A 57,671-nucleotide genomic window follows, 5' to 3' on the forward strand; every position below is an offset into this window, starting at 1 on the left:
CGCAGGCGATGGCGCATTAAATCCGACAGTTCGCTCAACAGGGCGTCCCCGGCTGCGTGGCCTGCGCTGTCGTTCACCGCCTTAAATTTATCCAGATCGATAAAGACCAGAACGTGCTGATTCTGATGCTCGACGGCGTCGGACAGTAACCGCTTAAGCTGCAGTTCAAAGCTGGCACGATTAGGTAACCGGGTTAGCGTATCGTGCAGTGCGCTGTAGCTCAGACGCTTCATCACTTTACGTGACTCACTGACGTCCTGTATCACCATCACCGCTCCACGCTCGGTACCTGATTCAGATTTCAGCGGCGTTAAACTGTAATGAATATCAATATGCTCGCCATTGAGCGTGTGCAGCACCCACTCCTCAGAGAGATAGGGCGCGGTTTTTTCAGACGGCACATGGCACAGCAGCAGATTATCGACTTCAGGGCCATGACGACCGTGCGTGATATGCAGCAGTTCGTTTACCGGTTTGCCCGCCGCCGCCTCTTGTGACCAGCCTGTCATTTTTTCCGCGACCGGGTTCATAAAGGTCACGCACATGTCCTGATCGGTACTGATAACGGCCTCTCCGATCGAGTCGAGCGTGATCATCATGCGCTCTTTTTCCTGAAACAGCGCCTCATTCAGGTTCCGTAATGAGGTGATGTCCTGAGAGATCCCCAAAATGCGTTCGATACGGCCTTCTTTACTGAGCAGGCGGTTTGCCTGAGAACGGATCCAGTGCTGCCCGTCCTCCCGAACCACCCGGTACTCCATCTGGAAGGAACTGCTTTTCTCAATGGCACCCTGAATGGTGAGCACACAACGTTCGCGATCGTCGGGATGAACCAGCGTGACCCACAGATCGTAGCTGGGCAGTTCATGGGGCTTCATGCCAAACAGCGCATACATGCGTTTATCCCACAGAACTTCGCCGCTGGTCAGATTCCATTCCCATACGCCGATGCCGCCCGCCTCATTCGCAAGGGTAATGCGTTCCATCAGGCGTTTGTTCACTTGCTCACTCTGTTTCAGCTCAGAAATATCAATAATCTGCGCGATAAAATAGAGCGGTTGCTGCGCCTGATCGCGCACCAGGGAAAGCGTTAGCCGTACCCAGACGATTTCGCCGTCTTTGCGGAAATAGCGTTTTTCCAGCGTATAAGAGTAAATCTCGCCCTGCAGCAGCTTTTCCAGTCGGCCCTGGACGTCGTAAAGATCATCCGGATGAGTGATTTGCTGGAACGTCAGTTGAGTCAGTTCATGTTCCGGATAGCCCAGCGTGTCACACAGGGATTTATTAACCTGAAGCCATCGGCCTTCAGCAGAAACCAGCGCCATGCCAATCGCGGAATACTCCATGGCATGACGGAAACGGGTTTCGCTCTCGCTGATATGGCGCTTCTCATGCCGAAAGGCATCCATCACTAATGCCATGATATGACAGGGAATTAAGACCATCAAAAACGGAAGCCAGCTGCTTATCACCGCATAGGTGCTGGCGGCCGTTGGCGTGACGTTAATCCAGCCCAGTGACAGCAGCAGTGCCATAAAGCTGGCGTTAACAAAAAACAGCACAAAGGCTTCCACCTTCGGCAACCGCACGGCACACCAGAACAGCACTACTAAAATAAAAGTAAAAGGCCAGGGTAAAAACCGCAGCGACAGGTAGCTGGCAGTAAGCGTCAGGGCCAGCGTGATGGGCGTCTCTACCAGAGACGCGCGTTTCAGGCCATTCTGCGACAGCGGCCAGGTCAGCAACAGTAAAACCGGCCCGAGCGCTAACATGCCGATAATTTCCGAAATGACCCAGGTGTAAAAGAAAGCAAATGAGGCCTGATCTCCAACCTGCAGTATCCACAGCGCGAGTACGCCGCCAACCAGGGGCGAAATCAGGCCGGTAGCGATAACAAAGCGGATCCAGTCATTGAGCGAAACCAGCGGCGCCTCACGGTCAAGCAACGCGCGCAATAACAGCCCGCCCAGTATGGCCTGCAGCAGATTAAGCAGGGCAAATTTTAAATTAGAGAGGGCGGGACCGATAATGAAGGCATTCGCCAGTGCCGTACCGATAAGGCAGGCGATGAGTAACAGGGGGAGCTGGCGAGACGTGCTGCGAAACACCACGATGGTCATCAGTGCCGTCGAGAACCAGAGCGGTGAAATTTTACCGCTAACCACAATCAGCTCAAGGCAAAATAGCGTCAGGACGAAGGAAGCCAGGCCAAGCCAGCAGGCGTTTAGCCACTTTTTAGGTGATTTATCTGACGAGGCCAGTGTCTCAACGATCATTAATCGATCCAGCAGAGGGCAAAATAGTGCAATGGCATGCGCTGCATCGCCATTGTCATTCGAAGAATGCTAGCACATTTGATAGAAAAAACAGGGGGGAAATCATTAAATTGCGTTATTCGTTGGATTGAATGGCTCGCGGAAGCACGAGCCACCATGTGCATTATTCCCGGAAAAGATCGGCCCGGGTGTAAGGTTTTTCCATGCCAGCCAGACGGGCAGAAAACTGCGCCAGGAACTGTTGTGTGGTGGCAATCCGACCGTGACCCAGCAGCAGAACCGGCACCAGCAGCGCAGCGGCGATTTGCGGCAAGCTGAACCCTTTAAGTGCCGTCTCGCGCTGGGAAAGTAAAAACGCGGTACTCAGCGTAAAGCCCAGCAGCAGACCGGTAATGACCTCGCTGACGGAATGCGCATGGATAACCAGGCGCGAAACGCCAACCATTAAGGGAATCACATAGCCCACGCCAATCGCCAGGCCGCGCCACAGGCTTGAGCAGCGCCCTGAGATTAACCAAAGCATAACCGGCCACAGGGTCGCTGACATCGCGCTGTGGCCGCTAAATCCCGTGAAATTAAAGCGTGCGCTGCCAATACCAAAGCCAAGAAACAGTATTTTTGACACGCTGACCACCAGCCCGGCCAGGCCAAAGGCCAAAAGCCAGTACCACAGAGCGCGACGGTTATCGCTTTTCCACGGTAAAATCAGGGCAATAATCACCGCCGTGGGAATCAATAACATGCTGTCACCAAAATAGGTGAGGGTCTTCCAGAGCATAATCTTCCTTTCTTCTTCTTGGGCAAAATGCCCTTATTCATCGGCCATACCGAGCCCGACAGGTGCTGTGCGACGTTGTTCTGTGTGAAGCGGCTAGTTTATCGGTGAAACCATTCAGGTTAAAAGGGGAAAGTCTGAAAAGGGGGACGGTGCCATTTCTCTGGCATCAAAAGGCCGAAATCCCTATACTGAGTGCCAACTCACCCTCTCCGTTCAGCCCCATTAACTGGGTGCGCAGTTTGCGTACAGTTTCTGGCTCCAGTATCAGGTTTTTAAAAGTATGACTGACAAGTCCCATCAGTGCGTGATCGTTGGCATTGCAGGTGCATCTGCATCCGGTAAAAGTTTAATCGCCAGTACGCTCTATCGTGAAATTCGCGACCAGGTCGGCGATGAGCACATCGGCGTTATCCCTGAAGATGCCTATTATAAAGATCAAAGTCACCTCACCATGGAAGAGAGGGTTAAAACCAATTATGACCATCCCAGCGCGATGGATCATGATTTGTTATTGCAGCACTTACGTGCGGTAAAGGCAGGGCAGGACATTGAGTTGCCCGTTTACAGCTATGTTGAGCACACGCGTACTCAGGAAACGCTGCAAATTAAGCCTAAAAAAGTCATTATTCTTGAAGGCATTCTCCTGTTAACCGATGCGCGTCTGCGCCAGGAACTGAACTTCTCCATCTTCGTGGACACGCCGCTCGACATTTGCCTGATGCGACGTATGAAACGTGATGTCAATGAACGGGGGCGTTCAATGGATTCCGTCATGAGTCAGTATCAGAAAACGGTCCGCCCCATGTTTTTGCAGTTCATTGAACCCTCTAAACAGTACGCAGATATCATTGTGCCGCGCGGTGGTAAAAACCGTATTGCTATTGATATTCTTAAAGCCAAAATTAACCAGTTCTTCGAGTAGTTTACGTCTCAAAGGACGTGACGCGAGCAGGTTAAAAGCACAGATGCCGCCTGTTCGCTACACTTACTTCATGGAGTTACCGTAATGAGATTATGCGACCGCGATATTGAAGCCTGGCTGGATAGCGGGAAACTGGCGATCACGCCACGGCCACCGGTGGAACGGATCAACGGTGCAACGGTCGACGTACGTTTAGGCAATCAGTTCCGGACATTCAGCGGACATACCGCCGCGTTTATTGATCTGAGCGGGCCGAAGCACGAAGTGAGCGCGGCCCTGGATCGCGTGATGAGTGATGAGATCGTTCTCCCCGAGGGAGAAGCATTCTTTCTCCATCCCGGCGAGCTGGCCCTGGCGGTAACGCTGGAATCTGTGACCATTCCCGACGATCTGGTTGGCTGGCTGGACGGGCGCTCCTCGCTTGCCCGCCTGGGCCTGATGGTCCACGTGACCGCGCATCGTATCGATCCGGGCTGGCAGGGCCGTATCGTGCTGGAGTTCTATAATTCTGGCAAACTGCCTCTGGCACTGCGCCCGGGAATGCTGATTGGTGCGCTAAGCTTTGAACCGCTTTCGGGACCTGCCGCGCGTCCTTATAATCGCCGTGAAAATGCTAAATATCGTGGCCAGCAGGGTGCTGATGCCAGTCGTATCGACAAAGATTAATTCATGAGGATGTGATGAGAAGAGTGATAACCACGCTGGCCATCTTACTGGTGGTGGTCGTAGCGGGATTAACAGCCCTGGTTATGCTGGTCAACCCCAACGACTTTCGCAGCTATATGGTGCAACAGGTCGAACAGCGCAGCGGTTATCAACTCACTATCAATGGCGATTTGCGTTGGCACGTCTGGCCTAAACTCAGCATTCTGGCCGGGCGCATGAGCCTGACCGCGCCCGGTGCAGCCCAGCCCGTGGTCTCTGCAGACAATATGCGGCTGGATGTGAATCTTCTGCCCCTACTATCACATCAGCTGAGCGTGAGCCAGGTGATGCTGAAAAACGCGGTGGTGCAGGTCACGCCAGACAGTGCGGCGCAAGTACCGCAAAATGCCCCGCGCGGTCCGCACAACAGCGAGCCTACGTCTTCAGACCGATGGTCTTTCGATATCGGCAAACTCCAGCTGTTGGACAGCCTGTTTATCTGGCAACAGCCCGGCGGCGATGCGTTCACCTTCCGTAATCTCAACCTGAATATGGAGCAGGATCAGTCGAGCCTGGCAACAATCAATCTCAGCACCAGCCTGACGCGCAACCAGCGCACGGCGATGATCAATCTGAAGGGGCAATTTGATAAATCGCAGTATCCCCATCAGCTCAGTGGTCAGCTCGAACAACTGGATTACGCGTTGTCCGGGGCCAGCCTGCCACCGCAGGGCATTAAAGGTACGCTGAGCTTCCAGGGAAACTGGAATGGCGACAGAAATACCGTTGCCCTGTCCGATCTTAAGCTTAACGCTAACGACAGTGTTCTCAGCGGCAGCGCGCAGGGCGATCTTACGGCTCCGCAAAAGCTGTCTCTGGATCTTCATGCGACCTCACTGGATATGGATAACCTGCTTTTTATCTCTTCGTTAACTCAGCAGGTGAGTGGACAAAGCAGCCAGATTGCCCCTGCGCCGGTGATTGCAGACCAGCGCGAACCCACCAATGCGGACTCGCCGCTCAACGATATCGATCTGGACATAAAACTGCAGGCGGACAGCGCGGTCTGGCGAGGTCTTACGCTCTCAAAACTGGCTGTGGATGCGGTCAACCAACAGGGACTGATGACATTTAATACCTTGTCAGGAACTGTGGGGCAGGGGCGTTTCTCCGTTCCCGGCAGCATTGATATTCGTCAGCCCGTTACGCACGTCAGTTTCAAACCCGTGTTGAGTCAGGTTGATCTTCAGCCTTTACTGAAGGCGTTGGCTCTGCCTCAGTCGCTGCAGGGAACCCTTGATCTTAACGGCGAGTTGGCCGGTGATAACCTCACCCTTGAGGACGCGAAACAGAGCTGGCAGGGCAAGGCGGATGTCCGTGTGAGCCATCTGAAACTGGCGCAAATTGACTTACAGCAGATGGTCCGTCGCGCGGTGGCGCGCGTGAGCGATCGCGTCAGCAGCGACGATCAGGTATTGGGACAGGGAATCGATCACATCAGCGGTCAGCTTGCGCTGAAGAACGGCCTCCTGTCCTTTAACCATCTCAGCGGCGAAAGCAAGCAGCTGACGTTACGTGGCGATGGGAGCGTCAACATGGTGCAGCAGCAGTTAGACGTTACATTGGGCTTGACGCTGAGCGGCTGGCACGGGGATGAAAAACTGGTTGCGGCCTTATCCGATCAGGTGATCCCGTTTCGCCTTTACGGCAGTTGGGAGAATCCGCAATATACGCTCCCGGTTGACGATATGCTGCGCGAGAAGCTGCAGAATGAGGCGAAATCGCGCCTGAATCAGTGGCTTGATCGTCAGCAATTAAAAGGAAATAACGCCACGCAGCCAGACTCGGCGCGCCCTTAAGGCGCGGCATGCTGTTGCATGTCAGGCTGCGGCAGAATTTCAACCTTCTGAACCCGGTGCTGTTCAACCTGCAGAGTACGTAAGCGGTAATCCCCCAGGAGGATCTCTTCACCTTCCTGGGGAATATTCTGCAGGCGATCCATCACTAATCCGGCCAGCGTATGATAATTACGCTTCTCATCCAGCGGTAACGTCACGTACATCGCCAGATCCTCCAGCGGCATTTGGCCATTGGCAATCCAGCCACCCGACCCATTAGGCTGGATATCATAGCGGGCATCGGTTTCGCCTGCTTCATTTGGCAGATTTCCCGCAATGGTTTCCATTAAGTCGCTCAACGTGACCACGCCCTCTACCGAACCAAACTCATCGACCACAAATGCAAAATGTGTGTGACCCTGACGAAACAGCTCCAGCGCTTGTAACAAGGTGATGTGCTCGTGGAACACCAGGGGCTGACGAATCAGGCTGCGTAAATCAAGGGAGTGGTGATGCAGTGACTGATGGAGCAGATCGTTAACATGCACAATGCCGAGCGGCTCTTTGCTGTTGTCCGTAATAACGATGCGCGTATGCTGATTACGATCAAGGTTAGCCATGATCTCCGCCGGATCGTCGCTTAAATCAATGTGCTGAACATCGTGACGCGTCGTCATGATGGTGTTGACATGACGCTGCCCAAGCCCCATCACTCTGGCGATCATCACGCGCTCCTGGCGATTAAACAGCGCGACAGCCTCTCCATCGGCAATCATTGACGAGGTTTTTGCATCCAGTTCCGCCTGTTCGGCTTCGCCGCGTAACAGACGTAATACCGCTTCGGCGGTGCGCTGGCGTAACGGACGACCCGCCGACAGCACCTTGCGCCGGTTAAACTGTGCCAGCTGGTTCAGGGCTTCGATTAGCACGGAGAAACCGATCGCCGCATAGAGATAGCCTTTAGGAATAACAAAGCCAAAGCCTTCAGCCACCAGACTAAAGCCAATCATCAGTAAAAAGCTCAGGCACAGAATAACGATGGTCGGGTGACTGTTGACGAAACGGGTAAGGGGTTTACTGGCGAGCAGCATCAATAAAATCGCCACGGTAACCGCCACCATCATGACCGGCAGGTCGTTTACCATACCGACGGCAGTAATCACCGCATCCAGCGAAAAAATTGCGTCCAGCACCACGATCTGCGCCACGACAGGCCAGAATTTAGCGCCGCCTTTTTGTTGAGCGTTCTCCTCGTCCTGGCCTTCGAGCCGTTCGTTCAATTCGGTTGTCGCTTTGAACAGCAAAAACAGTCCGCCAAACAGCAGCAGCAGGTCGCGCGCGCTGAAAGCGTGATTAGCCAGCGTAATCAATGGCTGCGTCAGCGTGACCAACCAGGACAGGGAGGCTAACAGCAGCAGTCGGCACACCAGCGCCATCAGCAGGCCAATCACCCGCGCGCGGTCGCGTGCGGCTGCCGGCAGCTTCTCGACCAGAATAGCGATAAAGACCAGGTTATCGATACCCAGTACCAGTTCAAGAACGATTAGCGTTACTAATCCTGCCCATAGCGAGGGATCGGCCAATACCTCCAGCATGCTTTATTCACCTGAATGTCTAAAAATAAGCTTTGTCTGATGATAGTGGAGAGATGGCCTTGGGACAAATAGCGAGCTTACAGGGTCTTTACGATTTAATTGAATAGCCCATACATTAATTACAGGATAATTCTTCAGCAGATTGATTAATGCGGCGGTGAAGGTAGCGCATAAAGGTTGCAGATTAATGTCACCGTATTTCTCATTCAGAGGAATTTCTTATGCGATTATTCCTGGTGCGAACATGGAATAAATCTGATTTTTTCCTACCTGAAAGCTGAAAATGAGCGGCTTCAATACTTATTACTGGTAGTCTTTTTCCTAAAATAGTCCGGGGATGGCGGGGTCTACTTGTAAACATGCCAGTAATAACTAGTATAGCAACGAGTTAGACAACGCCTGCGCCCGAATCTGTAATTTGCGCAATCAACCGCCTCGGTACGCAGCAGAATGTCAACGCATTCTGCACAAGGACGCTTTGTGCGCAATCGCGCGCGGCGCAGGGAGAAACAGAGGTTATCAGGGCGGTATTGGCAGCGACAGCCAAGGGCGGTAGCGTGTCTGCGTCACCGCTTCGGTTTGATATTTAATCAGCACATTGCTGATAAAGTCAGAGTAATCTGTTGGTATTGTGCACGGTATTATTGGTTTCATAGTCAATGACAATGGCGTAAATGCCGCAGGAGCTCCCCTCAGAAACGCTCGGGCTTAAGAGACAATGCTGGTTACTTAAGCGTCTGGTGTGGTGGGTTAAGGAAATAAAATAAAGAGTTAAATATGCGCGATAATGAATTTACGTTTAAAAGTCTTATCACCAAATTATTATTGGCTTGTTCTGATTTAATATGTTTCAACGCGGCATTATTTATCGCGATGATGCTAATTAATATGACATCTCCTTCACTGTTATCGGATATGTCTGATCGGGAATTTAATTTAAAAGTTGCTACACACATCTGTCTGTCAGTAATTTGCGTGGGCTGGTTTTGGGTCAGACTGCGCCATTACACCTACCGCAAACCGTTTTGGTTCGAATTAAAAGAAATTTTTCGTACCATTCTCATTTTTTCCGTCATTGAACTGTCGATCACGGCCCTGTCTCAATGGCAGATGTCGCGCTTTGTCTGGCTGTTAACGTGGCTTATCGCCCTGGTGGCAATGCCGGTGTGCCGCGCACTGTCCAAACGCCTGCTGAATAAATACGGCCTGTGGAAGAAGCAGACCATCATTATTGGCAGCAATAAAAATGCCCAGGAAGCGTGGGAGGCTCTGCAAAGCGAAGAGGTTATGGGCTTTGAGGTTATTGCCTTCTATGACGTGGACGGATCCTGCCCACAAGAGCTGATTTCGGGTATTCCGGTGCTGCGCGACGAGCAGGCGCTGTGGAGGCTCACTAACAGTGAAACCCAGTTCATTGTGGCGGTTGAGTTTGAGCAAAGTCAGTATCGTGACATGTGGCTGAAATCGCTGGCGATGCATAACTGCCGCTCTGTTTCAGTGATTCCTACCTTACGTGGGGTGCCGCTGTACGGCACTGACATGGCTTATATCTTCAGCCATGAAGTCATGATCCTGCGTGTTCAGAATAACCTGGCCAAACGCACCTCACGCTTCCTGAAGCGCACGTTCGATATCTTCGGGGCGCTCTCCATCATTTTGATGCTGTTACCGGCGCTGCTGGTGCTGGGATTCCTGGTGGGACGTGATGGCGGGCCGCCTATTTATGGTCACGAACGCGTCGGCCTGAACGGGCGTAAATTTAAATGCCTTAAGTTTCGTTCAATGGTGATCAACTCGAAAGAAGTGCTTGAGGAAGTCTTGCGAACCGATCCGGTTGCCCGTGCTGAATGGGATAAAGATTTTAAACTCAAAAACGATCCCCGTATTACTAAAGTCGGTCACTTTATTCGTAAAACCAGCCTTGATGAGCTGCCGCAGTTGTGGAACGTCGTACGCGGCGACATGAGCCTGGTCGGGCCGCGCCCGGTTATTGAAGACGAACTGGCGCGTTATGCGGGCGATGTCGATTACTACCTGATGGCAAAACCGGGTATGACCGGATTGTGGCAGGTGAGCGGCCGTAACGATGTGGATTATGAAACGCGCGTCTACTTCGACTCATGGTATGTAAAAAACTGGTCGCTGTGGAACGACATTGCAATTTTGTTCAAAACCGTGGGTGTGGTTTTGAAACGTGATGGTGCTTACTAGCCGCAAAAGAGCCTCTGTCAGCCGCGCGCCGAAGTGCCACTTCAGGTTCCGGCGGGCAGATTTCTCTAAAAAAAAGCGGTACGGCATTGATAAACCGAAATGTTCTGCTTTGCTTTATTCCGTTCCGGGTAAAGCGCGTGATGGGTACAAGACAGGAGCTAAGAATAATGAACGACATGTTCAGGGCCTGAGTCAGGATAGCCTACTTTTTTTCGAGCGCTTACACAGCGGCGTATTCGCCTCTATCAAACATTAACTGATAGCGAAGATCTAAATGATTACAATGAAAATGAAGATGATACCTGTTCTGGTATCTGCAACTTTTATGGCCGGGTGTACTGTCGTGCCGGGGCAAAATTTATCCACTTCGGGAAAAGATGTCATTGAGCAGCAGGACAGCAATTTTGACATCGACAAGTACGTTAACGTTTATCCGTTAACGCCAGGCCTGGTGGAGAAAATGCGTCCTAAGCCACTTGTGGCACAGGCTAATCCGTCGTTACAAACCGAAATTCAGAACTACGAATACCGCATCGGCATTGGTGATGTTCTCACCGTCACCGTGTGGGATCACCCCGAACTCACCACGCCTGCCGGTCAGTACCGTAGCGCCAGTGACACCGGTAACTGGGTCCATTCTGACGGCACGATTTTCTATCCTTACATCGGCCGCGTCCGTGTTGCCGGCCGTACCGTAGGTGACGTGCGTAATGAAGTGGCGCGTCGTCTGGCGCAGTACATCGAAAGCCCTCAGGTTGACGTCAGCATTGCCTCGTTTAAGTCACAGAAGACTTACGTGACCGGTGCCGTGACGACCTCAGGCCAGCAGCCTATCACCAACGTACCGCTTACTATCCTGGATGCGATTAACGCAGCGGGCGGCTTAGCGGCGGACGCAGACTGGCGCAACGTTATCCTGACCCACAACGGCCGTGAGCAGCGCGTGTCACTGCAGGCCCTGATGCAGAACGGCGATCTGAGCCAGAACCACCTGCTTTATCCGGGTGACATCCTGTATGTGCCGCGTAACGACGACCTGAAAGTGTTTGTCATGGGCGAAGTGAAACAGCAGGCCACCCTGAAGATGGACCGCAGCGGTATGACCCTGGCTGAAGCGCTGGGTAATGCGGCAGGCATGGATCAAACCACGTCCGACGCGACCGGGGTCTTTGTTATCCGACCGACGCGCGGCTCCGATCGCAGCAAAATCGCCAATATCTACCAGCTGAATACCAAAGATGCGGCATCCATGGTGATGGGTACCGAATTCCAACTTGAACCTTACGATATCGTCTACGTGACATCGACGCCGCTGACGCGTTGGAACCGCGTGATATCGCAGTTGATACCAACCATAGCCGGTGTTAACGATGCGACGCAGGCTGCACAGCGCATCCGCAACTGGTCGAACTAAGGTTTCGCCATGATTAAGTCCGTGTTAGTCGTCTGCGTAGGCAACATTTGCCGCTCTCCTACGGGAGAGCGCCTGTTCAAACGCGCGCTGCCGCACCTGCCTGTGGCCTCCGCCGGACTCGGCGCCCTGGTTGGGCACGCGGCGGATAAAACGGCGACGGAGGTGGCAGCCGAAAAAGGCTTATCGCTGGAAGGTCATGAGGCTCAGCAGCTAACGGCCAGCTTGTGCCGGGAGTATGACCTGATTCTGGTGATGGAAAAGCGCCACATTGAACAGGTAAACCGCATCGATCCGGCTGCACGCGGCAAAACGATGCTGCTTGGGCACTGGCTCAATCAGAAGGAAATTGCGGATCCGTACAGAAAAAGCCGTGAGGCCTTTGAAGAGGTTTACGGGTTACTGGAACACGCCACTCAGAAATGGGTCAGCGTACTAAGCCGATAGTTGGGATTATCCATGAATATAAAAAACAAAGTCATGACCGCGCCGCGCGAGGAATCGAATGGGTGGGATCTGGCGCATCTTGTGGGACAGCTTATTGATCACCGTTGGGTTATCGTCGCTGTCACCGCTTTTTTCATGCTGGTAGCAACGCTCTACACACTGTTTGCGACGCCTATTTACAGCGCCGATGCCATGGTTCAGGTGGAGCAGAAGAATACCAGCACCGTCCTGAATGAATTACAGACGCTGATGCCCACGACGCCAGCATCGGATACCGAAATCCAGATTCTTGAATCACGCATGGTGCTGGGAAAAACCGTTCAGGATCTTGGCCTGGATGCAGTGGTTTCACAGAACTATTTCCCGGTTATCGGCAAAGGTCTGTCGCGTCTGATGGGCAACAAGCCTGGCAATGTCGCGATCTCCCGTCTGGAGATTCCGCGTACGATCGAGAAGCGCAGTGTTGAGCTCGAGGTTACGGGTAAAGACAGCTATACCGTTTCTGCCGATGGCGATGAGCTGTTCAAAGGCAAAGTGGGGCAGTTCGAAAAACACGGCGATGTAAGCATGCTGGTCAGCGATATCAATGCGGAGCCGGGCACCACGTTTACCGTCACCAAACTCAACGATCTGCAGGCAATTAACAGCATCCTGTCTAACCTGACCGTTGCAGACAAAGGGAAAGACACCGGTGTACTGGGACTGCAGTATGTGGGTGAAGATCAGGAGCAGATCAGCAAAGTTCTGAACCAGATCGTGAATAACTACCTGTTACAGAACGTGCAGCGTAAATCCGAACAGGCCGAGAAAAGCCTGGAGTTCCTGAAACAGCAACTACCGGAAGTGCGTGGCAAACTGGATCAGGCGGAAGATAAACTTAACGCCTTCCGCCGTGAGAACGAGTCCGTTGACCTGTCGCTTGAAGCTAAGTCTGCGTTGGATTCATCCGTTAGCGTGCAGAGCCAGCTTAACGAGCTGACGTTCCGCGAAGCCGAAGTTTCGCAGCTGTTCACCAAAGATCACCCTACCTATCGGGCCCTGTTAGAAAAGCGTAAAACGCTGGAAGATGAGCAGGCGCAGCTGAACAAGAAAATTGCGCAGATGCCGAAAACTCAGCAGGAGATTCTGCGTCTGACCCGCGATGTGCAGTCAGGTCAGGAAATCTACATGCAGTTACTGAACCGCCAGCAAGAGCTGAGCATCAGTAAGGCCAGCACCGTGGGTGATGTTCGCATCATCGATCAGGCCGCCACGGCAAACTCGCCGGTTGCGCCGAAAAAGCTGCTGATCATCGCAGCCAGCCTGATTCTGGGGCTGATGGTGTCCGTCGGTGTGGTTCTGCTTAAAGCGCTGTTGCATCACGGAATCGAGAACCCGGAACAGCTGGAAGAGCTGGGCATGAACGTCTATGCCAGCGTACCGCTCTCTGAGTGGCAGCGTAAGAAGGATACCGAAGCACTGGCGCGTCGCGGTCACAAAGGCAAAACCGATCCGCATGAGACGCTGTTGGCACTGGGTAATCCAACCGACCTCTCTATTGAAGCGATTCGTAGCCTGCGTACCAGCCTGCACTTCGCCATGATGGAAGCGAAAAACAACATTCTGATGATCACCGGCGCCAGCCCGGGTATTGGTAAAACCTTTATCTGCGTTAACCTCGCTACCCTGGTGGCCAAGGCCGGTCAGAAGGTGTTGTTTATCGATGGTGACATGCGCCGCGGTTACACCCACGAACTGCTGGGGGCGGACAATAAATCCGGTCTGTCTAACGTCCTGTCTGGCAAAACCGAGTTTACGCCGACCATGATTCAGCAAGGGCCATACGGTTTTGATTTCCTGCCGCGCGGTCAGGTTCCACCGAACCCGTCAGAGCTGTTGATGCACCGCCGCATGGGTGAGCTGCTGGAGTGGGCAAGCAAAAACTATGATTTAGTCCTGATTGATACACCACCGATTCTGGCCGTAACGGATGCGTCCATCATCGGTAAGTTGGCCGGTACCTCGCTGATGGTGGCGCGTTTTGAAACCAACACCACAAAAGAAGTGGATGTCAGCTTCAAACGCTTCGCGCAGAACGGTATCGAAATCAAAGGGGTTATCCTGAACGCCGTGGTACGTAAAGCGGCTAACTCGTACGGTTATGGTTATGACTACTACGACTACGAGTACGGTAAACCAACGAAAAGCTAAGAGCTGAAAGAAAAGGGGCGGGTTTGACCGCCCCTTTTGATCCCTGGCTCATGATAACGACACGTAACGATTTGCACAGGTGATTCTGGATACAACGCACAATAAGCGACGATCTAACGTCAATCATCAGAATTCATCATCAACACGCTTTTGTCTGTCGCGATGTCGGCGCAGACCTGCTGAGAGATCAACCCGGAAGGTAATCAGCACTGGCCACTGTTGGCATGAGAACTTGTGGATTTAAGGAATCACACCATGGCTCCATATTGGTATATATCAGGGTTTTTGCTGCTGATTTCGCTGTTCGAAATCCTGGTGAAAAAAGACGAACGCACAAATTATATTTTGACCTGGCTGCTGTGCTTTGCGGCCATTATTCTGATCGTATTCGGGGGGATTCGTGGCCTCGGCACCGGCATGGATGACTTCCAGTACCGCAGTTTCTTTGAGGACTTTGTACGGCGCATTCAGATCAACGGTTTTTTCAATACCGTCGCGTTTTTCCGCTACGAACCGCTGATTTTTGCGATGGCGTGGATAACGAGTCTGTTTTCGCATAACGCCAGCGTGTTTCTGTTCGTCTTCTGTGCGATTGCGGTATCCATTAACGCCTTCTTTTTCAGAAAGATGTCGCCTTATCCGGTACTGGCGCTGGCGCTGTATTCGGCGCACATCTTTATTAACAAAGACATCAACCAGATACGTTTTGGCTTAAGCTCCGCCCTGTTCCTCGGCGTGCTGTGGACGATCTACCTGAAGCGTTACTGGTGGGCCTTTACCTTTTTTATCCTGTCGTTCATGAGTCACAACACCGCCGTTATGGTGATAACGCTGGTGCCTTTCCTGTTTATTCGTGACTGGCGCTGGTGGCCGGTGGTGATCATCGTTGTCAGCCTGCCGCTCTCGGTCGTCGGGGGTTCAAGCTTCATCGCCCTGATTGCCGGACACCTCGGATCGCTGGGGGAAAGGGCATCGGGCTATAACAACGATCCCTCCTATGCAATGGATGGCAGCATCCTGTCAGTCTCGAACCTGAAGAACATCATGCTGGTGTTTATTTTCTTCTATTTCATGCTGACTGAAGAACTGAAGCGCGAAAACTATGCCCAGTATCGTCTGAACTACTTGCTGATTTTAAGTTTTGCTATCGGCGGGGCGATCCGCATCTTCCTGTATAACTTCCCGTCAGGTTCGCGTCTTTCCAACTATTTGCAACAGGTTGAACCCATCATTCTGACCTCGCTTATCTATCAGGCCAGACGCGTCTGGAAGCCGGCGCTGTTTGGCATGCTGTTTTTCTTCCTGCTCTATTACCTCTACTACAACACCATCTCAACCAAGCAGGCGGTTGTAGGGTACGAAGTGGCCCAGGAGTTCTGGCTGATTCGGTAACGGACCCGGCGGCGCGCCCCCAGTGAACGGCTTCACTTCGCGGGGCGGTCGCCTGTAACAACACAGGTTTTTCTTCGGCGTTTGTCGATTGAATTGTTTATTTTTGAATACTTTTATGAGGTGCTGGCAATGAAGGACATTCGTTTCTCCATCGTAATTCCGGCTTATAACGCGTCAGAATCGATTGTCACGACGCTGGATTGCGTTAAAGCACAAACGTATCGCCATTTCGAAGTCATCATCGTGGATGACAAATCTGCCGATGCCGCCGCGCTGGCGGAAGTGGTGCGCAGTGAGCGCTATCAGGACCTGGACATCAATCTGGTCTTATCTGAGGTGAAACTCAACGGTGCCGGCGCGCGTAACAAAGGCATTGAGCTGGCAACGGGCGACTATGTCAGTTTTCTGGATGCCGATGACGAGTGGCATGCCGACAAGCTTCTGCAGGTCAGTGAAAAGATTGCGGAGCTGGAGGCGCAGGGTCAGCACAATACCATTATCTTCAGCCAGGTAAATATCTATCAGGACGGTGCGTTCCTGAAGGTTATGCCGATGCAGCCTCCGGCAAAAAACGAAACTGTCGCAGAGTATCTGTTTGGCTGTTATGGCTTTATTCAAACCAGCACCATCGTGCTGAAGCGTGAAGATGCCGCTAAAATTCAGTTCGATGCGCGTTTTATCCGCCATCAGGACTATGACTTCTGCATCCGTGCCGACCGCATGGGTTACCGGTTTGAAATGATCGCCGCCCCGCTGGCCAACTACCACCTGGTGACGAAGTTTGGCTCCAAACACAAAGGTGAATCGGTCAAGTACTCCCTGTTCTGGCTGGATTACGATGAAACCGCACCTTACCCCACGAGATATTCACACCTACAAAGCATTCAAGCTGCCCCTGCGCTACAAAATGGACGGTAACTCGCTGATGGCGAGCGTCAGCTTCGCGCGCTACTTCCTGCTCACCAATAAAGATAATCGCACCTACTTCCTGAACCGCGTGAAAGACAAACTGAAAGCGCGGTTGGGTGGCGAAAAGGCACTCTCCTGATTCTATTGAATGTCGTGACGTTTTAACGCTACCGGAAGGTTATCTGGTGGCCCCGTCTATTTTATTTATTCAGGTATGAAAATGAATAATCACTCTGGTACCGTCGGCATTGTCATGCCTATGTATAATGCCCGCGAGACGGTATTACGCGCTGTACAGTCCGTCATCAATCAAACCTATCAGGACTGGCACCTGTATCTGATCAACGATAAATCCACCGATGATTCACTCGCGTGGGTGCGCGAGCAGTGCCAGGACCCGCGTATTACGATTCTCGACAATGCGGTCAATATGGGCGCGGCCGAAACCCGCAATGTGGGATTACGTGCTTCGCAAGAAGAGGTGATCGCTTTTCTTGACAGCGATGACGAATGGCACAGTGATAAGCTTCGCCAGCAGATGCAGGCTATCGCCGATGGGGACAATCTGGTCATCACGGAATACCATTACAAAACCCGCAAAGCTGACCACGATATTCGCTATACAAAGCCTTACCTTAAGCAGGACAGCTATGTCAAAAAGCAGTATCGGGTGTGCTTCTCATCCGTCTGTTTCCGCCGTCCGCCAGGCGGGATTTTATTTGAGCGAAAAGGTCACGAAGACTTCCTTTTCCTCTACGAACTCTTTAATCGCTACAAACAGGCCCGCGTAATTCAGAGTATTCTGGTGAATTATTACGAGTTAGGGAATTCCCTGTCGCGTAATAAAAACAAAGCCGCCAAATGGCACCTCGAACTATTAAGAATTATCTATAAAAACAATCCGTTAAAAATCTATTACTATTACGCCTGGTATATGGTGAATGGTGTGCTGTTTAGCCTGAAACACCGTTAAGCCGATCGGCAGGATTGTGTATAAATTTGAGGTGGATAACGTTTCATGAAAAAAATCGTCCTGGTGATCAAAGACGCTTACTCGTATGCGGGCACCGAAAATATCTGTAACTTTATGTCGGAATGTCTTGGTGATGCGCATGAGGTCACCATCTACTCACTGGAGGGGCACGGCGAACCCTTTTACCCTTTCGACAAGGTCAAGCAGATCGTCAGCTTCGAAGGTGAAAGTAACCCCATCAAACGTGCCGTGGCGCGTATTCAGCAGGAAGGCTTCGACACCGTGTTTTTAATCAGCATGGGTCGTCTGAGCGTGATGTTTGCTTTCTGGAACCTGATGACGCTGAAAAAGAAGCGCTTCAAGGCCTATGCCTGTGAGCACGTTGCCATCAACTCCTTCAGTAAACCCATTAAGTTCCTCAAGTTCCTGCTACTGCGCTTCTACGACCGCGTCATTGTCCTGACGGATAAAGATCATCAGGTCTTTCAGCGCTGGCACATCCCCAGTCAGGCCATTCCTAATCCGGTGGTGTACAAATCCTGGCACCGTACCACGCGCCATCGTCAGGCGCTGGCGGTGGGCCGTCTGGACAATCAGAAAGGGTTCGACCTGTTACTGGATATCTGGCGTGACTTTTCCAGAGCACATCCTGACTGGACGCTGGTGATTGCCGGCGACGGTGAGTTGCGCCAGCAACTACAGGATCAGGCAGCCGTGCTGGGCATTACCCCCAGCGTGAAGTTCGTCGGTAAGGTCAGCAATATCAACGATTACTACCGCGACAGCGATATGGCGCTGATGACCTCCCGTTACGAAGGTTTGCCGCTGGTGCTGCTGGAAGCCAAATCCTGGTCGCTGCCGGTGGTGGCCTATGACTGTCCGACAGGTCCACAGGAGATTATTAATCACGGCGAAGACGGTTTCCTGGTGCCGATGAACAAGAAAAGCGAATTTCTGGCGCGAATGGAACAACTGGCCAGCGACGATGCACTGTTCTATGCCATGAGCGAAAAAACCCAGCAAACCGCGCTGAAGTTTGACGGTAAACAGATTAAACAAAGCTGGCTGGCGTTGGTGTAAGGGCTGAAGACGCTCACTTTTGATGTGCCTCATGGGACACCTTTTATGGCTGAGTTTATGGCCTTCATGACGACGGGATTAATTGCATGAAAAGAAGAGAAGTCTTGCAAACCGCAGCCTCCGCCCTTGTCGGCGCGCTCTCCGTGAGCACCTTTTCCAGCTACGCGGCCAAAAACACTGGCCTGGCGCTCAAGTCGGTTGATGCAAGCGCGGTACCCAAAGGCGATGTTCCGATTCTGACGCCTGAAAATGTCTACGCGATGCCGCCGCAGTTCTGGCAAAACTTCCAGGGAAAACTGTGGATCGGTAAGTCGGGAAGCGATGCCAGCCAGGCGGGTAACCAGATCCCCGTGTTCCTGCGCGATGCCAGCGGCAAGCTGGCACAAATCACCCAGCCGATTACCCTGAATAAGGGAAATTTTGACCAGTTTGTAAAGGATAATGCGGCGCTGATCGCGAATCCGTCTCACTCTATGGCGCTGGAAGACAGCAACGGGCTGATGGTCTTTAACATCCCGGATGTCAGCCAGCCGGGCCAGGCTGCCTTTAGTCAGCGTCTGGCACAGCCTGCGGGTTATCAGCTAATCGGTGAGATCCCCTCGGTGGACGATCTGCGCAAGACGCGACCGCTGTTTGAAGGCGCGAAGATCAAGCTCAAAAGCTGGCACCCCGGCCTGGAAGTGGGGGGCGGCGAATTCGTCGGCAGTTTCCAGCCGGCGCAGGACGATCAGGGGGTGATTTTCAGCGGCGACGGTTTTCACTGGCGTCGCGTAGTCGATGACTATAACCGACTCTCGTTGTTTGACTTTGGCGCTATCGCCGACGGCAAAACCGACAGTGCGCCCGCGATTAAAGCGATGTACCAGTGGTCGCAGCAGAGCGATCAGCCTATCTGCGTACAGTTCCCTGCGGGCACGTTCTTCGTTTCCGCCTGTAACTTCGGTGAGGAGCAGCGCCGTTTCTTCCGCATCTCCGGTGCGATGGTCAACTTTGGGTATTTCCCGGCGACCAGCATCGTCTCCGACGGCAAATCGCCGTTTGTTTTCGAGGTCAGCGCCCGCTGGGTGGAAATCTCTAACCTGATATTTAACGGCAATACGGATACGCATCCCAATAAGCAGGGATTGTTCCGTAATACCTGCCCAGGCGGACAGTTTTTCCGTGGGGCCTGCCTGCGCTTCAACCAGGTTGGCGGCACCGCGCTCAGCCTGCTGGATACGCTGGATTGTAAGATTGATCAGTGGTACGCCTCAGCCTGTACGGGCGACGTGATTCAGGCCGGCTGGTCTGGTCAGAAAAAGGGGAACTGGGACCACAGTACCGCGATTGAGCTGTCAAACTTTAACGCCCAGCACTGTAAAGGCGGCAAAGTTCTCAACCTGCCGCGCTGCAGCCAGTCGCTGATTCACAACGGCTGGATTGAGCACTGTGATAATCCCGGCGATATCTCAAACGGTCAATGGATTATCGATGCCTTAAGCCTTGAGGACTGCAAGAACCCGCTGATTGCCTGGCACTCCCGCCTGAATACGCGTCAGACCAACCTGCAATCCGGCAGCTGGATTGACAACTCAGAGCAGGGCGATCGTTGGCTAAGCGCCTGGGAAATGGGATCGACCCGCGTTGAGTCCTACGGCGTCGCGATCGATGGCAGCCTGAAATATAACTATCTGACCTCACGCTGGCTGTTGGAAAACAACACCAATCAGGCCGTGTGGTTTGAACTGGGCAATCTTTATTCCCCCACCGTTGGCGACTCGTGGGAAATCGAAATTTTTGGACAGTCGCAGTTCAATAACGGCACGGACGGTGAGCCGCTGATGAACCTCATCAGTGGGAAAAACACCGGCGGCCGGGCGGTTATTCACGTTCAACGTAAGAAAGACCATGCTGAAGCCAGCTGGTCGGCGGAAGGCAGCAGTCCGGTGGTGGATGTGCGCTACGTCGCTAAAACCGATACCGACACGCAGGTTTTCATCAGGCTGGCAGGCTGGACGCCTTCGGCAGCGGTGATGATCAAGAGCACGGCGAAAGATCGCTTTGTCACCGGCCGCTGTGCGCGGGTCGATGCCAAAATGGCGAAGGCTACGCCGGACAGCGGCAGTCATGCCGCGCCGCAGCGCTTTAGCCTGCATAACGGTAAAGCGGGCGTGGGCGCGAATGAGCAGGGGGATTTATTGCTGGCCTCCCGCGCGTTGTCTGATGACAAGGTGGATACCAGCAAACCTGAAGGATTCGTGTCTGTCGTTATTAACGGTAAGCAGGTTGCCTTACCGTATTTTGCGATTAAATCGTAGTCAGAGAGGGCTGCCCTGATACGGCAGCCAACACCAACAGCATCTGGGATGTTGGTGCAGGATTTTTATTTGCTGTTTTTCTCCCTATTCATTTTGCCCGTTTCGGAACTGGGCGGTCGGTAGAATTAGAAAAAATTATTCGGAGTTTTTATGAAGATTTTATTGGTGGGTAACCATACCTGTGGGAATCGTGGGGATGGCGCGATTCTGCGTGGACTGATTGATTCAATTCAGGCCGCGCGCAACGATGTGGATATTGATGTGATAAGCCGTTATCCAACCAGCTCCGGTTATCTGCTTCAGCAACATATTCAGCAGGATAAGCTATTCCTGCACAACAACTCCTCGGGTAAGGGCCTGATTGGCTCTGTTAAACGCAAAGTCGCTAACCGACTGATGCCGAATATCATGATGGCGCATCTGGGCAAGGGTGGACCCTACAAATCCTTCTCCGTGCCGCCACACCTCAAAGCCTTCACGGAAAGTCTGGCGCAGTACGATGCGGTCATTCAGGTGGGCGGTTCATTCTTTGTCGATCTGTATGGCGTGACTCAGTTTGACCATGCGCTCTGCGCGCTGCTGGCTAAGAAGCCGCTTTACCTGATTGGCCACTCCGTTGGACCTTTCCAGAACGCCCGCACTAATCAACTGGCCAACTTCGTGTTTGACCGGGTTGACCGCCTTATCTTGCGTGAGTCCGTTAGCCTTGACCTGATGAAGCGCGATGGCGTGACCAGCTCAAAGGTGATGCCCGGTGTGGATACGGCCTTCCTGGTACGTGCCCGTCACGTTGAAAACCCCAGCCACAGTCTGCAGCACTGGCAGAGCGTGATTCGCACCCGCAAAACCATCGCGATTACGGTCCGTGAACTGGCGCCGTTTGATAAGCGTCTGGGCGTCACGCAGCAGGAATACGAAGCCGCCTTTGGTCGCGTGATCAACGCCATGATCGCCAGCGGTTATCAGGTCGTCGCCTTATCTACCTGTACGGGCATCGACAGCTACGCCAAAGATGACCGTATGGTGGCGCTCACTTTGCGCGATCGCGTTGAGCAGCCAGAGCACTACCACGTTGTAATGGATGAATTTAATGACCTCGAATTAGGTGTCCTCCTCAGCGAGTGTCACCTGACCATCGGAACCCGTCTGCACTCTGCCATCATCTCAATGAACTTTGGTACGCCAGCGGTCGCCATCAACTATGAACACAAATCCATGGGCGTCATGAATCAGCTAGGTCTGCCGCAAATGGCTACCGATGTTCAGAGCCTGATGGACGGTTCGCTGATTGATAAAGTTCAGGCTATCCTGGCCGACTACGACACGATCAAGCAAAACGTCGAAACCGCCGTGGCGCATGAAAGGGAAGTAGGTAACAGAATCACTGAAGAGATTCTAAACGTAATAGGATGATGTGATGAAACTGACTTTTTTCACGATGCGTTTCCCGGTTGCCTCTGAAACTTTTGTTCTCAACCAGGTCACTCATTTTATTGATGCCGGTTACGACGTTGAGATTATCTCGGTATTTCCGGGAGACCTGGTCAACCGCCACGGCGCATTTGACGAATATGGTCTGGCGGCAAAGACGCATTACCTGTTACCCGAAGAAAAAATTTCCCTGACGGACAAGCTGGGACAGCGGCTGAAACTGGTTCTGCCCAAAATCACCAAAGTGTCGTTACTCCGTTCCCTTAACGTGCGCCGCTATGGCGCACAGTCCAGTAAGCTGCTGCTGCCGGCGATCGTTGCCAATGCGCGTCAGACCTATGTCGCGGATGTTTTCCTGGTGCATTTCGGCTATGCCGGGGCGCTGGCGAATAAACTGCGTGAACTGGGTATCCTGAAAGGCAAACAGGCAACGGTGTTTCACGGGGCGGATATCTCTCGTCGTCACATCCTCGACGAGCATAAGCAGGATTACCGTAATCTGTTTCAGCAGAGTGAGCTGATGTTGCCCATCAGCCATCTTTGGCAGAACAAGCTGATTGAAATGGGCTGCCCGCCTGAAAAAATTCACGTTACCCGCATGGGAATTGAACCTGAAAAATTCAATTTCCAGCCGCGTGATGCCTTCCATACACCGTTGCGCATTGTTTCCGTTGCCCGTCTGACCGAAAAGAAAGGACTGGATGTAGCGGTGAAAGCCAGCGCCATTCTGAAACAGCGCGGTGGCCAGTTCCAGTACACCATCATTGGCAATGGCGATCAGGATCAGATGATGCGTGACTTTATTGCGCGCGAAGAGATGGACGACTGCGTGACGATGCCGGGTTTCAAACCTCAGGAAGAGATCCGTCAGGCCCTCAACGAAGCGGATATATTTCTGCTGCCCTCTAAAACGGCCGCAGATGGCGACATGGAAGGCATTCCGGTTGCGCTGATGGAGGCGATGGCGGTAGGGCTGCCAGTGGTCTCCACCTTCCACAGCGGCATTCCGGAACTGATCGAAAATAACGTTTCTGGCTGGTTAGTGAAGGAAGATGACGCCGAGGCGCTGGCCGAGACGCTGCTGAAATTGTCAGAAGGCGCGGTGGACGTGGCACCGGTTGTTGCCGCAGCCAGACATAAAGTTGAAACCGAGTTTAATCAGCACATCGCGTATCGCGAGCTGGCACAGATTCTGGAGCAAATGGTTTGAGTGGAATAAAGTCACAGGCGATTTGGTTGTTTGGCAGTACCTGTTTCTCTGCTGTATTACAGGTTGCTCAACTGAGTATTCTCGCCCGTAAACTCGAAACCCATGAGCTGGGGCTGTTGGCGATCATCAACGCTATTTTAGCGGTGGCGGGCGTGCTGCAGGACATGGGCATGAGCAGTTATCTGGTCCATCGCCAGAATATTACCCGACGCGAACAGAGCACCATCTATTGGGTCAACGTCTCGCTCAGCTTATGTACCGGCGTTGTCATGCTGCTGATTGCCTGGCCTGTTGCCTGGTTCTATCATCTGCCGGAACTGGTAGGGTTGATTATGCTGACGAGCCTGAACTTTCTGGTGCTGGGGCATCTTTCGCAATATCAGGCCCACTACATTAAAACCAAACGCATGGTGTCGCTGGCGAAGATCGAAATGGGCACCAAACTGTTTGCCTTCCTGTGCGTGGTGGCGATGCTGGAGTTTACCTCGCTGACGGTGGCCGCCGCGATTCTGGGGCTGTTTATTAACGCCTTTACCCGCATCCTGTGCATGATCGCGCTGGGTGAGAAGTCATGGCGTCCCACATGGGAGTTCGATAAACAGACTTTCTTTAGTGCGATTCGTTACGGTATCTATCAACTGGGTTCGCAGACCATTAACCAGCTTCGTACTCAGGCCGATGCGCTGGTGGTAGGTAAAGTGATGGGGGCAGAAATGCTCGGCGTCTATTCTCTGGCGAAAGAGCTGGTACTGCAGCCCCTGAAGTTGGTTTCGCCGGTGATTAACCGTCTGGCGCTACCGCGCTTCGCGGAAAAACAGCAGGATCCCGAGCAGTTGAAGAAGCTGTTCCTGAAAGGCACGCTGGTGATTATGCTCTTCAGCAGTGCCATGTACCTTGCTATCGGTATCTTGTCTCCTGTCATCGTACGCATTCTGTATGGTGCGTCTCACGAGCAGGTTTATCATCTTATCCCGCTGATGCTGCTGTTTGGCATGCTGCGTCCGATGGGTGGACTAACTGGCGCCATTTCACAGGCAAATGGCCGAACCAACGTGGAGTTCTACTGGAACATCGTGGCCAGCCTGGTCGTCATGGCTGTGCTTGCGACCACCTTTATCTGGCCAAACGTGCTTTACGTCGCGCTGACGTTGTCGATCTCACAGGTGCTGATTTCAGCGCTGGCGCATCCGTTCTTTATCAAGCCGGTTATTGGTATTCGCTTCATCCCTTATGCCCGACAGTGGGTATCTGTATCGGTCCTGTTTGTGGGGCTGATGCTGCTGGTAAATCACTTTGACCTTTTCGTGATGCCAGAATGGTTTGAACAGTGGCTGTGATGCCAATAACAACGGGCGACTTAGGTCGCCCGTTTCTTTTTATGGCTGGCACCAAAAACGGCGACGTCAATTTCTCTGCCGCTCATGTGGCCGGTCTTTACTGTTTGTGTTAACTCAGTTTATGGGGATGTTTACTCTAGGTAAAATCCCGAATTTGTAAGATTTCACAGCGAGTTAGTGTCGGCTTTTCAGATAAAGATTATACTTCCTTTTCCGGTCCATCCGGCATAATTGACGCATGTCTTCACTTCATTAGATGGAATAACTATGACCAAGCTTAAAGCAGTAATCCCGGTTGCGGGTCTCGGTATGCATATGCTTCCGGCGACTAAAGCCATTCCGAAAGAGATGCTGCCTGTCGTGGACAAGCCAATGATTCAATACATCATTGATGAGTGTGTTGCAGCAGGGATCAAAGAGATTGTGCTGGTCACCCATGCGTCCAAGAATGCGGTAGAAAACCACTTCGATACCACCTATGAACTCGAAGCCCTGCTGGAAGCACGCGTTAAACGCCAGCTGCTGAGTGAAGTCCAGTCAATCTGCCCGCCGGGCGTGACCATCATGAACGTGCGTCAGGCGCAGCCACTGGGCCTGGGGCATTCTATTCTCTGCGCGCGTCCAATGATCGGCGACAATCCTTTTGTGGTTGTCCTGCCTGACGTGCTGTTGGACGATTCCACCGCTGACCATTTACGATATAATCTGGCGGCGATGGTTGCGCGTTTTGAAGAGACTGGTCACAGCCAGGTGCTGGCAAAACACCTCACCGACTACGATCTGTCTGAATACTCAGTGATCACGACTGAGCAGCCGCTGGAAAACCCAGGTGATGTCAGCACGATTACTGACTTCGTTGAGAAACCTGAGCATCCGGCCGAGTTAAACTCAGACCTGGCAGCGGTGGGACGCTACGTGCTTTCAGCCGATATCTGGGCTGAGCTGGAGCGTACCGAACCGGGCGCATGGGGCCGTATTCAGTTAACGGATGCTATCGCCAGCCTGAGTAAGAAGAAAACGGTCGATGTCTCACTCATGACGGGTCACAGTTTCGACTGCGGACGTAAAATGGGTTACATGCAGGCATTTGTCTCCTACGGTCTGCGCAATAACGCTCAGGGCCGCGACTTCCGCGAAGCGATCGAGAAAATTCTGGCGAAGTAATCAACTATCATTCGCCGCGGCTAACGCGGCAGAAAGGGAGAAGAGATGGCTATTTTGGTAACGGGCGGGGCAGGTTATATCGGCTCCCACACAGTGCTGGCACTGCTTGAGCGCGGTGATGATGTGGTGGTACTGGATAATCTGTGCAATGCCTCGCGTGAGGCCATCAATCGGGTTGAGAAACTCGCCGGCAAGAAAGCAACGTTTATCGAAGGCGACGTTCTTGACCGCGCCTGCCTGCGTGACCTGTTTGCCTCCCACAGCATTTCTGCCGTGATTCACTTCGCCGCACTTAAAGCGGTGGGTGAATCCACGCGTATGCCTCTGGAATACTACGAAAATAACGTATCCGGTACGGTCGTACTGCTTGAAGAGATGCGCAACGCGGGCGTATGGAACTTCATTTTTAGTTCTTCCGCTACTGTTTATGGTGCCAATGCCCCGGTGCCTTACGTGGAAACCACACCGATTGGCGGCACAACCAGCCCATATGGCACCTCTAAGCTCATGGTCGAATTTATCATTCGGGATTTCGCCAAAGCTGAGCCGAAGTTCAAAACCATTGCACTGCGTTACTTTAACCCGGTCGGTGCGCATGAGTCGGGCGAGATTGGCGAAGACCCAACCGGTATCCCTAACAACCTGCTGCCTTACATTGCACAGGTTGCCATCGGTCGTCTGGATAAACTCGGCGTGTTTGGTGGTGACTACGATACGCCAGACGGCACCTGTCTGCGTGACTACATCCATGTCGTTGACCTTGCTGAAGGCCACCTGAAAGCGCTGGACCACCTCGATAAAATTGAAGGCTATAAAGCCTATAATCTGGGTGGTGGGAAAGGCTTCTCGGTGCTGGAAATGATCAAGGCGTTTGAGCAAGCCTCAGGCAAGCCCATTCCGTTTGAAATCAAGCCGCGTCGTGACGGTGATCTTCCGGCATTCTGGGCCGATGCGTCACTGGCCAACCAGGAACTGGACTGGCGGGTTTCGCGTGGTATCGATGCGATGATGCGTGATACGTGGAACTGGCAGTCGAAGAATCCGGAAGGGTTTAATTAAATACCCAAAAAACCCGCATACTTGCGGGTTTTTTTTAGGTTTTAAATTTGAATTTTTGATTTTTCGGGAAATTTAGATTAGATTTAAATGCTTATATTATTTATTTTATTTAAAATATTATATTTAATAAATCCTTTTTACTTTTTATTTATAAACTTACATTACAAATTATTAAGAGTAAATAAAGTTGGTTAAAATAAATAAGTAAAAGAGGGTTTTTACATTGCTGATAACATATGTGTAATTTAGTTAAAGTATTTGTTTTTTAAGGCTCTCATCCTCATACGTCCGAACTTTAAAAGATACTTTATTGGTCTTTTCTTGATACGAGCCTGAACTATAGGATGATAACGATCTATAATATCGAGAATCATTAGGTCAGTTACTGTAGTAATAGTTCCTGCATCAGATCTTACAATTTCGTAAGGCCAGTCATCAGTGTATTTAACCTTAAGCCCTCCACATGCAACTAAATGAAAATATAGAAGTGTTTCTGGTGTCAACGGAACTTTCTGAGTTATATAATCTTTTAAGTTCGGCAAAAAAGATTCAATAAGTTCTGATGAGTTTCTGGAAAATACTAGTAACTGATCATTGAAACCTACGTTTGTAGGAATCATTTTTCCAGTAGAGCGATTTCTGTATGCAAGAACTTTCGCCAATCCATGATTTCTGTTCCCAGTATGCTGGCAAAAGTCTACTCCTGAAGGGATATATACAAAACCTTCTCGAATATTTTTAAGATTAAATTTAGAGTAAAATGATAGATCAGGGCGAGTAATTATGACTTTATCATATTTAAAATCGTTCTGAGATTCAAACTCTTTCATGAGCTTGAAGACTCCGTGAATATTGTAGAACATACTAAAAAATCTTGCAGGATTTAAACTAAAAAGCCATTGGTTTTTATCAATGAATGATGCCTCATTATTGAAATGATCAAAATTCCTGTCGTGAAGTTTATAAGAAGTTAAGTGACGACCGTAATTTTTTTCTAATCTTGTTGCAACTCCTCCAGCAACCTCATGAGCATCATTTTTAGGATTAATTTTAAGGAAACCAGATTTATCCAAGATACCTTGATGTATTTTTAAGGGGCTGTCAGATGAGTCAGGACCGAAATAGAAAATGTCAGCATTATTAGGGATTACTATATTGTTTAGTAATGATCCTGCAGTTATTTCAGCAGTCCGTAAGAAGCCATATAATAATACTGCAACCTTTTGCTCTTTATCCATTTTATTTCCTGTCTATAAAGTTATATATAATCTTTTCTCGGGGCTTAAGTTTTTAAGTACCTTGTCTAATACGGTTCTGTAACTTAATAATAGGGTGTTTAAATTCTTCCATCATAAAAATTTTCTTTAAACTTATTTATTTTATATCTAACTTTCAAAAGACGTGTGAAATAGCTAGATGCAGTGCCTTTTCAATTATCTCCTGTGCAAGCGTGATAGTATTTATATGACAACTAAATTCAATAAGTGTAAGATAAGCGAATTATATACGTGGTTATGCATGTTAATAGGGCGTTTCAAAACTAAAGTTTATAGGCAAAACGTATGAATGAAACATCAAAAATAAGTGTAGTGATTGCTGGTACGCAATATAGCGAGTTTGATATTAAATATACAGTCAGCATGCTGAGAGATTGTTTTGACAATCCAGAAATCATTTTATCCACAAACGATACCTCATTTGCAGAATCTTGCAATAAAACTAACTACTTTAACAAGGTTATTTTATGCAAAAATGAGGGTGAGTTACCATCATTAAAATTTCCTCAAACATTAATTTCACCTATTGTTAATAATAATATTAATAAGCAAATTGCTTGCTCTTATTCTGGAGTCAAAGCTGCATCCAACTCATTAGTAATGAAATTACGCACTGATCAAATTATTGTCAATAACAACGTACTAACACTTTGGTCTTTAATAAATGAAATCCCTCAACTCTCTGGAGTTGAGAATAAAAGAATTATAACTTCGAGTGTGTTTTCAATAAACCCAAGGTTTAGCGAAAGGATGCCTTTTCATATTGGTGATATGTTTCAGTTCGGATATAAACAAGATATTTTAGATTACTATTCCGCTCCAGAATATCCATTCTCGTACTCCATTTGGTATGAAAATCATTTTCATAGTGTAGGAAGTAATAAAAATGAAAAGGCTTTTAGGTCAAAATATGCTGTTGAGCAATGGTTAGCCTTGCACTATATCTATAAGAAAGAAAAAAAATTCCCCATAAAATATCATAATGACTGTTCTGAAAAAATTATTGCAGAATTCGAGAGTGTTTTTCCAGAGCATTTTATTATTGCACACCCGGATGATATCGGTCTTCGTGTATCTAAATTTGAGAGCGCAAGAAGTTACTTTAACACGCAATGCTACTCAACATATGAGTCGATAGAGTTACTAAAGAAAATGCATTCTAACATTACAATACACAATTTTTACAAACCTAAAGGGATAAGTAAAAATAAATTTATTTACCTCATGGCTTTATTAAATAATAATATTGTACAAGTTTTAATTAAAAAAATGCCATTGGAGCTTAAAGAATGGTTAAAAAAAATGATTTCCTAGCGTAGTATTTTGTAAATAATTTTAGATAAAGCGATTGGCATTATCCTGATTGCGAAATGCGCAAAACTATATGTGACATTTCGCAATAAGTTATTTTGGCTGTGCCTTATATAATTAATCCGGCACAGCATTTCCGAATATGCCTTCTTTATCCCCGTTCTGCGGTGCAGTGTAGCGTTGTTGAGTCTGTAGAATAAGACAATGTCAGGTATATTGTGAAATATGTAACCTGAAAGAGCAAGGTCAAGCCAAAATGCTAAATCTTCCGAAAGATGTGTCTTAACCGGATAGCGTTTACCTTTAACAAAAACTCTTTTTCTAAAAACAACTGTAGGGTGAATAAAGGGAGTAAGCTTTATAATATTATGCTTTATTTTAAAATCGGAACCAGATTTTATTATGGTTTTATAAAAAATACCGAATTCTTTGCAACTCCCACCTAAAACATCAATATTCTCATTCTTAATAAGAAAAGATCTTTGTAAGTCAATTCTTTTTAATGCGCTAATGTCATCAGCGTCCATCCTAAAGAAAAATTCTATATTAGGATGGTTGTATAGTAAGTGATCAATTGATTCATTGAGAGAAGTTGCCAGCCCTCTGTTAATATCAGAATTAATAACTCTGATGAAACTAAAATTTTCTAAAAAGAAATTTACAACTACTTTCAATGCATTTGAAATGTTACCGTCTATAAAAATCAGAACAACAAATCCGTCAGCGGTTTGATTTACTAAGCTCCAGAGGCTGCAATAAAGCTGAAAAGGTTTATCTTTATAATATACTGACATTATTACAGCAGCATCTGCTTCATCAAAATTGCGATGTATCATCAGGTTTTGTTTATCTTAGTTAACTTGTTACGCGTGAGTGTGCATAAAAATCGTAAGCATCATCAACTGAACCGTTAAAAACAATTTTTCCAGCATCTAAGACAACCCCTTTTGTACAGAATGATTTAACATCAGCTTCAGAGTGCGAAGAGAACACTAAAATACCGACGGATTCAATCAAATTCAAGATGCGTTTACGTGCTTTATCCATGAAATTAGCATCACCCGCTCCGATGACTTCGTCTAATAATAAGATATCAGGTTTCACAGCAGTCGATATAGCAAATGCAAGACGTACTGACATACCCGATGAATAAGTTCTTACTGGGAGATCAATAAAATCTGCCAAATCTGTGAAATCAATAATCTCATCTATTGTTTCATTTATTTGGCGTTTGGACATACCTAAAAGCATACCACGAGAATAAATATTTTCACGGCCGGACGATTCGGGATTAACCCCCAAATTAATATCGAGTAAGCTCGCAATGCTCCCTTTGCTTTCTATTTCACCCTGTGTAGGCTCGTAAATTCCTGCCATTGTTTTAAGTAGAGTCGATTTTCCTGCACCATTATGGCCGATCAAGGCTAATCTATCACCATGTTCTAATTTCAAATTGATGTTTTTTAATGCATCAACCGTGACTTGTCTGGAGTTTGATGATATGACGCCTCCAGTAGTTAATCTCACAAAGTTTGCTTTAAGAGAACGTGATTTAACGTCAAAGATTGGATAGCTGACGGCAACATTGTCAAGTTTCAAATAAGAGGACATGATTAAACCCAATAAGATATTTTCTTGCGAGAACAGCTGAAAGTATAAAAGCTGACAATCACATTAATAATTGTAAAAACCAATATATATTTAATGCTAGGATGCATAACTGCCGGAGGGAAGTCTGCGGGTAGCAACGAGTACCTTATAAAATCAATAAAATGATAAATAGGGTTCCATTCTAAAAGATATGCTTTGGTTCGCATTGACTCAGTCGGTATCCACATAACAGGAGTAACTAAAAAACCTATTTGCAGAATAGATGCAACTATCTGGCGCAGGTCCATGAATCGTGTACATACGCATGCGAGTGTTAGAGACATAAAGAAAATATTAAACGTTAGAATACATAATCCAAACAACGCCTTACCAATGGTGTAGAAAGTCAATGTACTGTCGAAAAAAATTAAACATATGACCAATATAATGGCATTATGCAAGAAAAAGTAAAAGTTCCTTGCAACAGATTGGTAAATAAAAACGCTTCTTTCAATTTTTATTTGTTTTATAAATCCTGCGCAGGCAATGAAAGAATCGGCGGATTCAATAATGGTTTGGTTGATGTAATTCCAAACGAGGATACCAAGTGACATATATAGCAAATAATGCTTTATATCTTGATTGAATAGTGTTGAAAATACTGTTGATATTGAAATAACATATATAGCTGTGCTTGCAGTGATCCAAAATGGTCCCAAAATACTTCTGCGATAGCGAATGACAATCTCCTGCCATGCCATATAGCTCCAAAACTGATACTTCTTGAATCCATCAAATATATCTTTCAACGCCAGTTTAAACATTATCAGTGCCCAAAAAATCAGTATATTCCGTAGGTGTGCCCATAAAGATATGTTTCTCAATAGACGTCAATTTATAGTGAACGCTCATTTTCTTATCAATGATAAAGTTAAACATTGGAGCTATATAGAGTTCACCCATACTTTCACGTTGCATTTCGATATACGCATTAATATAAATCTCTTTACTTTTAAAACCGTATACTCCGTTTGAGCACAGATCTGAAATGCGTACTTTTTCCGTCGTTTTCAGTACTTTTGATGTGTTGCCGTCGGGGAGGGCAAAAGACCAGTGTTCACCTTCACCTTTAAAGACTTCCAAATAAGCATCATTTTGAGTCTCAAAAAATTTAAATTCTTTTTCGTAGGTATCGATGTTAAAAACTACAAAAGGTAGATCATTCGGCACTTTGTCTAAACTTAAAAAAACCGTTTCAGCCTGGCCGCGAGTTTCAGAGCTCAAAACTACGATTTCAAAATCTTTGATACCAATTTTATTTATTTCAGAAGCCACGAAGGAGGGCGTGTCGTAGACATCGCGACAAATAAATATAAATTTTTCGGAGTCATAGTAATCTTCAAATGTTTTGACTGACCATTCAAATAGAGTTTTTCCATGAGCTTCAAGTTTGTACTTAGGTTGAGTATAGCCTGCTTTGAAGAAACGGCTGCTGAGGCCAGCCATAGGAATAATGATCATTGTTTTACTTCCTTATAAAGATTTATAGCTGTTGCTACAAATGCTGCCTGCCGATCCGGCCTGTCATAATGTAAAGGTAACATTGATAAGAACAATGTTGTCGTAATCGCGAGAATTTCTTTATAAGAAAAAGCTGATTTTTCGAATTGTTTTTTTACTAAATCGCTAAGATCAGCGCTGCTATCAGGGATAGTTAATTCAAGTGTTACACCATCATCATTAACAATAAACCTGTCAGAAATTATGTAATCGTATTTACCAATTGCTGAGTGTAATATTTTAGCAAGATCATAACGAATGTCACCATAGATACTTATTATCCCATTAAAGTCGATTCCTCTGGGATCAATAACTTTAATGTCGTTTTTCTTGAAATCGTACAAAATATTACTGAAACAAAAATCACCATGGATGAAAGTACTTTTTGATTCTTTACTAATTAGATCATGCATCTCATAAAGCATTTTTTTAAGCTCAAACTTATTTCCTTCAGAGTCTTGAATGATCTTTTTGTAGCGAGGATTGTCTTTAGTAAATTCGTCAAGGCGGTCTTCATTCTTAGATACTAATGATGTGTAGAAATCTTCATTAACAGAACTCGCAGGAATTTCATAACATTTTTCTATAAAGTTAAAGCAAGACGTTATGATGTGAGCCCAGATAGCCTTGGGATGGTTACCATAAACAAATAATTCGGTGAGAGTAGGAGAATAAAGGTATTCAAGCTTATATTTATAAACTTCGTTTTCATCACCATGACTTATCAGCATCGGAGCGTAATAAGCCATTTCTTCTGGGATTTTACTAAACCAATTAGCTTCCGCCTGAAGCTTTCCTTTCTTAGCCGAGCGTTTTTCTACGTAATACTTGTTTATAGTCAGTTCATTGAACGCTCTTGCTGTAGAAACAATTGTCTTGGAGTCATAAAAAGTATTTAGATGACCGAAATCGAGCCAGTCTTCGCGATATTGTTGGCTAAAAGGTGTTGTTTCGTGATATTTTACCAAACTTTCTGCGAGTTCAAATTTAGAGCTTATTAAGTTGCGGATTAACAGTTGTGGTTTAGATATAGCCAAAATGCCGCAAAATACGGATTCATTACTTTCAAACGCATTATTCATGACCATCCATGAATAATTGAAGTCTGAGTGTGCAGTAAATATAACATCTTTATTTTTTTCATCAATATTTAAAGGTGAACGTAATAAGGTATCACCGTAATAAATAACAACGTGCTCATCTTCGGCACTACAACTCGAAGCCAAGCTAAAAGCAATGCTTTGACCAAGAGAAAAATTTTCATCAATACGAATTATTTCCACAGATAATTCGGATAAAACCTTTTCATCCCATGAAGACATATTATAACTCTTGGGTAGCGTTAAAAATATCTTCTCATCTTTACTTTCTTCACGGATGTGTTTTATTTGATAAGTGTATAGTCTTTTATTTCCTACGGGAAGAAAAGCTGGGGGGAGTTGTCCAAACTCGGCACGTAGATCCTGATCAACATACTGAGCTGATAATATGATAATCATTTTTCTTTCCTTAGCAGCTCAATTATCTCATCATAAGACATATTAATAAATTCACTCGGGCGAACAGCCTTATCATCTATATAGAATCCTTCATGACCGCACCATGGTTTTCCGACATAGATTTCGTCGTAAGGTATCTCATTTTCTTCTAACCACTTAATGATAACCGGTAATGTATTCTTGTTAATAAGCCCTACATTGTTATTAAACGAATTCATATTTCTACTTGTGTTTAAGACTATAGTAAAACCCAGGGCCTTGTATTCTCTGATTTTTTCTAGCAAGTCCCTGTTGACAATGGCATCTTCATATCCATTTTCACCTTTACCTTTTGTCAGGGTCATATCAATGTCAACAATCAGTTTTTTCATGGTATATGTTTCTTTAAGTTGTCGATTATGCAGAATTTAACGATAGTCCTGAGTACAATCATTGGAATACCGACATAGCATTTTATTTTTCTATATAAGTATACTTGTTGCTTGATTATTTCAAAGATGCTGAGCGTATTTAAATAGGCTCTTTTTTTCTCGTTTAATTTGTAAAAAGGTGATTTTATAAATTTAATTTTAAAACCTGATTCCATTAAGTTATATATCATTAATTGGTCGCTAACATAACCATACTTTTCTTTGAAATATATCTTATGGATAGTCTTTTTAGAGAATATTATTTTTTGTAAGGGCGCAAGAAGCGGTCTGCCTTTAATAAAGTTTGTTTTTATAATCTGCTCTGCGGATTTAATATTTAATTCTTTTTCAGAAGTATTTTCTTTTAATTTCATCCAACTATTTATGAAATAGTCATTTATATATAAATCACTGTCCATTTCTAGAGAAGGAAAGTTCTCAAGTAATAAATCATCTCCACAAAAGTAGAACGAAAATGTCTTAAAGTTAAAGTTTCTTGTTGCGTTATCGACTAAAAACTTCCAGTGAGCGGTTCTGTCAAGTTGAGAATCTGGATGAATAATGAGCACGTTTTCATTTTTGTCGAAAAACGATCTACAAAAATCAGCACTTTTTTTGTTAGGTAGGCTGATAAGAAAGCTCAATCTTCTTGACTTTTCGCAATATAGATCACTCACTTTATTTATCAATTCAATATCTACGTCTTTCATTGGAATAAGAAAGAGATGATCATACGTATCAAGCATTAGGGTGACCGTTTGATTTGGTATCGTTGTAGCCTACTGATTTTATTGGTTTCTTGAAGGCACGCTACCGCCCCAGGCTTTACAGCTACCAGTGCACTAGGTTGAAGTCTTCAAATTTTTTTTTCAAAAGCTTTGCTACAACAAAAGCTTATGCTGCAGTTTTTGGGCTATTTTTACAAGTTGGCGCATGCCATTCGCATTTTAATTCCCTTAAAAAACAGCAAGTTGAGGTGATTGTCAAGCAATCATAAAATAATTTATACGCATAAATTTAAATGAAAACTAGTAAGAACTTTCTGTAATGCAGTTGGCATTCTCATGTTTGTCTAGGTTTCACCTTTTATGCTAAATCTCCATAACTATACGCTTTTCCGCATAAATTCACCAACTCCACCAATACTGTTTGGTTTTTTTATATACTATTTATATGGTTATTTTTACATACTCTTACGCTTGTGCAACTCTCACTGCCTAAGTGATAGCTAATCTTACCTTTGATCGAACTTACAAGGGCTTAACTAACTCTTAAGTCTATAAATCTATGGGGTTTTAATAACCTTTTGTGTTTTCTAAATCGCATCAATCACTACCTCTTTTGAACCAGAGTGAGTTAACATGTCCCTCACTTTTGTTCATACACAGTTGTGTGTGATGTGACCCTTCAGACAGGAGTAAAAAATGTCCAAGCAACAGATCGGCGTCGTAGGTATGGCAGTGATGGGCCGCAACCTGGCTCTTAACATCGAGAGCCGCGGTTACACCGTTTCTGTCTTCAACCGCTCGCGCGAGAAGACCGATGAAGTCATCGCTGAGAACCAAGGCAAGAAGCTTGCGCCGTTCTATACCGTTGAAGAGTTTGTTGATTCGCTGGAAAAACCACGCCGCATTCTGCTGATGGTGCAAGCAGGGGAAGCGACTGACAAGACTATCGCCTCACTCACCCCGCATCTTGATAAAGGCGATATCCTGATTGATGGTGGTAATACCTTCTACAAAGATACCATTCGTCGCAACAAAGAACTTTCTGATCAGGGCTTTAACTTTATCGGCACCGGCGTTTCCGGTGGCGAGGAGGGCGCTCTGAAAGGTCCATCTATCATGCCCGGCGGTCAGAAAGAAGCGTACGAGCTGGTTGCCCCTATTCTTGATAAGATTGCTGCTCGTGCTGAAGATGGTGAAGCTTGTGTTTCCTATATCGGGCCGGACGGTGCGGGTCACTATGTGAAGATGGTTCACAACGGTATCGAATACGGTGACATGCAGCTTATCGCTGAAGCTTATGCTCTGCTGAAAGGTGCGCTCGGTCTGAATAACGAAGAACTGGCTGAAACCTTTACCGAGTGGAACAACGGTGAACTGAGTAGTTATCTGATCGATATCACCAAGGACATCTTTACTAAGAAAGATGAAGAGGGTCACTACCTGGTTGATGTTATTCTTGATGAAGCGGCCAATAAAGGTACAGGGAAATGGACCAGCCAGAGTTCTCTGGATCTCGGTGAGCCACTGTCACTGATTACCGAATCTGTATTTGCGCGCTATCTGTCTTCACTCAAGACTCAGCGTGTAGCGGCTTCAAAAGTTCTGAGCGGTCCCCAAGCAAAAGCCGTTAGCGGCGATAAAGCAGAATTTATTGAAAAAGTACGTCGTGCGCTGTACCTGGGTAAAATTGTTTCTTACGCACAGGGCTTCTCACAGCTGCGTGCCGCATCAGACGAGAACAACTGGGATCTGCAGTATGGTGAAATCGCGAAGATTTTCCGTGCTGGCTGTATTATCCGTGCGCAATTTCTGCAGAAAATTACAGATGCTTATGCTGAGAATGCAGGCATTGCTAACCTGCTGCTGGCACCTTACTTCAAAGATATTGCTGACCAGTATCAACAGGCGCTGCGTGATGTGGTTGCTTATGCCGTACAGAACGGTATCCCAACGCCGACGTTCTCAGCAGCCATTGCGTACTACGATAGCTACCGTTCAGAAGTGCTGCCCGCTAATCTGATCCAGGCACAACGTGACTATTTTGGTGCCCACACCTATAAGCGTATTGATAAAGACGGTGTGTTCCACACTGAGTGGTTAGATTGATCATCTGACATCAAAGCGCTATAAGGCTTCCCTCGGGAAGCCTTTTTTTACCCCACCAACAAATCCCCACTCCGCACCGACTTCTCTCCCGCCAGCCTCAACACCAGCATCCCTGCCGTGGCAAATCTGGCCCAGTGCCGGGCATAAAGTATCCCACCGAACTCCGCCACCAGTGGCGTGATATGGTCCGTTACCGGATCGACAATCTCCGCCACCACTTCACCTGGCCTGATAAGGGCGCCCAGCGGTTTACGATGCAGAATCAGTCCCGAGACGGGCGAGTGAACATATTCGCAACCGGCAAGCGGGGTGGGCGGATTTTTCAGCGCAGGTGATGAGGCGGATGTACCCTCGGTGTGACGCTGCTTAATAATCCTGCTTTCATCGGCAACCTGAGCAAGACCCGGAGCCCCGAGCCCGGTACCGCTCTCATCAACGCCGACTAAATCTTCGCCTCCGCTGGCGACGGATACCAGCTCATCGCCGCCAATCACCGGTGCCGCGACCTCGACAGAAACGGCCGCCTCATCGGCGGTAATATAGCCCGATTCCTGTAGCGCGCTGATAATCGCATCGGCATCCTGTTCCGCCTGCTCTGGCGACACGTCGCGTACGCCACGGAGTTCAAGGGTTACGGGTAATAAACCCTGCGGCATGGGGGAACTGTTCGGCAAAACGTTCTGCCAGCGTCAGCCAGGGCTCACAACAGGCTTCATCAAATGGCTCCCCGCCGGAAACTTGTGCCAGCAGCTGAACTTCACTACCCAACCAGCGTGCCAGCGGTTCGACCGCAGGCCATGCGTGCGGTGTGGTATAGAGGTGCGGCAGGGCTTCCCAGTCGCAGTGTAGATCGATCATTAAATCCGCCTGGCTCGCCATGCGCATGAGCGTGAACCGCTGCGCTTCCAGCTCCGTTTTCGGTACGGTATCGCGGTAGTAGCGATCGATTGCATCACGAATCAGTCGCTTGTTTTGGGTTTCGTTTGGCGTCAGTACGCCAGCCAGATCGTTAGCCAGCGTGGTGCCGAGTGATGGAAACTTACGGTTAAAATCTTGTCCAGTCTGCGTATGGAAGCGTCCCAAATGGGTGCCATGCCAGTGCTGGCCTAACGCAAGAGGATTTGAAACCGGGATCAGGGTGAAAGAGGCTTTTAACCGTCCGGCTGACTCCAGCGTTTGCAGACGTTGTTTCAGGTACCACGCAACCGCCATGCCAGGTATTTCATCGCCATGTAAGGCAGCCTGGATATAAACCTGTCGCGTAGCGTCATCGCCAAAATGAAAACTGATAATTTCACGCTGGGTGCCGAGAGAGGCGCTTAACAAGGGGTGATGTTGTTGGTACATACCGTGTTAATGTCCTTTTGTCGGTTCAGGGCGACAAGGGCCGCCCATAAAGTCATTGAGTATAGCCCTGCACAGGCAGGAGAGCGAAAAAGCCCACCGTGACGTTACTTCTGAATCGAAATATCGGTTGAGAAATAGCGCTTCTGAATCTTATCAAAGGTGCCATTTTTCTTAATTTCATCAAAGGCTGTATCCAGCGCGGTCTTCAGCTCGGCATCCCCTTTACGCAGACCAATCGCCGTGCCCGGTCCAATAATCGGATCCTGAACAATCGGGCCTGCCAGCGCAAAATCTTTGCCCTGCGGCTGTTTCAGAAAACCATTGGCGGCCTGCGCCGCGTCGGTAAAGACCGCGTCAAGGCGTCCGGCCACTAAATCGCTTTCCACTTGGGCCTGATCGCCGTAAGGCACCACAGTCACGCCATGCGGCTGCCATTTTGCGCGGGCATAACGTTCCTGCACCGTGCCCTGTTCAACACCCACCGTTTTCCCTTTCAGCGACTCTGGCGTCGGTAACAGGGCAGATCCTTTGCGTGCGATAAGCTGAGCGTGGGTATCGTAAAGCGGCTGGGTAAAGTCTATTTGCTTTAGACGCTCTTCTGTAATGCCCATGTCAGACAGGATGGCATCGAATTTTCGGGCTTTAAGTGCCGGGATCATGCCGTCGAACTGACTTTCCTCCCACACGCACTTCGCCTGCATTTGTGCACACAGGGCGTTGCCTAAGTCGATATCGAACCCCACCAGTTTGCCCTGCGGGGTTTTTGATTCGAAAGGCGGATAGGTGGGATCGACGGCGAAGCGGACCTGTTCGATTTTTGCCTGTGCGCCGAATGCGCAACCAGCAAGCACGGCCAGTGCCAGCGCAGCGCGCAGGCGAATTTTGAGGGTTTTCGTTGCCATAGTTCAGATCTTCTGTTGTCGTAATGTTGTATCACGCAGAGTACCTTTCGACCGGGGTGATGGCAATTAGAGGATGATTTTCACAGTGTTAGCCCCACAAAGTGCACGGTAATCCTGGATGTTCAGGATCACTGAGTGGTCCAGCACGCCCGCATTAAACGCAATCTCATCGTAACGTTCAAACAGCAGCGGATCGACCACCACCTTTAAATCGGGATGAAAGCTGAATGGGGGAATCGCACCAAATACACAGCCCGTCAGCGCATCGACCTCCGCAGGCGAGGCAAGGGATGCCCGACGTCCTCCCACCGCTAAGGCCACTTTACTGAGATCGGCCTGCTGGTCGGCGGGCAGTACCGCCAGAACATGCTGTTTGATCCCATTGCCTTTCACATGGCACACCAACGCCTTTGCACCCTGACCGATTTCCGTGCCACGAATCGTTGCCACCGCTTCACATTTGCCGGTCGCTTCGTGCTGCATCAGGCGATAACGTGCGCGATTTTGGTCGAGTAGGGCAATTAATTTTTCATGAGTAGTCACGGTTCTCTTCCTGAGCAGTGAGTTGCAGCATCAGTGTCTGCAGCATATGTGGTTGACGCGGTAGCACGCCAGTTTTCAGACCCAGCGGTCTTAAGGCCCGGTTGAGCGTACTCAGGGTCGTATTTTCTCTGTCCTGCTCGATATCTGATAGTGTCCGGCGGCTAATTCCTGCCAGCGCTGCATAGCGTTCCTGTGAAAATCCCAGCACGTTTTTGCGAAGCTGCATCAGGAGTTCACCCTGTGACAATTTTTCTTCAAGAAACTGCTGAAGAAGGTTTAGCAGCATTGCCTCACGTTCAAACGGTGACAGCGTTTTCTTCATAGTTGCCAGCCTTCAATACGCTGATCCAGATAATCAAAGCCAAGAGCCGGCATAGTCAGAATTGATGCTGGTATACCTCGCTGAAGCAGACGCTCTTTGAGTCCGATAAGCTGTCGGGCCAGTACGGCCAGCTCAGCCAGTAATCTGTCCGATGGCACCAGGTCATCCAATGCGGCAGCAATCTGTTGCCATTGATATTGTCCCCCCTCCTCAAAAGGCGCCCCCCATTGCGTCGTGCGTACCACGCCTTCAGGATCCGCTTTCATCGGCGCAAAATCATAGATGGGTGCAAGCCACATGCCGGTGTCCTTTTTCAGAATCGCGCTGTTACGACCATGATTATCAGAATTGCCAAACGCAATATTCAGCATGTCACGTTTTACCCACTCAATGACGAACGCCTCTTGCGCGCGTCTGTCAGGATTAAGGTGTGTAATCAGCGTGCTAATTACCTCAAAATGATTGAGATAGCTGCCTGGCGGTTTTCGCATTATTGAATAGACAGATTCCAGACCATACATCACTTTTTCGCCCGCGATGTAAGACACATCAAAGCGGGGTAACCATAAGGAAGGATAACGGCTACCTTCACACAACTTCATTTTTTCACAGGGAATGGTGTCGAAACCCATCGACGCTAATTCATGATAGTAGTGGTATTCGGCGCGAAGTATGTCGCAATCGATCGCGCTGCGCGCACCGCGCGGATACTTCACCAGATAATGCGCATCCTGATTGTGTACATCGTCCTGCCAAGTATCTATCCATACCTCATCATGTGGCGTATAGCGCAATAAGAGTTTTGGCGCTTCACCGCCAGCCCCGGTCGCTCCACCGCTGGCTGCACCCATTTGCTGAGCGTACGCCAGAAAATCACTGTCACGTTCGATGGCCCATTCAGACGGAAAACGTCGGTCACGTAGCTGACTTTGCGCGGGTAACGCGGGTATCGACTCTTTGATGCGCTGGTTTCCCACTGGTGCAATTGTGCCAGATTTCAGCAACCAGAAATCCTGCTCAGCGGCAGACTTTCCCTGTAACCCAAGCTGCTGAATCCAGTAACGTCTACTGGCACCTGCAGGCATAATGTCATCCAGAAAGGTAAACCACGGACGAGCCGCATAGCTGCCAATAAGCATGACCGGGTAATTCAGACTGCAGCTGGCATAATCATTCCGATCAAGATATTCAACAGCGTAGTCAAAGTTATAGGCGAGTAAAGCGGGACTTTCACGTCCCTGGTGGGGATGTTGGATATTGAGCTGGGCAGCATCATGCCAGCGGCCCTTAATAAACAGCTGGAGTGTGAGCATGACAACTCCTGTTGAGCAACATTATGCTCAATAATAGCGTTTAATTAATTTTTTGAGAAGGATACTGCTCAGAATCTGCATGAAAGTGGAATTCTGAGCAGTATATTGCACCGTTATTTATGACGGGCGCGCAGATTACTGATGATCGTGCTGAGATCTAAATCCTGGTCCTGTAGCAAAACCAGCAGATGATAGATCAGATCCGAGGCTTCGTTAGTCAGCTCTTCGCGATCGTTCACCGTCGCCGCCAGTGCGGTTTCAACGCCTTCTTCACCGACTTTCTGCGCGATGCGCTTGGTGCCGCTGGCATAGAGTTTCGCGGTGTAAGAGCTGTCCGGATCGGCACTTTTGCGCGAGGCCAGCAGTTGTTCCAGCTGATAAAGGAACGTCCAGTCCGGTGCAGCAGGCGAGAAGCAGCTGGAGGTGCCTAAGTGGCAGGTTGTGCCAATCGGGTTTGCCAGCACCAGCAACGTATCGTTGTCGCAGTCCGGCGTGATGCTGACGACCTGCAAAAAGTGGCCTGAGGTTTCACCCTTGGTCCACAAGCGGTTTTTGGTGCGTGAGAAAAACGTCACGTTACCGTCCTGCAGGGTTTTATTCAGCGCATCCTGATTCATATAACCGTGCATCAGAACTTCACCCGACACGTTGTGCTGGACGATAACCGGCATCATGCCTTGGGTCTTTTCCCAGTCTAACCGGGACAGCTGTTGTTCAGTTAACACGCGCGAATCTCCACACCGTTGTCGATCAGAAAGCGTTTCAGCTCGCCGATATTAATAATCTGTTTGTGAAACACCGAGGCCGCAAGAGCACCGTCAACGTTGGCCTGCTCAAAGGCCTCAAGGAAGTGGACCATGGTACCGGCTCCGCCAGAAGCAATCAGCGGCACCTTGCACACGTCACGGACTTTCTTGAGCTGCACCAGGTCATAGCCGTTGCGTACGCCGTCCTGATTCATCATATTCAGGACAATTTCGCCTGCGCCCAGCTTTTGCACTTCCTGTACCCAGTCCAGCGTTTCCCATTGGGTGACGCGCGTCCGGGATTCATCTCCCGTATACTGGTTAACGTGATATTTACCGCTGGCATCATCGAACCAGGTATCAATGCCCACCACAATGCACTGCACGCCAAAGCGGTCAGCCAGGCGGGTAATCAACGAAGGATCGGCCAGGGCAGGGGAGTTAATGGAGATTTTATCCGCGCCAAACTCCAGAATCCGGGCCGCATCTTCCGGGGTTTTAATGCCGCCGGCCACACAGAAAGGAATGTCGATAACCTCCGCCACGCGTGAAACCCAGCTTTTGTCTACGACGCGGTCGTCCGAAGAGGCGGTGATATCATAAAACACCAGTTCATCGGCACCTTCCTCCGCATAGCGCTGCGCCAGCGGCACGATGTCGCCAATAATTTCATGGTTGCGAAACTGAACGCCCTTAACCACCTGACCGTCGCGTACATCAAGACAGGGAATTATCCGTTTTGCCAGCATGCTATTGCCTCCGAAACTGTAAATTTACCTTCCAGCAGCGCACGTCCGACAATCACGCCCTGAACGCCGCTACCGCGTAAGGCGGCAATATCACTGAGTTCACCAATACCGCCCGAAGACTGAAACGCCATCTGTGGAAAACGTGCGGTCACTTCTTTATACAGGTCGACGTTAGAACCGCTGAGCGTACCGTCACGGGAAATATCTGTGCACAGAACATGCTTCAGGCCAACGGGCTGAAACTGTTCGATGACCTCTTCCAGCGTGATACCGGACGCTTCCTGCCAGCCGCTGATGGCGACCTCTTTGCGGTTCGCCGCATCGATGCGCACGTCCAGCGCCAGCACGATGGCGTCCGGGCCAAATTCGTTAAACCAGGCTTTGACTTCCTCAGGCTGTTTGACGGCAGTCGAACCGACCACCACCCGGCTGGCACCGGCATCCAGCAACGCTTTTACGTCATCCCGGTTACGGATACCGCCGCCAACCTGCACGACCGCCTCAACGCCGTTGAGCAGCTTCTTCAGTAAGGCAATCTGGCGTTTAGCCGGATCTTTGGCACCGGTCAGATCAACAAGGTGCAATACCGTTGCCCCCTGGCCGGCGTAGTCCTGCAACCGGGGCAGCGGATCGCTGCCGTAATCACGCTGTTGCGCATAATCACCCTGATGGAGGCGCACGACCTTGCCATCGATTAAATCTAAAGCGGGGATAATCATCACATCTCCAGGAAGTTTTTCAGCAACTGTGCGCCCACTTTGCCAGAGCGTTCCGGGTGGAACTGCACGCCAAAGAAGTTATCTTTCTGCACTGCGGCGGTAAAGGCCTGGCCATAGTGGCACTGGGCAATGGTGCTGGCATTCACCGGCATGGCATAGCTGTGGACGAAATAGAAATAGCTGCCTTCGTCGATGCCGCGAAACAGATGATTGCCCGCCTGAGCGGTAATCTGGTTCCAGCCCATGTGGGGAAGCGGTAATCCCTGTGTATCCATCAGCGAGACAGGATGGTCGATAATGCCCAGCGTCGGCACGCCACCGTTCTCTTCACTGTGGCTGCCCAGCAGTTGCATACCCAGACAAATACCCAATACCGGTTGCGTACAGGCCTTGACCAGCTCAATCAGCTCGCGCTCCAGCAGCTGGTTCATCGCGGCCTGCGCGGTGCCCACGCCCGGCAAAAACAGCTTATCGGCGCGCAGCACCACGTCAGGATGACGGCTGACTTCCGGCGCGTAGCCCAGACGCTCAACAGCCCATTTTACCGACGACAGGTTGGCACAGCCCGTATCCAGGATCACCACGTTCATCAGAGCACTCCTTTCGAGCTCGGCAGGGTATTTCCCTCAACGCGAATGGCCTGGCGCAGCGTGCGGCCAAAGGCTTTAAACAAGCTCTCTACGCGGTGATGGTCGTTTTTACCTTTCGTCTTGAGATGCAGGGTACTCATCATGGCGTAGGACAGCGAACTGAAGAAATGTTCCACCATCTCCGTGCTGAGATCGCCCACGCGCTGGTAGCTGAATTCGGCTTTGAATTCGATATGTGGACGACCAGAGATATCCAGCGCGCAGCGCGCCAGGCACTCGTCCATTGGCAGCACAAAACCAAAACGGCCAATGCCGCGCTTGTCGCCAAGGGCTTTCAGCAATGCCTCGCCCAGCGCCAGACCGGTATCTTCAACCGTGTGGTGGTCGTCGATATACAGATCGCCTTTCACTTCGATATTCATACGAAAGCCGCCGTGCACCGCAATCTGATCCAGCATGTGGTCAAAGAAGCCCACACCGGTGTTAATCTTGCTGCCGCCTTCGCGATCCAGCCACAGTTCAACGCGAACCTGGGTTTCTTTGGTGTTGCGCTGCACCAGTGCGTAACGATCGCGTTGCGTCAGCTGCTGCTGAATGGCCTTCCAGTCCTGACCTTCTGCACCATAGCGAATACCCTGAATGCCCATATTCTCGGCCAGCTGAATATCGGTCTGACGGTCGCCAATCACATAGCTCTGAGCCGTGTCGAGAGCGCCCTCTGCCAGCCAGGCTTCCACCATTTTGGTTTTTGGCTTGCGGCAGTCGCAGTCATCTTCTGGCTTATGGGGACAGATCAAAATATCGCTAAAGCGAATGCCCTGGGAAGCCAGAATCTGCATCATCAGATTATGCGGGCCATCAAAATCGGCCTGAGGAAAACTGTCCGTGCCCAGGCCGTCCTGATTGGTGATCATGACCAGCTGATAGCCCGCGTCCTGTAATGCCAGTAAGGCGGGGACAACATCAGGTTCGAACGCCAGCTTATCCATCCGATCTACCTGAAAATCCTGCGGAGGTTCAGAGATAATCGTGCCGTCGCGGTCAATAAAAAGGGTCTTCTGACTCATGCTTACTCCAGAGATAAGGCTTGCAGCGCGGCGATCAGGCGCTCGCACTCTGTTCGGGTTCCTACAGAGATACGCAGACAGCCTGCAAGGCCGGGGTTCTTGTTTTGGTCACGCAAAATAATGCCCTGATCCCACAAGGTTTTAAATACCCTGGGCGAGTCAGTAAAGCGCACCAAAATATAGTTGGTTTCGCTGGGAAATACCTGCTCGACCGCGCGAATCCGCGGTAACTGCTCAAACAGCCAGCTGCGATTGGCATTCAGCTCGGCTACGTGCTGACGCATCAGGGCAATGCCTTCTTCGCTCAGTGCCTGGCCTGCCACGTCGGCGACCGGGGTGGCAAGCGGATAGGGCGCAATAACTTTCATCAGCAGATCGATAACCGTCTTATTGGCCAGCGTAAAGCCACAGCGCAGGCCCGCCAGCGCGAAGGCTTTTGATAACGTACGCAGGATCACCAGGTGCGGGTAATCCTTTAACCAGCCCGCCAGCGTCGCCTCGGGACAGAATTCAATATAGGCTTCATCCGCCACCACCAGCGCTTTTCCGGCGGTCATAGCCAGCAGCTGACGGATAGCGTCCTGATCGATCAGGTTACCGGTGGGATTATTCGGGCTGCACATATAGACGACTTTCACGCCGTCCAGCTGTTCGGCGATGGCGGGCAGGTTTAACTGCCAGTCTTCCCGCGCCGGAACGGTACGGTATTCAATGCCGATGGTTTCGGCACTGACGCTGTACATGCCGTAGGTCGGCGGGCAGAAAAGAATGGCATCTTTGCCCGGCTCGCAGAAGGCACGCATCAGCAGCTCAATGCCTTCATCTGCGCCACGGCTGACCAGTACCTGCTCTGGCGTAAGCCCGGCATAGGCCGCATAGCGGGTGATAACCTGTTTCGGCTGGCACTCCGGGTAGCGATTCAGGGTTTGCTGCGACAGCTCGAAGGGCACCGGCAGCGGGAATTCGTTGGCATTCAGCCAGACATCGCCATTGCCCCCCAGGCGGCGAGCTGACTGATAGGGCGTCAGCGCACGCACGTTGGCGCGTGCCAGCTGTTCAATTTCCTGACTCATGCTTGCTCCTTGAGTGCGGCAACGCGCAACGTGACGGCATTTTTGTGGGCGTGCAGCTGTTCAGCGGCCGCCAGGGTTTCGATGGTCGCCGCCAGGTTCAGGAAGCCCTGCGGCGTCAGCTCCTGTACCGTCATGCGTTTCTGAAAGTCGGCCAGGCCCAGGCTGGAGCATGTCGCGGTATAGCCGTAGGTCGGCAGCACGTGGTTGGTGCCCGAAGCATAATCTCCTGCGGATTCCGGTGACCAGTCGCCCAGGAAAACCGAACCGGCGCTGGTAATCTGTTCCACCAGATCCCGTGGCGTGCGGGTTTGCAGAATCAGGTGCTCCGGACCATAGCGGTTGGAGATCGCAATGCATTGCTGCATATCCCGAGCGACGATCAGGCGGCTGCTTTCCAGTGCCTGGCGGGCTGTCGCCGCACGTGGCAACTGGGCCAACTGATCCTCCACCGCCTCGGCGACGCGCTCGGCCAGCGCCAGCGAAGGCGTCAGTAAAATCACCTGCGAGTCAGGGCCGTGTTCCGCCTGCGACAGCAGATCAGAGGCAACGAAGGCCGGTGTGGCACCTTCATCGGCAATCACCAGCACTTCCGACGGGCCAGCGGGCATATCAATCGCCGCGCCATCAAGGCACTGGCTGACCTGACGTTTGGCTTCGGTAACCCACGCGTTGCCCGGACCAAAAATTTTATCTACCTTAGGGATGCTTTCGGTGCCAAAGGCCAGGGCGGCAATCGCCTGTGATCCACCCACCTGGAACACTTCTTCCACACCGCAAAGTTTGGCCGCGTAGAGAATTTCATCAGCAATCGGCGGGGGCGAGCACAGCACCACGCGACCACAGCCCGCAATCCGCGCCGGGGTAGCCAGCATCAGAACGGTAGAAAACAGCGGGGCAGAACCGCCCGGAATATACAAGCCCACCGATTTCATCGGGCGCGTAATTTGCTGACAGCGCACGCCGGGCTGCGTTTCCACATCCACCGGCGGCAGGATCTGCGCACGGTGAAAGGTTTCAATATTGCCAATGGCCACGGCCATCGCCTGTTTCAGCTCGTCACCAAGGCGATCGCTGGCCGCCTGCATCTGCTGTGGCGTAACGCGCAGGTCGTCTGTTTCAACCTTGTCAAAGCGCGCGCTGAATTCTCGTAAAGCCGCATCGCCTTCCTCTTTCACTCTGACCAACACATCGCGCACGATCTGGCTGATGCTGTCAGACGAGGCGAGCGCAGGGCGTGCCAACAGCGCCTGCTGCGCCTCGCTGCTGCAGGCTTCCCAGTTCACGGGCGTCATGATTCTGCTCATCGTTTACTCCAGCATTTTTTCGATTGGCAACACCAGAATTGAACTGGCACCCAGCGCTTTGAGTTTTTCCATGGTTTCCCAGAACAGCGTTTCACTGCTTACCATGTGCATCGCCACGCGGCTGACATCGCCGGCCAGCGGCAGAACGGTAGGGCGCTCGGCGCCAGGCAACAGGCTGATCACGTCTTCCAGACGCTCACTCGGCGCGTGCAGCATGATGTATTTGGATTCGCGCGCTTTAATCACGCCCTGAATACGGGTCATCATTTTATCAATCAGCTCCTGCTTGGCCGCTGGCATCTCGCCGTCGCGCTGAATCAGCACGGCTTTCGAGCGATAGATGACTTCGACTTCGCGCAGGCCGTTCGCTTCCAGCGTCGCGCCGGTGGACACCAGATCACAGATGGCGTCGGCCAGACCGGCACGCGGGGCTACTTCGACCGAGCCGTTTAATAAACAGGATTTAAAATTGATGCCTTGCTTGTCGAGGTACTGCTTTAACAGGTGAGGATAGGAGGTGGCGATACGGGCGTTATTCAGGCACTGTGGGCCGGTATATTCGTCATCAACCGGCATTGCCAGCGACAGGCGGCAGCCGCCAAAATCCAGGCGACGTAGCGTGAAGTAACGCGGGTCTTCGCCCTGCGCGCGGCGGTCCAGCATCTCTTCTTCCAGCACGTTCTCGCCGATAATGCCCAGATCCACTACGCCGTCCATCACCAGTCCCGGAATATCGTCATCGCGCACCCGCAGGATATCAATAGGCATATTTTCCGCAAAGGCGATCAGACGCTGTTGCTGAAGATTAATTTTGATACCACAGCGCGCCAGGAGCTCGCGTGAATCATCGCTTAATCGACCTGATTTCTGCATAGCTATGCGTAAACGGCTATTGTCTAACATTGTTCCTGTCCCCTTGATTGACCTGTCCTGAATGATTGATTTGCGTCAGCCCATAAAAAAACCCCCGGAAGACGATCTTCCGGGGGTTCTCTTGCGTTCGCACCACTGGAAGATCCTAGACGTCTTCCAGCACACATCGCCTGAAAGACTAGTCAGGGTGATGGTGGTGATGATGGTTGAACTGAACGCGTGTCATAAAATTCTCGATTAATGAAATCTTATTCATTTGTGTGGAATTAACCTAACGAAGATAGTTGAAATTGGCAACTCTTTTTTAATGTTGATATTCGCAAAGCGCCGAAACACTTTGAACTGGTTTGCAACTCAGGGGGAGCTTAAGATGGAAGAATCTTTGAGTCTGCAGCAGGAGACAACATGAAAAAGGTCGCAATAGTAGGACTGGGTTGGCTGGGCATGCCGTTAGCCATGGCGTTGAGCGCCCGAGGCTGGCAGGTGACCGGCAGCAAAACCACGCCGGATGGCGTTGAAGCGGCCCGTCGCTGCGGGTTAGACGCGTTTCAACTGGAACTGACGCCCGACCTTATCTGCGATGCTGAAGATCTGGATGTGCTGTTCGACGTTGACGCCCTGGTCGTTACCTTACCCGCCAGTCGCACGGCAGAGGGCGGGGACGCCTACGTCCAGGCGGTACAAAACGTGGTAGACACGGCGTTGGCCCATAGCGTACCGCGCATTATTTTCACCAGCTCAACCTCCGTGTACGGCGGCAGTTCGGGGATCAAAACGGAAAAAAGCCTGCTGCAGCCGGAAACTACAGCGGGCAAAACGCTGGTGGATCTGGAAAACTGGCTGCACGATCTGCCCGGTACCAGCGTGGATGTTCTGCGTCTGGCGGGGCTGGTGGGGCCTAAGCGTCATCCGGGACGTTTTTTGGCCGGTAAGCAGGCGCTACCCAACGGTTCCCACGGGGTCAATCTGGTTCACCTTGATGATGTGGTGGAAGCGATCATGCTGCTGCTGCAAACGCCCAGGGGCGGCCGGACCTTTAACCTGTGCTCTCTGAAACATCCGTCCCGCGCGCACTTTTATCCCGGCGTGTCACGCCAGCTCGGCATGACGCCGCCGACTTTCGCCGCCGAGGCGAGTGACGACAGCGGTAAGCTGATAGACGGTTCGCGTATCTGTCATGAGCTGGGTTTTGAGTACCGCTACGACGATCCCCAAAAAATGCCGCTGGAATAACGCTGGCGCTGCCCTGCACGCGCAACCCGGTATTTACACGCCGAGCCTGTCGCGCAGCGCATACCATGCGGCGCCCATCGCCGTCAGTGGCACTTTAAACCGCCGTCCGCCAGGGAAGGGCAGATGCGGAAGCTTCGCAAAGGCGTCGAAGCGCTCCGCATCGCCGCGCAGCACTTCGCTGATAAGCTTGCCGGAAAGGTGAGTACAGGTGACGCCGTGACCGCTGTCGCCCTGCATAAAATAAACGTTGTTTTCCAGCCGACCAAACTGCGGCATGCGCGACAGCGTCAGCAAAAAATTGCCGCTCCAGGCGAAATCAATTTTTACGTTGTGCAACTGCGGAAAGGTGCGCAGCATCTTGGGACGGATCATTTTCTCCACGTCGCCAGGTTCCCGCGCGCCGTAAACGACGCCGCCGCCGTATAGCAGGCGGTTATCTGCGGTCAGGCGGAAATAATCCAGCAGATAGTTACAGTCCTCGACCGAATAGTTATTGGGTAACAGCGCAAGCGCCCGATCGCGCGACAGCGGTTCGGTCGCGATAATCTGCGAGCCGCACGGCATGCTTTTCCGGCTCAGGCGTGGTTCCAGCTCCGAAGGTAAATAGGCGTTACCCGCGAAGATCAGAAAAGTGGCACGCACTTCACCTTGTGCTGTTTTCACCCGGTTTGGCGCACCATAGTCAACGCTTAACGCAGCAGAATGCTCATAAATGCGTCCGCCGTGACGACGAATCGCTTCGGCTTCGCCCAGCGCCAGATTCAGTGGATGCAGATGCGCACCACGTTTGTCGAGTAATCCGCCGACATAGCGTTCTGTCGCGACTTCCCGCCGAATGCCCCGTTCGTCCAGCAGTTCCAGCTCATGATTGCCATAGCGCGCCCAGGCCGCTTTTTGTTTCGCCAGATGCGCCATCTGACGAGAATTAAAGGCGGCAAAAATGCCACCCGGGCGGTAGTCGCAGGCGATCGCATAACGATCGATACGATCGCGGATAATATCCCCGCCTTCAAACATCATGCTGCCCAGCATTTTCGCGGTGTCTTTGCCATAACGCTGTTCAATCACATCTACATCCCGGCTGTAGGAGTTCACTGCCTGTCCGCCGTTGCGACCGCTGGCACCAAAACCGACCCGTGCGGCTTCAAGCAGTACCACATCATAGCCCGCCTCGGTTAAAAACAAACCGGCTGACAGGCCAGTAAAGCCCGCGCCGATAATGCAGACGTCACACTGAATGCTTTCCTGTAATACTGGCCAGGGCGCATGTGGATTCATTGTTGCGGTGTAGTAATTTTCCACATAATTCATATTTAGCTCCTTGGCAGACGGCCCCCATCAAAAATTGGCGGGCGTATGGGCACTGACGATGCGGCAGGGCACATCGGCAAGGTTGGTAAAGCTGTGCGGCAGGCCGGTATCAATGACGTAACTCTCACCGGCAGACAGGTGAAATTGCTGGCCGTTTATCTCCAGAACGATCTGACCTTCCAGCAGCGTACCGGTTTCTTCGCCCGCGTGGTGCAGTTTTTCCCCGGTACTGGCACCGGGAAGATAGGTCTCCAGCAGCATGCCCAGGGCGCGCTTTGGGGTGCCGTTATCAATCAGCTTCAGTGAAACGCCCCGGCTGCCGATCTCCAGCAGATCCTCGGGCCGGACAACCACGTTGGGCGCATCCTGGCTGTGAGGTTCGGAGAAAAATTCCGACAGCGACAGACCATAAACTTTCAACAGTTTTTGTAGCGTGCTGACCGCCGGGCTGACCTTGTCCTGCTCAATGGTGCTGATGGCACTGTGCGTCAGGCCAGCCAGTTCAGCGACGCGCCGTTGAGATAATCCCATCGCCTGGCGAATTTGCGACAGCCGACGTCCGGGAGCCTGATTCGCATCATTCATTGCTGCTTTTCCCGTTGATAATGACGCGCGGCCTGAATAAAGCCGTTAAACAGCGCAAAGGACGGCGTTGCGGGTTTCAACTGCCACTCGGGATGCCACTGTACTGCCAACGCAAAAGGATGCCGGCTGAGGCTGACCGCCTCAATCAGGCCATCTGGCGCCCGGGCTTCAATGCGCAGCTGTGGCCCGGTTTCGCGTATCCCCTGATGATGAACGGAATTCACGATTAACGGCGCCGGGCCGAGCAGCGCGGCCAGTAGCCCTCCGGGTTCAATATTCACATCATGGGCAGGTGCGTACTGTTGCGACAGCGGGGCAGCGTCATCGTCGTGATGGCGCTGAAACTGTGGATGCTGATTAAGATGACGGTAAAGTGCGCCGCCGTTGGCTACCACCAGCTCCTGCATGCCGCGGCAGATGCCAAAGAGCGGGAGTTGCTTACCCACGGCGTGTGTGATCAGATTAAAGGCCAGCCTGTCCCGTCCGACATCCGCGTCGGGTTCTTCGCCTGCTTCACCATACAGCCAGGGTTCAAGGTTGCTGGGGCTGCCGGTCAGTAAAATTCCGTCCAGCGCAGCCATAGCGTTTTCTGATAGATGAGGGGCAGCCATAAGCTGATGAGGCAGCGCAAGCGGCACGCCACCGGCGGTAACGACGGCATCAAGATATTTATTGTGCACCGACTGAACCGGATGCCCGTGATGATGCGTCTGACACATCACTACGCCGATCAACGGCTTGTCAAAAATAATGCCCATCTTTCCCCCTCAACAGCTGTTCGAAATATTTGACGAAAAGGGCATATCTGATGGTTAAGTGTGCAATATTTTGTCAATCTAGCAACCCACTGCCGGATCTTCAAACAGATTTGTTACATTTGCACACTTTTTGTGTTAGCGCTATGTTAGAGGTGTGGCGGTTTTTTTGAGCATTACGCACTCCCATTTTGTGGTTAAAGGCGGATGAAATCATGACTAACCTGGTAGAAGTAGAAGACTTCACGTTGCACAGTGAAGAGAGACGAACCAGCGCGTTCCAGCAAGAGGTTAAAAACTGGCTGGAGCGCCACCCTGAAACCCAGTACGTTGATATTTTACTTAATGATTTAAATGGTGTTTTTCGCGGTAAGCGTATTCCCGTCTCCGCGCTGGCTAAGCTGGAAAAGGGCTGCTACTTTCCCGCCTCGGTCTTTGCCATGGATATTCTTGGCAACACCGTTGAAGAGGCCGGACTGGGACAATCCCTCGGTGAGCCCGATAATCTTTGCCTTCCCGTTCCCGGCACGCTCGTTCCCTCCGCCGCCGATCCGCAACACATTGCACAACTGCTGCTAACCATGTGCAACCAAGATGGCACTCCCTTTGACGTTGAACCCCGAAATGTCCTGAACCGGCTGTGGCAACAGCTGCGTAACCGTGGACTGTTTCCGGTGGTAGCGGTAGAGCTGGAGTTCTATCTGGTCGATAAAAAGCGCGACGCGGAAGGTTTTATTCAGCCGCCCTGCGCACCGGGCAGCGACGATCGCAATATGCAGAGCCAGGTCTATTCCCTGGACAATCTTGATCACTTCTCTGAAGTCTTACGGGATATCGATACCCTGGCCCGCCTGCAGGGCATTCCTGCCGACGGCGCGCTGGCGGAAGCGTCACCGGGGCAGTTTGAAATTAACCTGCATCACACCCGGGATGTCCTGAGCGCCTGCGATCATGCCATTCAGCTTAAGCGCCTTATCCGGCAGGTGGCTGAGAATCACGGTATGACCGCTACCTTTATGGCGAAGCCCTATGAAGACTATGCGGGCAGTGGGATGCACGTACACATCAGTATGCTGGACGCGGCCGATCACAACGCCTTTGCCTGCGACGACGGCAGCGACTCTCCGCTGCTGAAGCGAACCCTGGCCGGTATGATCGATTTAATGCCGGCCTCCATGGCGTTGCTGGCCCCTAACGTCAATGCCTTCCGCCGTTTTGTCCCGGAGGCGTACGTGCCGTTGCAGGCCTCGTGGGGCCATAACAACCGCACGGTGGCGTTGCGCATTCCCTGTGGGGATCTTGAAAGCCGCCGAATCGAGTATCGAGTGGCGGGAGCGGATGCTAACCCCTATCTGGTGATGTCCGCGATTTTAGCTGGCATGTTGCACGGTCTGGATACGCAACTGCCTTTGCCGCAGCCGGTTAAAGGCAATGGTCACGAGGCGGAAGGGTTAGCGTTACCCATCCGTCAAAGTGATGCCCTTACCGAGTTTGAAAGCAGCTATCCTTTACAAAAATTACTGGGTGAGAAATTTGCCAAAGTGTGGTTTAGCTGTAAAAATTATGAGCTAATGCAGTTTGAAAGGTTAATCACTGCCACAGAAATCGACTGGATGTTAAAGAATGCCTGATTAATTTTTTGCATTCTCTGCGACAACGTCTTGAAATAATGCGTTGGGTTGGGGCAAAATACGCCTCCTGCAAATTCAGAACATAACCGACGCTCACCGCGTCGGTTATTTTTTTGCATGTTACAACAGAGTGAATTTTCACTGACACAAACGAGGCCGGGCGCGTACCCGGATAGATAAACACTGAAAACACGCACCCGCGTGAGATTGAGGATGTAAAGATGGGGTTGTTTAACACACTGCCAGCGCAGGCTGGTACACGTTTTCGTGATGACTACGGCGCCGCTGCCGCAAACCTTACTCCCTGTCGCTTAATGCGCAGTATCCTTGTGAATCAACCCAGTCAGGTTGCTGCGCAAGGAGGACTGAAGCATGTCGCTTAATACCTCTGCTGCACCACAACGTGCTCAACTGAAAAAAACGCTGACTTTACTTCCGGTCGTCATGATGGGCTTAGCCTACATGCAGCCTATGACCCTGTTCGATACCTTTGGTATTGTGTCGGGCCTGACCGATGGTCACGTTGCCACCGCCTATGCTTTCGCCCTGATTGCGATTCTGTTCACTGCCGTGAGTTACGGTAAGCTGGTACGCCGCTTCCCATCTGCGGGCTCCGCTTATACCTACGCTCAAAAGGCAATCAGTCCGCACGTCGGTTTTATGGTGGGCTGGTCATCGCTGCTGGACTACCTGTTCATGCCGATGATCAACATCCTGCTGGCAAAAAACTATTTTGAAACCCTGGTACCAGGTATCCCCTCGTGGATTTTCGTGGTGCTGCTGGTGGGCTTTATGACGCTCTCCAACCTTAAGGGAATCAAAACCGTCGCCAACTTCAACAGCGTGATCGTGATCCTGCAGGTTGTGGTGATGGTCGGTATTACTGCCATGGTGATCTACGGTGTGGCGCACGGTGAAGGTGCAGGAACAGTGGTAAGCAGCAAACCGTTCTGGTCGGAAAACGCCCACGTGGTGCCGATGATTACGGGAGCGACCATCCTGTGTTTCTCTTTCCTGGGTTTTGACGGCATCAGTTCGCTGTCGGAAGAAACGAAAGATGCAGAACGTACCATTCCGCGTGCGATTTTCCTGACCGCGCTGATTGGTGGCCTGATGTTTATCGTGGCCTCCTACTTCCTGCAGCTGTACTTCCCAGACATCTCGCGCTTTAAAGAGCCGGACTCCTCACAGCCGGAGATCATGCTCTACGTCGCGGGCAAAGCGTTGCAGGTCGGTATCCTGATCTTCTCCGTGGTCACCGTACTGGCTTCCGGCATGGCGGCGCACGCGGGCGTATCGCGTCTGATGTACGTAATGGGCCGTGATGGCGTATTCCCGGAGCGTTTCTTCGGCTATATCCATCCGAAATGGCGCACGCCGTCACTGAACGTGATTCTGGTCGGTGCCGTCGCGCTGATGGCCATCAACTTCGATCTGGTTACCGCGACTGCGCTGATTAACTTTGGTGCGCTGGTGGCGTTTACCTTCGTTAACCTGTCGGTGATTGCGCAGTACTGGATACGTGAAAAACGTAACAAAACCCTGAAAGATCACTTCCAGTATCTGGTTCTACCGATGCTGGGCGCGCTGACCGTTGGTGCGCTGTGGGTTAACCTGGAGCAGAGCTCGATGGTTCTGGGCTTGATCTGGGCCGCCATTGGTATTCTCTACCTGGCCTTTGTGACCCGCAGTTTCCGCAATCCGGTTCCCCAGTTTAGCGAAGAAGTGTAATCCCCCTGGTCCTGCTCTGTGCCCAATAACGGGACAGAGCAGGGCTGTTCTTATTCGCTTTTTCCGGCCATCATCAGTTCCCAACTTCCTGCCTGTAACGCATTTCGTCCTGCGGCATTCAATTGATCATCCGTCACGATCACATCAAACTTCTCCAACGGTAAGGCCAGCCACGTCGCGATTTTATCGTACTTAGAGCTGTCGCTGAGCAGGATGCGTTTGCTGCTGACCTCGCACACGGCCTGTTTAACCGCCACCTTGTCTTCATCCGGTGTAAACAATCCGCGCAGCCCCCAGCTTGAGGTGGACACAAAGGCGATATCTATCGCAAGTTGACGCAGGTGACGTGCCGCCGCATCGCCAATGCAGGAGCGGTTATCCCGGCACACCGTACCGCCGGTGTGAATCACCCGACAGCGACTCGCCTCCATCAGCAGATTGGTCACCATAAAATCATTAGTGACGACCAGCAGATCCTCCCGATCGGCAATTTCCCGCGCCAGCGCCAGCGTGGTGGTGCCGGCATCCAGATAGATGCAGCTGTCTGGCGGAATAAGCTGAGCGGCTAACTTGCCAATGGCTTTTTTTTCTTCATTGAACAGGGCCGTTTTGGTCAGATGTGAGGGCTCGCTCGCCAGCCTGTTAGCGGAACGAACACCGCCCGACACCGAGAGTACCGCGCCCTGTTCTTCCAGCTTTTGCACATCCCGGCGAATAGTCATATGTGACACGCCAAAACGCTCCGTAAGCTCGTTAATGCTCATTACGCCGCGCTCTGCCACCAGAGCCAGAATCTGTTGATGACGCTCAACCGGAATCATAACCACCTCGTTTTATCATTTTTTCACATTGTAGAGCATCGTCATGTGAAGAAACATGGAAATTTTGACTCCATTTTTCCTGAAAAACCGCGCATTAACCGCCCGTGAGTGGGAGTAGCAAGCGGTGAGTGATGTGAAGAAATGTTTTACAGCGGCCTCTGTGAGTTAATTTATGTGAATAAGAACACGTTTTTGCGCGTCGTTTATTGGCACTATTAACAACAGAAATCAAAAATTCACTTAAATTAACAATGGAGGCCAGCGATGCCAGTTTCACATATTTGTGTCATAGGCTTAGGCTCAATGGGAATGGGCGCCGCGCAGTCCTGCATTCGTGCCGGGCTGTCAACCTGGGGCGTGGATCTGAATCCGCAGGCGCTGGATGCGCTGCGTCAGGCGGGCGCGCGCGA

The 57,671-nt window shown here is 50.4% G+C and carries 50 protein-coding genes, 2 pseudogenes and 1 other annotated feature (2 of these 53 running past the window's edge); of the genes and pseudogenes, 23 read left to right on the top strand and 29 right to left on the bottom strand.

The window, feature by feature from the left end; translation table 11 throughout:
• Positions 1–2,276, bottom strand: partial view of a diguanylate cyclase gene (locus P9J57_RS07520; RefSeq protein WP_483279443.1) — the 5' portion only. The gene continues 1,063 nt to the left of window position 1, outside the view; only the first 2,276 of its 3,339 coding nucleotides appear in the window; it begins with the start codon at positions 2,274–2,276; its stop codon lies off the left edge, out of view.
• Positions 2,277–2,439: 163 nt separating this feature from the next.
• Complete coding sequence (locus P9J57_RS07525) at positions 2,440–3,054, bottom strand: phosphatase PAP2 family protein (RefSeq protein WP_013026390.1); 615 nt, start codon at positions 3,052–3,054, stop codon at positions 2,440–2,442.
• 280 nt (positions 3,055–3,334) lie between these two features.
• On the opposite strand from P9J57_RS07525, the gene udk reads away from it, so the two are divergent.
• From udk to asmA, 3 genes are all read left to right on the top strand, one after another.
• Positions 3,335–3,976 (top strand): uridine kinase, encoded by a 642-nt coding sequence (gene udk / locus P9J57_RS07530; protein ID WP_013026389.1) that lies wholly within the window; start codon positions 3,335–3,337, stop codon positions 3,974–3,976.
• 84 nt (positions 3,977–4,060) lie between these two features.
• Positions 4,061–4,642: a dCTP deaminase gene (dcd, locus tag P9J57_RS07535; RefSeq protein WP_013026388.1), complete on the top strand. Its 582-nt coding sequence runs from the start codon at positions 4,061–4,063 to the stop codon at positions 4,640–4,642.
• A gap of 14 nt (positions 4,643–4,656) precedes the next feature.
• Positions 4,657–6,480 carry an outer membrane assembly protein AsmA gene (asmA, locus tag P9J57_RS07540; protein ID WP_110286625.1) on the top strand — a complete coding sequence of 608 codons (1,824 nt, stop codon included), beginning with the start codon at positions 4,657–4,659 and terminating at the stop codon, positions 6,478–6,480.
• On the opposite strand, the gene P9J57_RS07545 is transcribed toward asmA, so the two are convergent.
• Positions 6,477–8,054 (bottom strand): TerC family protein, encoded by a 1,578-nt coding sequence (locus tag P9J57_RS07545; protein ID WP_014605448.1) that lies wholly within the window; start codon positions 8,052–8,054, stop codon positions 6,477–6,479. The two genes, asmA and P9J57_RS07545, sit on opposite strands and share 4 nt — an antisense overlap.
• Positions 8,055–8,831: 777 nt before the next feature.
• On the opposite strand from P9J57_RS07545, the gene wbaP reads away from it, so the two are divergent.
• The 14 genes and pseudogenes from wbaP (at position 8,832) to galE (ending at position 27,165) form a co-directional block, all read left to right on the top strand.
• Complete coding sequence (wbaP, locus tag P9J57_RS07550) at positions 8,832–10,265, top strand: undecaprenyl-phosphate galactose phosphotransferase WbaP (RefSeq protein WP_013026385.1); 1,434 nt, start codon at positions 8,832–8,834, stop codon at positions 10,263–10,265.
• 274 nt (positions 10,266–10,539) lie between these two features.
• Positions 10,540–11,679 (top strand): polysaccharide export protein, encoded by a 1,140-nt coding sequence (locus P9J57_RS07555; protein WP_013026384.1) that lies wholly within the window; start codon positions 10,540–10,542, stop codon positions 11,677–11,679.
• A 9-nt stretch (positions 11,680–11,688) separates the two neighbouring features.
• The gene (locus tag P9J57_RS07560) at positions 11,689–12,123 is read left to right on the top strand and encodes an arsenate reductase/protein-tyrosine-phosphatase family protein (RefSeq protein WP_013026383.1); all 435 of its coding nucleotides are present in this window, start codon (positions 11,689–11,691) and stop codon (positions 12,121–12,123) included.
• Between the two features lie 12 nt (positions 12,124–12,135).
• The gene (gene wzc, locus P9J57_RS07565) at positions 12,136–14,313 is read left to right on the top strand and encodes a tyrosine-protein kinase Wzc (RefSeq protein WP_014594083.1); all 2,178 of its coding nucleotides are present in this window, start codon (positions 12,136–12,138) and stop codon (positions 14,311–14,313) included.
• A gap of 255 nt (positions 14,314–14,568) precedes the next feature.
• The gene (locus tag P9J57_RS07570) at positions 14,569–15,705 is read left to right on the top strand and encodes an EpsG family protein (protein WP_014594082.1); all 1,137 of its coding nucleotides are present in this window, start codon (positions 14,569–14,571) and stop codon (positions 15,703–15,705) included.
• A gap of 129 nt (positions 15,706–15,834) precedes the next feature.
• Positions 15,835–16,753, top strand: a pseudogene (locus tag P9J57_RS07575) (glycosyltransferase family 2 protein).
• Positions 16,754–16,834: 81 nt separating this feature from the next.
• The gene (locus tag P9J57_RS07580) at positions 16,835–17,587 is read left to right on the top strand and encodes a glycosyltransferase family 2 protein (RefSeq protein WP_014605450.1); all 753 of its coding nucleotides are present in this window, start codon (positions 16,835–16,837) and stop codon (positions 17,585–17,587) included.
• Positions 17,588–17,632: 45 nt separating this feature from the next.
• Complete coding sequence (locus P9J57_RS07585) at positions 17,633–18,667, top strand: glycosyltransferase (RefSeq protein ID WP_176018996.1); 1,035 nt, start codon at positions 17,633–17,635, stop codon at positions 18,665–18,667.
• A gap of 86 nt (positions 18,668–18,753) precedes the next feature.
• Positions 18,754–20,964, top strand: a complete 2,211-nt coding sequence (locus P9J57_RS07590) for a phage tailspike protein (protein WP_483279444.1) — start codon at positions 18,754–18,756, stop codon at positions 20,962–20,964.
• 150 nt (positions 20,965–21,114) lie between these two features.
• Positions 21,115–22,377 (top strand): colanic acid biosynthesis pyruvyl transferase WcaK, encoded by a 1,263-nt coding sequence (wcaK, locus tag P9J57_RS07595; RefSeq protein ID WP_013026376.1) that lies wholly within the window; start codon positions 21,115–21,117, stop codon positions 22,375–22,377.
• A 4-nt stretch (positions 22,378–22,381) separates the two neighbouring features.
• Positions 22,382–23,605: a glycosyltransferase gene (locus P9J57_RS07600; RefSeq protein WP_014594078.1), complete on the top strand. Its 1,224-nt coding sequence runs from the start codon at positions 22,382–22,384 to the stop codon at positions 23,603–23,605.
• A complete protein-coding gene (locus P9J57_RS07605) occupies positions 23,602–24,942 on the top strand; it encodes a lipopolysaccharide biosynthesis protein (RefSeq protein WP_013026374.1) in 1,341 nt (446 codons plus the stop codon). Before P9J57_RS07600 ends, P9J57_RS07605 begins: the two co-directional genes overlap by 4 nt.
• A gap of 267 nt (positions 24,943–25,209) precedes the next feature.
• Complete coding sequence (gene galF, locus P9J57_RS07610; protein WP_014594076.1) at positions 25,210–26,106, top strand: UTP--glucose-1-phosphate uridylyltransferase GalF; 897 nt, start codon at positions 25,210–25,212, stop codon at positions 26,104–26,106.
• Positions 26,107–26,151: 45 nt separating this feature from the next.
• A complete protein-coding gene (gene galE / locus P9J57_RS07615) occupies positions 26,152–27,165 on the top strand; it encodes a UDP-glucose 4-epimerase GalE (protein ID WP_014594075.1) in 1,014 nt (337 codons plus the stop codon).
• Positions 27,166–27,410: 245 nt separating this feature from the next.
• Here the strand turns inward: galE and P9J57_RS07620 are convergent, their stop codons facing one another.
• On the bottom strand, positions 27,411–28,403 hold the full coding sequence (locus tag P9J57_RS07620) for a hypothetical protein (RefSeq protein ID WP_014594074.1): 993 nt from the start codon (positions 28,401–28,403) through the stop codon (positions 27,411–27,413).
• Positions 28,404–28,727: 324 nt separating this feature from the next.
• Here P9J57_RS07620 and P9J57_RS07625 point away from each other — a divergent pair, with 324 nt between their 5' ends.
• Positions 28,728–29,756 (top strand): WavE lipopolysaccharide synthesis family protein, encoded by a 1,029-nt coding sequence (locus P9J57_RS07625; RefSeq protein WP_014594073.1) that lies wholly within the window; start codon positions 28,728–28,730, stop codon positions 29,754–29,756.
• Here P9J57_RS07625 and P9J57_RS07630 read toward each other — a convergent pair.
• Genes P9J57_RS07630 through P9J57_RS07660 form a run of 7 tightly spaced genes read right to left on the bottom strand, consistent with a single transcriptional unit; the run spans position 29,753 to position 35,558 of the window.
• Positions 29,753–30,589, bottom strand: coding sequence for a glycosyltransferase (locus P9J57_RS07630; protein WP_014594072.1), 837 nt, complete (start codon positions 30,587–30,589; stop codon positions 29,753–29,755). The genes P9J57_RS07625 and P9J57_RS07630 overlap by 4 nt on opposite strands.
• A 19-nt stretch (positions 30,590–30,608) precedes the next feature.
• On the bottom strand, positions 30,609–31,364 hold the full coding sequence (locus P9J57_RS07635) for an ABC transporter ATP-binding protein (RefSeq protein WP_014594071.1): 756 nt from the start codon (positions 31,362–31,364) through the stop codon (positions 30,609–30,611).
• A 2-nt stretch (positions 31,365–31,366) separates the two neighbouring features.
• Positions 31,367–32,167, bottom strand: coding sequence for an ABC transporter permease (locus P9J57_RS07640; RefSeq protein WP_014594070.1), 801 nt, complete (start codon positions 32,165–32,167; stop codon positions 31,367–31,369).
• The gene (locus tag P9J57_RS07645; RefSeq protein ID WP_014594069.1) at positions 32,160–32,864 is read right to left on the bottom strand and encodes a glycosyltransferase family 2 protein; all 705 of its coding nucleotides are present in this window, start codon (positions 32,862–32,864) and stop codon (positions 32,160–32,162) included. The genes P9J57_RS07640 and P9J57_RS07645 overlap by 8 nt, the downstream gene beginning before the upstream one ends.
• Positions 32,861–34,402: a protein kinase family protein gene (locus P9J57_RS07650; RefSeq protein WP_014594068.1), complete on the bottom strand. Its 1,542-nt coding sequence runs from the start codon at positions 34,400–34,402 to the stop codon at positions 32,861–32,863. Before P9J57_RS07650 ends, P9J57_RS07645 begins: the two co-directional genes overlap by 4 nt.
• Positions 34,399–34,773, bottom strand: coding sequence for an HAD family hydrolase (locus tag P9J57_RS07655; RefSeq protein ID WP_024471924.1), 375 nt, complete (start codon positions 34,771–34,773; stop codon positions 34,399–34,401). The genes P9J57_RS07650 and P9J57_RS07655 overlap by 4 nt, the downstream gene beginning before the upstream one ends.
• Complete coding sequence (locus P9J57_RS07660) at positions 34,770–35,558, bottom strand: hypothetical protein (protein WP_014594067.1); 789 nt, start codon at positions 35,556–35,558, stop codon at positions 34,770–34,772. The genes P9J57_RS07655 and P9J57_RS07660 overlap by 4 nt, the downstream gene beginning before the upstream one ends.
• A 678-nt stretch (positions 35,559–36,236) precedes the next feature.
• Between P9J57_RS07660 and gndA the strand changes: the two genes are divergently transcribed.
• Positions 36,237–37,646, top strand: coding sequence for an NADP-dependent phosphogluconate dehydrogenase (gndA, locus tag P9J57_RS07665; protein ID WP_019106514.1), 1,410 nt, complete (start codon positions 36,237–36,239; stop codon positions 37,644–37,646).
• A gap of 47 nt (positions 37,647–37,693) precedes the next feature.
• Here gndA and P9J57_RS07670 read toward each other — a convergent pair.
• The 14 genes and pseudogenes from P9J57_RS07670 to hisL form a co-directional block, all read right to left on the bottom strand.
• Positions 37,694–38,993, bottom strand: a pseudogene (locus tag P9J57_RS07670) (succinylglutamate desuccinylase/aspartoacylase family protein).
• A gap of 104 nt (positions 38,994–39,097) precedes the next feature.
• Positions 39,098–39,895 (bottom strand): ABC transporter substrate-binding protein, encoded by a 798-nt coding sequence (locus P9J57_RS07675; protein WP_483279445.1) that lies wholly within the window; start codon positions 39,893–39,895, stop codon positions 39,098–39,100.
• Positions 39,896–39,961: 66 nt separating this feature from the next.
• Entirely contained in the window at positions 39,962–40,438 is a 477-nt protein-coding gene (locus P9J57_RS07680) for a YbaK/prolyl-tRNA synthetase associated domain-containing protein (protein WP_080709585.1), read from the bottom strand.
• Positions 40,425–40,760 (bottom strand): helix-turn-helix domain-containing protein, encoded by a 336-nt coding sequence (locus P9J57_RS07685; protein WP_014594063.1) that lies wholly within the window; start codon positions 40,758–40,760, stop codon positions 40,425–40,427. Before P9J57_RS07685 ends, P9J57_RS07680 begins: the two co-directional genes overlap by 14 nt.
• A complete protein-coding gene (locus P9J57_RS07690; protein ID WP_483279446.1) occupies positions 40,757–42,073 on the bottom strand; it encodes a type II toxin-antitoxin system HipA family toxin in 1,317 nt (438 codons plus the stop codon). Before P9J57_RS07690 ends, P9J57_RS07685 begins: the two co-directional genes overlap by 4 nt.
• A gap of 113 nt (positions 42,074–42,186) precedes the next feature.
• Complete coding sequence (gene hisIE / locus P9J57_RS07695) at positions 42,187–42,798, bottom strand: bifunctional phosphoribosyl-AMP cyclohydrolase/phosphoribosyl-ATP diphosphatase HisIE (RefSeq protein ID WP_483279447.1); 612 nt, start codon at positions 42,796–42,798, stop codon at positions 42,187–42,189.
• Complete coding sequence (hisF, locus tag P9J57_RS07700) at positions 42,792–43,568, bottom strand: imidazole glycerol phosphate synthase subunit HisF (RefSeq protein ID WP_028715318.1); 777 nt, start codon at positions 43,566–43,568, stop codon at positions 42,792–42,794. Before hisF ends, hisIE begins: the two co-directional genes overlap by 7 nt.
• A complete protein-coding gene (gene hisA / locus P9J57_RS07705; RefSeq protein WP_483279448.1) occupies positions 43,550–44,287 on the bottom strand; it encodes a 1-(5-phosphoribosyl)-5-[(5-phosphoribosylamino)methylideneamino]imidazole-4-carboxamide isomerase in 738 nt (245 codons plus the stop codon). Before hisA ends, hisF begins: the two co-directional genes overlap by 19 nt.
• A complete protein-coding gene (gene hisH / locus P9J57_RS07710; RefSeq protein ID WP_013026351.1) occupies positions 44,287–44,877 on the bottom strand; it encodes an imidazole glycerol phosphate synthase subunit HisH in 591 nt (196 codons plus the stop codon). The genes hisA and hisH overlap by 1 nt, the downstream gene beginning before the upstream one ends.
• Positions 44,877–45,944, bottom strand: coding sequence for a bifunctional histidinol-phosphatase/imidazoleglycerol-phosphate dehydratase HisB (hisB, locus tag P9J57_RS07715; RefSeq protein WP_014594058.1), 1,068 nt, complete (start codon positions 45,942–45,944; stop codon positions 44,877–44,879). The genes hisH and hisB overlap by 1 nt, the downstream gene beginning before the upstream one ends.
• A gap of 2 nt (positions 45,945–45,946) precedes the next feature.
• Positions 45,947–47,017, bottom strand: a complete 1,071-nt coding sequence (gene hisC, locus P9J57_RS07720; RefSeq protein ID WP_013026348.1) for a histidinol-phosphate transaminase — start codon at positions 47,015–47,017, stop codon at positions 45,947–45,949.
• A complete protein-coding gene (hisD, locus tag P9J57_RS07725; RefSeq protein ID WP_022623381.1) occupies positions 47,014–48,321 on the bottom strand; it encodes a histidinol dehydrogenase in 1,308 nt (435 codons plus the stop codon). Before hisD ends, hisC begins: the two co-directional genes overlap by 4 nt.
• A 3-nt stretch (positions 48,322–48,324) precedes the next feature.
• Positions 48,325–49,224, bottom strand: coding sequence for an ATP phosphoribosyltransferase (gene hisG, locus P9J57_RS07730; protein WP_013026346.1), 900 nt, complete (start codon positions 49,222–49,224; stop codon positions 48,325–48,327).
• 52 nt (positions 49,225–49,276) lie between these two features.
• Positions 49,277–49,397, bottom strand: a sequence feature (His leader region).
• Complete coding sequence (gene hisL / locus P9J57_RS07735; protein ID WP_100396937.1) at positions 49,373–49,420, bottom strand: his operon leader peptide; 48 nt, start codon at positions 49,418–49,420, stop codon at positions 49,373–49,375. (Overlaps the previous feature by 25 nt.)
• A 179-nt stretch (positions 49,421–49,599) precedes the next feature.
• On the opposite strand from hisL, the gene P9J57_RS07740 reads away from it, so the two are divergent.
• Positions 49,600–50,427: an SDR family oxidoreductase gene (locus P9J57_RS07740; RefSeq protein WP_013026345.1), complete on the top strand. Its 828-nt coding sequence runs from the start codon at positions 49,600–49,602 to the stop codon at positions 50,425–50,427.
• Positions 50,428–50,460: 33 nt separating this feature from the next.
• Here P9J57_RS07740 and P9J57_RS07745 read toward each other — a convergent pair whose 3' ends face one another.
• The 3 genes from P9J57_RS07745 to puuD are packed head-to-tail and all read right to left on the bottom strand — an operon-like array spanning position 50,461 to position 53,081.
• Positions 50,461–51,738, bottom strand: coding sequence for an NAD(P)/FAD-dependent oxidoreductase (locus tag P9J57_RS07745; protein WP_013026344.1), 1,278 nt, complete (start codon positions 51,736–51,738; stop codon positions 50,461–50,463).
• Positions 51,739–51,765: 27 nt separating this feature from the next.
• Positions 51,766–52,323: an HTH-type transcriptional regulator PuuR gene (gene puuR, locus P9J57_RS07750; protein ID WP_013026343.1), complete on the bottom strand. Its 558-nt coding sequence runs from the start codon at positions 52,321–52,323 to the stop codon at positions 51,766–51,768.
• Positions 52,320–53,081, bottom strand: coding sequence for a gamma-glutamyl-gamma-aminobutyrate hydrolase (puuD, locus tag P9J57_RS07755; protein WP_013026342.1), 762 nt, complete (start codon positions 53,079–53,081; stop codon positions 52,320–52,322). Before puuD ends, puuR begins: the two co-directional genes overlap by 4 nt.
• A 212-nt stretch (positions 53,082–53,293) precedes the next feature.
• Here puuD and P9J57_RS07760 point away from each other — a divergent pair, with 212 nt between their 5' ends.
• Together P9J57_RS07760 and P9J57_RS07765 are read left to right on the top strand one after the other, a co-directional pair.
• Positions 53,294–54,709: a glutamine synthetase family protein gene (locus P9J57_RS07760; RefSeq protein ID WP_015699960.1), complete on the top strand. Its 1,416-nt coding sequence runs from the start codon at positions 53,294–53,296 to the stop codon at positions 54,707–54,709.
• A 372-nt stretch (positions 54,710–55,081) separates the two neighbouring features.
• Entirely contained in the window at positions 55,082–56,440 is a 1,359-nt protein-coding gene (locus P9J57_RS07765; protein ID WP_014594052.1) for an APC family permease, read from the top strand.
• 50 nt (positions 56,441–56,490) lie between these two features.
• Here P9J57_RS07765 and ygbI read toward each other — a convergent pair whose 3' ends face one another.
• Entirely contained in the window at positions 56,491–57,261 is a 771-nt protein-coding gene (gene ygbI / locus P9J57_RS07770; RefSeq protein WP_014594051.1) for a DNA-binding transcriptional repressor YgbI, read from the bottom strand.
• A 264-nt stretch (positions 57,262–57,525) separates the two neighbouring features.
• On the opposite strand from ygbI, the gene ltnD reads away from it, so the two are divergent.
• Positions 57,526–57,671 carry the 5' end (the start) of an L-threonate dehydrogenase gene (gene ltnD / locus P9J57_RS07775; RefSeq protein WP_013026338.1) on the top strand. The gene runs 760 nt beyond the window's last position, so 146 of the gene's 906 nt are visible here — the first part of the coding sequence; the start codon lies at positions 57,526–57,528; its stop codon lies off the right edge, out of view.

The sequence above is a fragment of the Pantoea sp. nfd-35 genome (genome assembly GCF_056892255.1).

Excerpts from the sequence above, each read along its gene's own strand:
- P9J57_RS07525 (WP_013026390.1), bottom strand. The coding sequence starts at position 3,054 with ATGCTCTGGAAGACCCTCACCTATTTTGGTGACAGCATGTTATTGATT.
- udk (WP_013026389.1), top strand. The coding sequence starts at position 3,335 with ATGACTGACAAGTCCCATCAGTGCGTGATCGTTGGCATTGCAGGTGCA.
- dcd (WP_013026388.1), top strand. The coding sequence starts at position 4,061 with ATGAGATTATGCGACCGCGATATTGAAGCCTGGCTGGATAGCGGGAAA.
- asmA (WP_110286625.1), top strand. The coding sequence starts at position 4,657 with ATGAGAAGAGTGATAACCACGCTGGCCATCTTACTGGTGGTGGTCGTA.
- P9J57_RS07545 (WP_014605448.1), bottom strand. The coding sequence starts at position 8,054 with ATGCTGGAGGTATTGGCCGATCCCTCGCTATGGGCAGGATTAGTAACG.
- wbaP (WP_013026385.1), top strand. The coding sequence starts at position 8,832 with ATGCGCGATAATGAATTTACGTTTAAAAGTCTTATCACCAAATTATTA.
- P9J57_RS07555 (WP_013026384.1), top strand. The coding sequence starts at position 10,540 with ATGATTACAATGAAAATGAAGATGATACCTGTTCTGGTATCTGCAACT.
- P9J57_RS07560 (WP_013026383.1), top strand. The coding sequence starts at position 11,689 with ATGATTAAGTCCGTGTTAGTCGTCTGCGTAGGCAACATTTGCCGCTCT.
- wzc (WP_014594083.1), top strand. The coding sequence starts at position 12,136 with ATGAATATAAAAAACAAAGTCATGACCGCGCCGCGCGAGGAATCGAAT.
- P9J57_RS07570 (WP_014594082.1), top strand. The coding sequence starts at position 14,569 with ATGGCTCCATATTGGTATATATCAGGGTTTTTGCTGCTGATTTCGCTG.
- P9J57_RS07580 (WP_014605450.1), top strand. The coding sequence starts at position 16,835 with ATGAATAATCACTCTGGTACCGTCGGCATTGTCATGCCTATGTATAAT.
- P9J57_RS07585 (WP_176018996.1), top strand. The coding sequence starts at position 17,633 with ATGAAAAAAATCGTCCTGGTGATCAAAGACGCTTACTCGTATGCGGGC.
- P9J57_RS07590 (WP_483279444.1), top strand. The coding sequence starts at position 18,754 with ATGAAAAGAAGAGAAGTCTTGCAAACCGCAGCCTCCGCCCTTGTCGGC.
- wcaK (WP_013026376.1), top strand. The coding sequence starts at position 21,115 with ATGAAGATTTTATTGGTGGGTAACCATACCTGTGGGAATCGTGGGGAT.
- P9J57_RS07600 (WP_014594078.1), top strand. The coding sequence starts at position 22,382 with ATGAAACTGACTTTTTTCACGATGCGTTTCCCGGTTGCCTCTGAAACT.
- galF (WP_014594076.1), top strand. The coding sequence starts at position 25,210 with ATGACCAAGCTTAAAGCAGTAATCCCGGTTGCGGGTCTCGGTATGCAT.
- galE (WP_014594075.1), top strand. The coding sequence starts at position 26,152 with ATGGCTATTTTGGTAACGGGCGGGGCAGGTTATATCGGCTCCCACACA.
- P9J57_RS07620 (WP_014594074.1), bottom strand. The coding sequence starts at position 28,403 with ATGGATAAAGAGCAAAAGGTTGCAGTATTATTATATGGCTTCTTACGG.
- P9J57_RS07625 (WP_014594073.1), top strand. The coding sequence starts at position 28,728 with ATGAATGAAACATCAAAAATAAGTGTAGTGATTGCTGGTACGCAATAT.
- P9J57_RS07630 (WP_014594072.1), bottom strand. The coding sequence starts at position 30,589 with ATGATACATCGCAATTTTGATGAAGCAGATGCTGCTGTAATAATGTCA.
- P9J57_RS07635 (WP_014594071.1), bottom strand. The coding sequence starts at position 31,364 with ATGTCCTCTTATTTGAAACTTGACAATGTTGCCGTCAGCTATCCAATC.
- P9J57_RS07640 (WP_014594070.1), bottom strand. The coding sequence starts at position 32,167 with ATGTTTAAACTGGCGTTGAAAGATATATTTGATGGATTCAAGAAGTAT.
- P9J57_RS07645 (WP_014594069.1), bottom strand. The coding sequence starts at position 32,864 with ATGATCATTATTCCTATGGCTGGCCTCAGCAGCCGTTTCTTCAAAGCA.
- P9J57_RS07650 (WP_014594068.1), bottom strand. The coding sequence starts at position 34,402 with ATGATTATCATATTATCAGCTCAGTATGTTGATCAGGATCTACGTGCC.
- P9J57_RS07655 (WP_024471924.1), bottom strand. The coding sequence starts at position 34,773 with ATGAAAAAACTGATTGTTGACATTGATATGACCCTGACAAAAGGTAAA.
- P9J57_RS07660 (WP_014594067.1), bottom strand. The coding sequence starts at position 35,558 with ATGCTTGATACGTATGATCATCTCTTTCTTATTCCAATGAAAGACGTA.
- gndA (WP_019106514.1), top strand. The coding sequence starts at position 36,237 with ATGTCCAAGCAACAGATCGGCGTCGTAGGTATGGCAGTGATGGGCCGC.
- P9J57_RS07675 (WP_483279445.1), bottom strand. The coding sequence starts at position 39,895 with ATGGCAACGAAAACCCTCAAAATTCGCCTGCGCGCTGCGCTGGCACTG.
- P9J57_RS07685 (WP_014594063.1), bottom strand. The coding sequence starts at position 40,760 with ATGAAGAAAACGCTGTCACCGTTTGAACGTGAGGCAATGCTGCTAAAC.
- P9J57_RS07690 (WP_483279446.1), bottom strand. The coding sequence starts at position 42,073 with ATGCTCACACTCCAGCTGTTTATTAAGGGCCGCTGGCATGATGCTGCC.
- hisF (WP_028715318.1), bottom strand. The coding sequence starts at position 43,568 with ATGCTGGCAAAACGGATAATTCCCTGTCTTGATGTACGCGACGGTCAG.
- hisA (WP_483279448.1), bottom strand. The coding sequence starts at position 44,287 with ATGATTATCCCCGCTTTAGATTTAATCGATGGCAAGGTCGTGCGCCTC.
- hisH (WP_013026351.1), bottom strand. The coding sequence starts at position 44,877 with ATGAACGTGGTGATCCTGGATACGGGCTGTGCCAACCTGTCGTCGGTA.
- hisB (WP_014594058.1), bottom strand. The coding sequence starts at position 45,944 with ATGAGTCAGAAGACCCTTTTTATTGACCGCGACGGCACGATTATCTCT.
- hisC (WP_013026348.1), bottom strand. The coding sequence starts at position 47,017 with ATGAGTCAGGAAATTGAACAGCTGGCACGCGCCAACGTGCGTGCGCTG.
- hisD (WP_022623381.1), bottom strand. The coding sequence starts at position 48,321 with ATGAGCAGAATCATGACGCCCGTGAACTGGGAAGCCTGCAGCAGCGAG.
- hisG (WP_013026346.1), bottom strand. The coding sequence starts at position 49,224 with ATGTTAGACAATAGCCGTTTACGCATAGCTATGCAGAAATCAGGTCGA.
- P9J57_RS07740 (WP_013026345.1), top strand. The coding sequence starts at position 49,600 with ATGAAAAAGGTCGCAATAGTAGGACTGGGTTGGCTGGGCATGCCGTTA.
- P9J57_RS07745 (WP_013026344.1), bottom strand. The coding sequence starts at position 51,738 with ATGAATTATGTGGAAAATTACTACACCGCAACAATGAATCCACATGCG.
- puuR (WP_013026343.1), bottom strand. The coding sequence starts at position 52,323 with ATGAATGATGCGAATCAGGCTCCCGGACGTCGGCTGTCGCAAATTCGC.
- puuD (WP_013026342.1), bottom strand. The coding sequence starts at position 53,081 with ATGGGCATTATTTTTGACAAGCCGTTGATCGGCGTAGTGATGTGTCAG.
- P9J57_RS07760 (WP_015699960.1), top strand. The coding sequence starts at position 53,294 with ATGACTAACCTGGTAGAAGTAGAAGACTTCACGTTGCACAGTGAAGAG.
- P9J57_RS07765 (WP_014594052.1), top strand. The coding sequence starts at position 55,082 with ATGTCGCTTAATACCTCTGCTGCACCACAACGTGCTCAACTGAAAAAA.
- ygbI (WP_014594051.1), bottom strand. The coding sequence starts at position 57,261 with ATGATTCCGGTTGAGCGTCATCAACAGATTCTGGCTCTGGTGGCAGAG.